This window comes from Actinacidiphila paucisporea (assembly GCF_900142575.1).
Lineage (GTDB): Bacteria > Actinomycetota > Actinomycetes > Streptomycetales > Streptomycetaceae > Actinacidiphila > Actinacidiphila paucisporea.
The window spans coordinates 227,673-284,601 of record NZ_FRBI01000005.1 but is presented as its reverse complement, the minus strand read 5'-3'; the positions used below and the strand labels follow the sequence as shown (position 1 = coordinate 284,601).

Genomic DNA, 56,929 nt, shown 5'->3' with positions numbered 1-56,929 from the left:
CGAGTTGGGGATGGCTGCCGTGGCGGTCGACATGGTGCAGACGCTCCCCACCTCCGTTCCGCCGGTCGCGCCTGTCACCTGCCCTGAACTCGCCGTGGTGCGTTTCCACGGTCGTAGCAGCGCCTGGGGGACGGGCAGCAAGGAGGACCGCTTCCGCCACTCCTACACCCCCGAGGAACTCTCCGAGTGGACGCCCCGCATCCGCTCGCTCGCGGAGCAGGCGCGCGAGGTGCACGTCCTGTTCAACAACTGCTGCGGCGATGCGGCCGTCCGCGCCGCGGAGTCGATGCGCCACCTCCTCGGCCTCCCCGCGACGGTCGCGGGCTGAGGCCACGGCCGGTGCGATGGCGGGCCTCCGCGAGGCCTTCCCGGTCGGCTCAGCGCGGTGGCTTCAACACGCCTTCAGCGCGACCGGACGCGAAGCAGTTCGCTGAGCCGGTCGCCGATCACGGACACCCCGGGGCGCGGCTCGTTCTCGTAGTACCAGGGCTTGCGTCGGCGCAGGAGCGCATTCCCGTGCTCGCTCCAGGTGAAGCCAGGCTGCCGCAGGAGTCCGCGGAAAACCGCGTCGGCCGTCTCCGGGAATGCCGCGGTCAGCCGGCGGATCGGCAGTGGAGTGATCGACTCCTCGCGCAGGTAGGTGCGAAGCAGGTCTTGGTGCCGTTTGCGGCCGGTAAGGGCGGGGTTCGCGAAGAGGTCCCGCAGCATCCCGTAGTCGGCGTAGAAGTTGAGCCCGTCGACCTGGTCGTAGACGACGCCGACGGTGTCCGAGTCCGCCAGTTCGGGCGGCAGTGCGAAGGCAGGCCGGTTCGGGACGAGGCGCCGCTCGCCCCGAGCCGCGCCGGGACGTTGCCCGGCCGCGATCTCCTGCCGGTGGAGGTAGTAGGCATTGATACGGTCCTCGGCCTCCTCCGGCGTGAGGATCAGTTCGTCGCTGCCGCAGAACTCGGCGAACGCGGCCCGGTCCTCACGCATCGAGCGCCATCCTTGCTCGATCTTCTCCGGATTACGGAAGACGAGGTCGGGTCGGCCGGTGGCCAGATCGAGTGCCGCACGGGCGATCTCCGAAGCGGCGGTCCGGGGGTAGGAGGACATCACGCCGGAGACGAGCCATGCGCCGGGTACGTTCGCCAGGGAGACCAGTCGGGCGCCGAGGAAGCCTCCCTTCGCGACTCTGCGGAAGGCCGACCGCCCGGCGTTGGTGTACGTCCGGTACTCCAGGTCGTCCAGCAGGTTGAGCAGGAGCAGGCAGTCGCCGTCCTTGCCCCGCACCTCGAAAAGCCCTTCTACCGGGTCGCGCCACGCCAGGACCGTCCGCCGGTCGGCTTCGGTCAGAGCCGTCTGCCGGGTGACGAAGCGGTCGACGACCGTCTCGCCGTCGGGCGGCGGTACTGCAGCAGGAAGTGGTCGATGACGTTGATCGCGGTCGTCTCGTCCAACGAGCCCTCACGGCAGCCGGCCTCCGCCAGGAGCGGGGTGAGGAATCGTGCGAAGGCGCGGCTCTCCCCGAACGCGACCAGCGCTTCCTTCAGTTCGGCGCTGCGCCGCAGGGCGTGTGCGAGATCTGGAACGGTGTCCACGTCGCGCTTCATCACTCGTCCGGGTTCGCTTTCCTCAACAGCCGGCCCAGCGCCGATACGCCTCGACCCAGTGAGCCCCGTCCGGAGGCGGCACCGGCAGGGGCAGTTCCAGCAAGCCGATGTCCTGCCGGAACCCCTCCCGCGTACAACGAGCGACCACCCGGGAGTCGTTCGTGAGGTGGACCTCGACCACGGTCACCTCGACGCCCAGGACGAGCTCGCCGTACGGGCCTCGGTGTCATTGGAGACGTTCGCCGATTTTCCGCACGTCTCCGCACCTGGCCTGCCGGACTACTGGGAAGACAGCTACCTGCCCTTCTACACCCGAAGGGGCCGGCCGATCGAGCGCGGCAGGACTGTTGTGACCGGCGCCGACGATCTGATCACCATGGTCGGCATGGGCGAGGTCGTCCACGGCTTCCCCAGCCACGTAACCCGGTACTGGGGTATGCCGAACATCTGGTGGCTCCCCGTCCTCGACATGCCGCCCTTGGCATTCGCCCGGTGTGGCGAACCGATGCCGAAACCGACCTCGTCCGCGCACTCGCCGCTACCGTTCGCGATCTCGGCGTGCTGAGGTTCTCACCTGCCTTACCGACACGACCGCGACGCGCAGCGGCGGGCGGGAAGCCGTGCGGGCCACGGCCGTGGGAGCTGTTCCTGGTGAACGACGAACACGTCACCACGAGTCAGGCGCCGGAAACTCGACCCCGGATCGAGCGCGTGGGGTCGGCAGCATGCGACTGAGCACCGTGATCCTGCCGATCTACCGCTGGCACGAGCAGGGGCGGGAGGTGTGGCAGCGGGCCGAGGCTCTCGGCCTTCACGCCGCCTACACCTACGACCACCTGTCGTGGCGGACCTTCAGGGACGGGCCGTGGTTCGGGGCCATCCCCACGCTCACAGCGGCGGCGGCCGCGACCGAGCGGATCCGGCTCGGGACGCTGGTGACCTCGGTCAAGCCGCGTTCACGCATCACGGGCTGACCTGCGGTTCTGCGGCTCAGAGGCCGATGAGCCCGATCCGCTTGCCGCACAGGCGGCCCATGCCGTCGATGTCCGACGTCAGGAGGACCACGGGCCCGGCCTGCCGCAGGGCCGCTTCCGCGACGGTCGCGTCGATGGCGTACTTGTGACCGTGCAGGCCAGCCGTCTTGAGCAGCCGCGCCGCTTCCTTGGCGGTCTGCTCTGTGACCGGCTCCACCTTGACCCGGGACAGTGTCCACTGGAGCCGCGGCATGTCCACGCGGGAATGGCTGACCTCCACGATGGTGTTCGCGCTGATGATCAGATCCGCGCCCATCTCGTGAAACACCTTCAGCAGGCCCAGAACCTTCCGGTCCTGGGCGACCCAGGCCGACAGGCCCTCACTGTCCAGAACAACAGATTCGATGTGCTGACTCACGCGGCGCTCGCGCCGCCCTCAGTCCCCGTCGCACCCGCGATACGCGCTCGGGCCTCGGCCAGCTCCTCTTCGCCGAAGGATCCGTGCTCGTCCTCGTAGCTCCGCAGGTCGACCCCGAGCAGTTGGTGCCTGATCTGACGGGCGACTGCCTCGGCCACATAGCCGGAGACGTTGTCCGTGAGCTTCTTCAGCTCTGCCACCTGCTCGGTCGGCAGCGTGACCGTGATCCGGGTCGTGTCAGCCATACGGCGAGCATACCGCAGTATGCACGCGGTATCTTTCCTCTTCGGCCACCGGGCGCGCGGTAAGTCCGAGCGCCGGACCGTATCGTCGGCCCTACTTATGGCTGGCGGCAGGTGAAAAATCTCCGCCGCCCGGTAGCTCTCGGCACCCCGGGCTCACGGGCACGGCAGATTGGCCCGTGTCACTCGTGCCTCTGCACACAAAGACCGCGGCCAGGCCATCGTTCAGGTGTACGGTCCCTGCACATGATCACGGCGGAGACCTGGAGGTAGTGGGTGGCTGCGGTTCTGGTGGTGCTGGCGGAGGCTCGACCGTTCGGCAGGGCCGGGAAGCTCGGTGTCGTCATCGACGGGCACAAGGTCGGTCCGGTCCGGCAAGGGGAGACGGCGGAATTCACGGTTGAGCCGGGTCCGCACACCGTGCGGGTCACCGGCGGGGGGAACAGGTCGAACACGGTCGACATCACCGTGACCGACGGTGAGAAGTACCGGATCGTCAGTTCCAGCACAGGGCTCTTCATGGCAGCGGCGATGGTGCCCCTGTTGGCACTGATCCTTTGGGCGTTCCCCGGGTTGGTCTTCCGCTTGCGGATCCATGATCCACGTCCGGTACAAGCGCCGGCCCCCGAGGACCGTGCGAGCGAGGGCGACATGGGCGGCCCGACCGGTCCGTGGTGGGAATCCGACCCCGTTCTGGCCAAGCGCTACGGCAAAAGCACCAAGTGACCGGCCGGCCTCCCCTTCCCGCGGCGTCCGCCGCGGTCCTGCAGGGGCGGCATAGGGTCGTCCCCATGCGTCTGAGCACTGTGATCCTGCCGATCTACCGCACGGGCTGACCTGCGGGTGCTCCTTTGAGAACCGCCCCTGCGCGTGCGAATGTCAGATCGGCTCGATTGCGATGCGCGGATGGCAGAGCCGCCGCAGGTCGTCCACGTCGCTGGTCACGACTGTCACATCGCCGTGTTCCGCGTGTGCGGTGGCCGCCAGCATCGCGTCGATGGCGTACTTGTGACCATGAAGTCCCTCGGCGGCCAGAAGCTTGGTCGCGGAGCGGGCCGTCTCTTCCGTGATCGGTCGCACCTTGGTGAGGGAGACCGCGAAGTCGAACGCCGCCTGGACGACCTTGGGATCGCGCGCCTCGACCAGCGTTGCAGCACTGGTCACGATCAGCAGGTCGAGGCTGCGAGCCACGTCCAGCCAGACCGTCATGTGGCGGTGCCGCCTCGACAGCTTGCATAGGGCCTCGCTGTCCAGAACGAGCGTGCCGCTCACGCAGCGTCCGCCGGCGTGGCCTCACCGCGGTGAGCCGCGTGATGCGCCCGGATTCTCTCCACCCGCGCCGCCACCTCGGCCTGGTCGACGGGACCGTGCTCAGCTTCGTACTCCGCGATGTGGTCGTCCACGGCCTCACGCTGAAGCTGGCGCTGTACGGCTTCCTCGATGTACGAGGACACACCCTGCTTGCCCGCGCGCGAGCGAATCGCCTCCAGCGTCTCCGCGCGCAGGGAGACGCTGGTGACCCGGGTCTTGCCGGAGCGGGGGGTATCCATGGCCCCCAGTGTAGTACATAGTGTGTGAACTCGGGCGACTCTCTGTCGCCGGGTCGGTCAACACGGATGGGCCCCCACCTACGGAGCGATTACCGTGCCATTCCACTTTTCCTTCACCGGCCCTTCGCCGGAGGCCGTCGCGTGTGCGCGCGGTGCTCACGTGGACATCTTGAGGACGGGAAGGACTACTACATCCTGGCCTTGGTGGCATGCGGTGTTCTGGACGGGACAGACGCCGCCTTCCGCATCGGCGGCTTCGGCCGGGACGACTGGGTGTTCGACGTCGGCTACGACATGTCGGCCTTTGTGGAGGAGTTGCCGCGCCTGATCAACGCTTTGCGTTCGGGCCGGGAGGTGGAGCTGGATCTCTACTCGCAGGGGGTTGAGCGCACTTTGACCTTCAGCCCCGACGGCGATCGGGTGCTCATCAAATGCGTCTCGCGTACTTCTTGGGTGCCGCAGCCGGAGGTCGAGGTTTGCGATGCCAGTGATCTGCTGGGCATGTGCGTGCGGCTTGCCCACGATTTCGCAGGTGCCGTAGGCGCGGTCGCCCCCGCCATCGCCCGACTGGAGCCGTTCGACCGTTGGCGGCGCGGGAAGGTCTGACGGGCGGCCCGTATCGTCGTCCTCATGCGTCTGAGCACTGTGATTCTGCCGATCCACCGCTGGCACGAGCAGGGGCGGGAGGTGTGGCAGCGGGCAGAAGCTCTCGGGTTCCATGCCGCCTACACCTACGACCACCTGTCGTGGCGGACGTTCCGGGACCGGACGTGGTTCGGGGCGGTGCCGACGCTGACCGCCGCCGCGGCCGTCACCGATACCGTTCGTTTGGGAACCCTCGTGACCTCGCCGAACTTCCGGCATCCCGTCACGCTCGCCAAGGACCTGATGACGCTCGACGACGTCTCCGGCGGGCGGGTCGTGCTGGGCATCGGGGCGGGTGGCACCGGCTTCGACGCGACCGTGCTCGGGCAGGAGCCGTGGACGGCGCGCGAGCGGGCGGACCGGTTCGGGGAGTTCGTGGCGCTGCTGGACCGGCTGCTGACGCAGGGCGCGGTCACCGAGCGCGGCACGTACTACGCGGCCGAGGAGGCGCGGAATATCCCCGGGTGCGTGCAGCAGCCGAGGCTGCCCTTCGCCGTCGCGGCGACCGGGCCGCGCGGGCTCGCCCTGGCGGCGCGGTACGGGCAGGCCTGGGTGACCACCGGGGACCCGGCGCTTTTCGAGGCCGGGACGCCGACGCAGTCGCGGGCGGCGATCCGCCGGCAGATCGAGCGGCTGGGCGAGGCGTGCGCGGCGGTGGGCCGGGATCCGGAAGAGCTGGAGCGGATCCTGCTCACGGGATTCACGCCGGACAGGAACACCCCCCTGGAGTCGGTGGACGCCTTCGTGGACTTCGCCGGGCAGCACGCCGAGCTGGGCATCACCGAGATCGTGCTGCACCACCCGATCCCGGATTCGGACTTCGCCGTCGACCCGAAGGTCTTCGAGCGCATCGCGACGGAGGGCCTGGCGCAGCTGGCCGGCTGAGCGCGCGATTCATCGGCGACGCCAAAGAAGGCCATTACTATCCTCTAGGTACCTACTATCTCCACGATGTTAGCTTCATCGGGTCAACGGGACATCGGACCTGGGAGTGATCATGATCGTGGTGACCGGAGCAACCGGAAACGTCGGACAGCAGGTCGTCAGCGCGCTCGCTGCGGCAGGCGGCGACGAGGTCGTCGCGGTGTCGCGGCGAGCGACGGCGACAGGGGCGGCAACCCCCGGCGTCACCCACCGGCAGGGCGACCTGGCAGCGCCGGACAGCCTCCGCCCCGCCTTCGACGGGGCCGACGCGCTCTTCCTGCTGGTCGCCGGCGACGACCCGCACGCCGTGCTGGACGCGGCGAAGGCCGGCGGCGTACGCCGCGTGGTGCTGCTGTCCTCGCAGGGCGCGGGGACCCGGCCGCAGGCGTACGCGCACGCGGCCGGCTTCGAGGCGGCCGTACGGGACTCGGGCCTGGACTGGACGGTGCTGCGGCCGGGTGGTTTCGCGTCCAACGCCTTTGCCTGGGCCGAGACGGTACGCACCCGGCGGACGGTCTTCGCGCCGTTCGGCGAGGTGGCGCTGCCCGCCATCGACCCGGCCGACGTCGCGCAGGTCGCGGCCGCCGTCCTGCGCGAGGACGGCCACGTCGGGCGTACGTACGAACTCACCGGGCCCGCCGCCCTGTCCCCGCGCGAGCGGGCACGGGCGATCGGTGCCGCCCTGGGTGAGCCGGTGGAATTCGTCGAGCAGAGCAGGGCCGAGGCCAGGGAGCAGATGCTGGGCTTCATGCCGGAGCCCGTCGCGGACGCCACCCTCGGCATCCTCGGCGAGCCGCTGCCGGCCGAGCAGGCGGTGACCCCCGACGTCGAGCGCGTGCTGGGGCGGCCCGCCGGCACCTTCGCGGCCTGGGCGGCCAGGCACGCCGCCGCCTTCGCGTAAGACGCCCGGCGGAGTGCCCCGCACGGAGCGCCGGCGCGCGAAGCACCCCCAGGAGCCGCCCCGCCCCCACCGCGTTCGGGTAGCGGGAGTGCCGGGCGGCGGGGAGGGTGGTCTATCGGGGGCGTGGCCACCCGGTCGTCCGGCCGGGGTGGCGGCACATTCCGCACCGGGGCCCCCGCGGCACCCCGGACCACCGATGGAGGCGCCAGATGCCCGAAGTCACCGGCCCCTACGAGCCCGGCACACCGTGCTGGATCGACCTGATGGTGCCCGACCAGCAAGCCGGGCTGGACTTCTACCGTGACCTGTTCGGCTGGCAGGGCGAGGTAGGTCCGGAGGAATACGGCGGCTATTCGGTCTGTACGCAGAAGGGCAAGCCGGTCGCGGGCCTGATGAAGGCCATGGCGATGGACGACCAGCCCGCCCCGCCGACCGCCTGGACCACCTACTTCTCGGTGGCCGACGCGGACGCGACCGAGGCCGCGGTCAAGGCCAACGGCGGCACGGTGATCATGCCGACCACCGACGTGATGACCCTGGGGCGGATGTTCGTCGCCGTCGACCCGTACGGTGCCGTCTTCGGGGCGTGGCAGCCGCGGGACTTCAAGGGTGCCGAGATCGTCAACGAGCACGGAGCGCTGGTCTGGAACCAGCTGCACAGCCCCGACCCCGACGGCGCCGGCGACTTCTACTCCGCGGTCCTCGGCCTGACCGCGGGCCCGATGCCGGAGATGCCGGAATTCACCGGCTTCCAGGTCAAGGGCCACACCGTCGGCGGCGTCATGGGCATGGACAACCTGCCCGACGGCACCCCGCCGCACTGGATGGTCAACTTCGCGGTGGACGACACCGACAGCATCGTCGACGCGGTCGTGCGGGCCGGCGGGTCGGTGCTCACGCCGCCGTTCGACATGGAGAAGATCGGCCGGATGGCCGTCGTCCAGGACCCGCAGGGCGGCGTCTTCTCCGTCGTGGCGATGGAGGGCGGGAGCTGACCGCAGCCGGGGTACGTACGCGACGGCGTACGTGCGGCCCGGCCGGTCAGTTGCGCCGGGCCGCGACGATCCGCTCGATCACCCGCGCCACCCCGTCGTCCTCGTTCGCCGCCGTCCGGTGGGTGGTCGCGGCCAGGACGGCGGGGTGCGCGTTGGCGACGGCGTAGGACGTACCGGCCCAGCCGAGCATCGCCAGGTCGTTGGGCATGTCGCCGAAGGCGACCACCTCGGCCGCCGTGACCCCGCGTTCCGCGCAGCAGCGCGCCAGCGTGGTGGCCTTGCTGACGCCCTTGCCGCTGACCTCCAGCAGGGCGGTCTCACTCGACCGGGTGATCTCACCGTGCCCGCCCGCTACCGCGAGTGCCGTCGCCAGGAAGTCGTCGGGATCCATCGACGGGTGCTTGGCCAGCAGTTTCAGCACCGGTTGCGTGCGGTCCTCGGCCAGCAGGACGTCGACGGGCGCCGGCGGTCCGGCGTCGGGCTCGACGGCTCCGTACGCGGGCTCGCGCCGGAAGCTCCCGGGGCGCTCGATCGCGAAACTTGTGCCGGGCAGCTCGGCGCGCAGTGCGTGCGCGACCGCGAGCGCATCGTCCCCGGGCAGCGGAAAGGCCTCGATCAGCCGGTGCGCACGCAGGTCGTAGACCGCGGCACCGTTGGCGACGATCGCCATTCCGTGTCCTGCGAGGTGTTCGGCGACCACGCCCATCCACCGTGCGGGACGCCCGGTGACGAAGAAGACCTCGATACCGGCCGCTTCTGCGGCGGCCAGCGCGGCGATCGTACGCGGCGACACGGAGCGGTCGTTGCGCAGCAACGTTCCGTCCAGGTCGGTGGCGATCAGCCGCGGTGAGGTGACGGCGAAGTCGTCGTGTGTATGAGGCTGCGGGTGCTCGTCGGGCGAAGGGGAGGGCCCGCCGGGGGCACCGATGGCTGAGGTCACCTACCCATCCTCCCGTATCCGCCGCGCTTGCCCGCACAAAAGTGCGGACTTGTGCTCAGCCGAGCCGGATGGTGCGGGGTTGTGACGACCTCGGGGTGACGGTCGGGGTGGTACTCGGGGTGACCTTCCGGGTGACGCGCTGGTTGTCGCGGGTCGTGTTGAGGGGTCACATTGAGGGTCACATTGCGGGCCACGTTGAGGGTCGTCTTACGGGTCCGCCTTGCTGATCGCGTTGCGGGTCACGTTCTGGGACGGTCGTCGCCGCCGCGGAAAGGCGCCGTGGTGACGCGGTGGCGTACGCCGACCTGTGCTGCTCGGGTCGTACGACCTGCGGTGCCCGGGTCGGACGGGCGGTGGAGCGCGGAAAGCCCTGCGGCGGTCAGCCGCACAGCGCGCGGTCGCGGCGGCGGCCGGCGCGGCCGGCGGTGGCGGCCTGCTCGGCGGCGCCGGCGGTGGCGGCCGCCACGGCCGCCACGTCACCGAGGCCGTCGGCCGGTACGGCGATGCTGCGGGAGCTGGGTGACGTGCCGTGCGCCTCGGCCCTGATCCGCTGCTTCATCGTCGGCGGCAGCGAACGCCCGCGCTCCGACGACCGCGGTGCGGGCAGCACCACCCGGCTGGCCGAATGCGCCGGTGCGGCATGTCCCCGCGCGGGATCACCGCCCCTCGGCGCGGCGCCCGCGAACGACCGAGTGGCGACGGCCTGCGCCGGTACGGTGGCGTGGCCCGCCGCGGGCCGGGGCGCGGCGCCCTTCATACGGGCCGGGGTCGCGAAGCCCAGCGCGGCGATGCACTTGATGAGCACGTTCAGGAAAGCGCCCCAGAACGCGATGACACGGGGAGTGGTAGCTGCCATGACCTCTCTCGTTTCCTTATCGGTCGAAGTGACTAATCCGATGATGAGGAAGCGAGCACGGATTGTCCGGAACCGCACCCCGAGTCCGGGGATTTTCAGACCAACGCCACCCGTCCGGCGCAATGCGGGCCTCGCGGCGCCTCGTGCGGGTAGCGCTGGCAGGCGCGGGGAGCAGGCGGTATAAGCAGGTCAGAGACTGAGGCTCGCCAGTCCGGTCTGCAGATCGTCCATGGTCATGACCGGCCGCACATCGACCTTTGCACCGGCGTGGAAGAAGGGTTCGAGGACCGGCGGCATCTGGGAACTGTCCTTCATCTCGAAAACCATGTAGCAGCACCGATCACCCGCCGAGGTGGTGAAGTAGGCGCACTCCGGGCGTAGTTCCTCGGTCATTTCCTGCACCATCTTCGACATGGTGCCGTCACTGACGGCCTGGTTCGCAGCCGCGGTGTCCAGTCGCGCGGTGAGCAGCATCCGCATGGGTCTCATCCTCTCCGCAGCGTGGCCGGCGCTCTACGCCCTGCGCACGCACGGAAGACCCCGGTCGCGCCTCGGTTCCCAGCCTCCTCCCGGCCCCGTCAGGCCGCAACCGGGTGCTGCGTCCCGACCTCGTCGGCGATCCGCTCGCGCTCCAGCGTGCGGCGGAAGGGGCCGTCGGCGGTCGCCAGCTCGCGGTAAGTGCCGCGTTGGACGACCCGGCCCGCGTCGAGTACGACGATCTCGTCGACGGCGTCGCCCGCGAGCCCGGCCAGCCGGTGCGTGATCAGCAGCGTCGTACGGTCGCGGCCGCGGGTGGCGGCCAGCAGGTCGGCGGTCAGGGCGTCGGCGGTGGCGATGTCCAGGTGCTCGGCGGGCTCGTCCAGGATCAGTACGGGGAAGCCGGCCAGCAGCGCGCGGGCCAGCGCGAGCCGCTGCCGCATGCCGCCGGACAGCCGGGCACCGTGCTCGCCGACGGCGAGATCCAGGTCGAGGTCGAGCCGGGCGGCGGCGAGAGCGGCACGCAGATCGTCGTCGCCGGCATCGGGACGGGCGAGCCGCAGGTTCTCCCTGACGCTGCTGTCGAAGACATGCGCGTCCTGCGCGCACAGGCCGACCAGCCGGCGTACGTCGTCACCGTCGCACTCGTCCGCGGGCCGCCCTCCCAGGGTGTACGTACCGGACTCGGCGTCCAGGAAGCGCAGCAGTACGTGCGCCAGCGTCGTCTTGCCCGCACCCGACGGGCCGACGACCGCGATCCGGCGACCCTGGGTGAGGGTGAGGCCAACGCCGTCGAGCGCCGGGGAGGTCCGTCCGGGGTGGCGGGCGGTCAGATCGCTCACCACCAGGGGGAAGGGGGAGGCGGGCGGCGCCGCCGGGTGGGCGGGCTCGTTCACGGGCAGCGGCGCGTCGAGCACGTCGTTCACCCGCTCCGCTGCGCGGCGGCTGCGTTGCCGCTGCTGCGCGGCGAGCGGCAGGCCGTTGACCGCTTCGAAGGCGGCGAGCGGCGCGAGCAGCAGCACCGCGAGCGCCACGCCCGGCAGGTCGTGCGCGGCCACCGCCCGCACCCCTGCCCAGCCGCACGCCGTCACGGTGAGACCGCCGACCAGCGTGGTCAGCCCGGTTCCCAGCGCGGTGACCGTGGCGGACCTGGCGGCGACCGCGGTGAGCGTACGGTCGGCGTCCGCGGCTTCGTCCCGCCGGCGGTCCAGCGCGCCGGCCACTGTCAGCTCGGCGGTGCCGGTGAAGAGGGCCAGCACCCTGGCCGACAGCTCACCGCGGGCCGGGGCGAGCCGCGCTTCGGTACGGCGTGCGACGGCCGCGGCCAGCAGCGGCACGGCGACCCCGGCGACCAGGAGCCCGGTCCCGAGGGCGATCCCCGCGGCCGGCAGCAGCCATCCGGCGAAGGCCGCCGACACCAGCACCACGAGCCCCGCGGTGATCGCGGGCTGCAGCCACCGCAGGTAGTGGTCCTGGACCGCGTCCACATCCGCGACCAGCCGGGACAACAGGTCACCGCGCTGCCGTTCGCGCAGGCCGGCGGGTGCCAGGCGTTCGAGGCGCCGGTAGACCGCTACCCGCACGCCGGCCAGCGCGCGGAAGACCGCGTCGTGTGCGACCAGCCGCTCCCCGTAGCGGAAAACGGCCCGCCCGATGCCGAAGGCCCGGGTCGCGGTGACCGCCACCATCAGATACAGCACCGGCGGCTGCTGCGAGGCCCGGCTGATCAGCCACCCCGAGGTCGCCATCAGCCCGACGGCGGACAGCAGCGCCAGCGCGCCCAGCCCGCAGGCCGCGGCGAAGCGCCCGCGGAAGCCGCGTATTCGCCCCGTCGCGAGCAGCCCGCGCACGCCACCGGTGCCGGCGGACCGGTCCGGCGCGGGCGCGGGGTCCGGTTCTGGCAGCCGCCCAGGCGCGGGTGAGCCGCCGTGCGAAGGCGCGGCCGGTGCGGGGGAGTCGTCCGGCGCGGGCGCCTCCTCCGTTGTGCGCGCCGCGGGCGTGAGGGCGAGCAAATGATCGGCGAGCGGCAGCAGCGCGGGGCGGTGGGCGACCAGGACCGTCGTCCGGCCCCGGCACAGCTTCCGCAGGGTCGCGATGAGCGCCCCCTCGGTGTCGCCGTCGAGGTTGGCGGTCGGCTCGTCCAGCAGCAGCAGTGGCCGGTCGGCGAGGAAGGCGCGGGCCAGCGCGATGCGCTGCCGCTGGCCCGCGGACAGCCCCGCGCCGTCCTCGCCGATGACGTCGTCGGGAGCGGCGAAGCCCAGCGCGCCGGCGTCGGCCAGAGCGGCGTGCAGGTCGGCGTCGGAGGCGTCGGGCCTGGCCAGCCGGACGTTGTCGGCGATCGTGCCCGGGAAGAGGTGCGGGTGCTGGGGCACCCAGGCGATCTGGCGGTGCCAGGACGCCTGGTCGAGGTTTCCGAGGTCGAGGCCGTCGACCAGGATGCGTCCCCGCGCGGGTGGCGCGAAGCCGAGCAGCGCGCTGAGCAGCGTGGTCTTGCCGACCCCGCTCGGGCCTGTCACCGCCAGCGTCTCGCCGGGCGCGAGGGTGAAGGAGGTCGGTGCCAGCGCACCCTCGGTCCGTACCGCGAGGCCCTCGACCCGGACCGTTGCGGTCCGCAGATCGGGTGCGGGGGTGCCGCCCGGCGCCCTGGCGGGCTCGGTCTCCAGCACCTCGAAGACCTGCTCGGCGGCGGCCAGCCCTTCCGCGGCCGCGTGGTACTGCGCCCCGACCTGCCGCAGCGGCAAGTAGGCCTCGGGGGCCAGGACCAGCACCAGCAACCCGGTGCGCAGCGACAGCTCGCCGTGCACCAGCCGCATGCCGATGTCGACGGCGACCAGGGCGACCGAGATGGTGGCCAGCAGTTCCAGCACGAAGGACGACAGGAAGGCGATCCGCAGCGTCTTGAGCGTGGCCTTGCGGTAGTCGCCGGTGATGGCCCGGATGTTGTCGGCCTGCGCCTTGGCCCGCCCGAAGACCTTGAGTGTCGGCAGGCCGGCGACCACGTCGAGGAAGTGCCCGGACAGCCGGCCGAGCAGCCGCCACTGCCGGTCCATCCGGTCCCTGGTCGCCCAGCCGACCAGCACCATGAACAGCGGGATCAGCGGCAGGGTGAGCACGATGGTGAGTGCCGATATCCAGTCGGCGAGAAGGATGCGGGCCAGCACGACCGCGGGAACGACGGCGGCGAGCCCCAGTTGCGGCAGGTAGCGCGCGAAGTAGTCGTCCAGCGCGTCGATGCCGCGAGTCGCGAGGGTGGTGAGTTCACCGCTGCGGCGGCCGGTCAGCCAGCCTGGGCCGAGCGCCGTCGCACGTATCAGCAGCCGGTTGCGCAGCTGCGAGGTGACCGCGGCCCCGGCCCGGTGCGCGCACAGCTCGGTCAGCCAGGCCACCATTGCCCGGCCCACCGAGACGGCCGCCAGTCCCAGCAGATCGCCGCCCAGGGCGCCGGTGCCGTCGCCGTGCTGGAAACCGCCGACGACCACGTCGGCGATCAGCGTCGCCTGCGCCACGATCAGACCGGCGCCCACCAGACCGAGCGCCACCGTGCCGGTCAGGAAGACCCGGGTGGTGCGCGCGTACCGGAGCAGTCGCGGATCGACGGGTTTCACGTGGAACATCCCCTTTCCCAGCCAGCGGGGTGCACACCGCGAACGAGAGGAGCGCCACGACCACCGCGTGCACGTCGTACGTGTTTCACGTGGAACATCAGCGCGCGCCTTCCAGCGGACGCTCCGCCGACTGGGCTGCGGCGGCGGCGATGTGCTGCGTGCCGATCCGCTTGCGGAACACCCAGTAGGTCCACCCCTGGTAGAGGAGCACCAGCGGGGTGGCGATGGCGGCGCACCACGTCATGATCCGCAGCGTGTACGGGGTCGCCGAGGCGTTGCTGACCGTCAGGCTCCAGGCGCTGTCGAGCGATGAGGGCATGACGTCGGGGAACAGGCTCAGGAAGAACAGCGCGACGGTCGCCGCGATGGTCACCCCGGAGAAGGCGAACGACCAGCCCTCCCGCCCCGCGGCATTGGCGCCGAGCGCCAGCGCGAGGGCGAGCGCGGCCACGATCAGCGCGACCAGGCTGCGGCCGTTGCCGCTGTCCGCCTGGGTCCAGATCAGGAAGGCCAGTGCCAGCACCGCAGCGACGGCGCCGATCCTGGTGGCGGCCGCCCGTGCCCGCTCCCGGATCGGGCCGACCGTCTTCAGTGAGGCGAAGACGGCACCGTGGAAGGTGAACAGCGCCAGCGTCACCAGCCCGCCGAGCAGGGCGTAGCCGTGCAGCAGGTCCCAGAGACCGCCCACATATTCCTTGTGGGCGTCGATCTTCACGCCGTGCACCATGTCGGCGAAGGCGACGCCCCACAGGAAGGCCGGCAGCAGCGAGGTCCAGAAGATCGCGTGCTCCCAGTTGCGCTGCCAGCGCTCGTCGTCCCGCTTGGCGCGGTATTCGAAGGCGACCCCGCGCACGATCAGGCAGACCAGGATCACCAGCAGCGGCAGGTAGAAGCCGGAGAAGAGGGTGGCGTACCAGTCGGGGAAGGCTGCGAAGGTCGCTCCACCCGCGGTGAGCAGCCAGACCTCGTTGCCATCCCAGACCGGGCCGATGGTGTTGATCAGCACGCGCCGCTCGGCGCGGTCGCGGGCCAGCAGCTTGGTCAGGACACCGATCCCGAAGTCGAAGCCCTCCAGGAAGAAGTACCCGGTCCACAGAACGGCGATCAGGACGAACCAGACGTCGTGCAGATGCATGATCTCTCCTCCTGCCGCTCAGTACGAGAAGGCCATCGGGCGGTCGTCGGCGTCCGCGCCGCCGTTTCCGCCGCCGATACGGGTGGGGGGCTGACGGTCCGCGTCGGTCAGTTCCGGCGGGCCCGCCTTGGCGTACTTCAGCATCAGCCGGATCTCGACGACGGCGAGGACGGCGTAGAGGCCGGTGAAGACGATCAGCGAGGTCAGCACCTCGCCGGTGGACACCCCGGGGGAGACGGCGTCGCGGGTGCGCAGCACGCCGTAGACGACCCAGGGCTGGCGGCCGGTCTCGGTGAAGATCCAGCCCCAGGAGTTGGCGATCAGCGGGAAGACCATCGTCAGCAGGGCCAGCCGCCAGTACCAGCGGGACAGTGCGGGGCCGAAGCGGGTGCTTCTGGTGAGCATCAGGTTCGGCACCTCGTCCTCACCGGTCCGGTGCTCGGGCGCCACCCACAACCTGCGCCGGGTGAGCCACAGTCCGGCCGCGCCGACTCCGATCGAGACCACGCCGAAGCCGATCATCCAGCGGAAGCCCCAGTATTCGACCGGGATGTTCGGCCGGTAGTCGCCGGGCCCGAACTTCTGCTGCTCGGCCTTGTTCACGTCGTTGATGCCGCCGACGTAGGAGGTGAAGTTGTCGGTGGCGAGGAAGGACAGCAGGTTGGGGACGTCGATCGCGACCTCGTTGTGGCCCTTGCTGACGTCACCGACGGCGAAGATCGAGAAGGGTGCGCCCTTCTGCCCGTCCCACAGCGCCTCGGCCGCGGCCATCTTCATCGGCTGCTGCTTGAACATCACCTTGCCGAGCGTGTCGCCGCTGATCGCGGTGAGCGTACCGGCCACCACCGCGACCACCAGGGCCAGCCGCAGCGAGGAGCGCATCACCGCGATGTGCCGCTGGCGCGCCAGGTGGTAGGCGGCGATGCCGATCATGAAGGCGGCGCCGGTCAGGAAGGCCGCCGACATGGTGTGGAAGAACTGCGCGAGCGCGGTGTTCTGCGTCAGCACCGCCCAGAAATCCGTGAGTTCCGCCCGCTTGGTCTTCGGGTTGTAGCGGTAGCCGACCGGGTGCTGCATCCAGGAGTTGGCCGCCAGGATGAAGTACGCGGACAGGATCGTCCCGATCGAGACCATCCATATGCAGGCCAGATGGATCCTCTTGGGCAGCTTGTCCCAGCCGAAGATCCACAGCCCGACGAAGGTCGACTCGAAGAAGAAGGCGATCAGCGCCTCGAAGGCGAGCGGGGCGCCGAAGACGTCGCCCACGAAGCGCGAGTAGTCGGACCAGTTCATGCCGAACTGGAACTCCTGGACGATGCCCGTCACCACGCCCATGGCGATGTTGATCAGGAAGAGTTTGCCCCAGAACTTGGTGGCTCTGAGGTACTTGTCCTTGGAGGTACGCACCCAGGCGGTCTGCAAGCCCGCGGTGAGCGCGGAGAGCGAGATCGTCAGGGGGACGAAGAGGAAGTGGTAGACGGTCGTCACGCCGAACTGCCACCTGGCGACGTTCAGTGGCTCCAGTGCGAGCTGCACGATACGTCTCCTTTGCATCGCGCTTGTGAACGTGAACTCATTCACAAGCAGTATCACGCACATGCGTTCGCCCCCTGCCACCGGGGGGTGGTCAGGGGGCGAAAGTGCAGGTCAGCAGGTCCGTGCAGGGCTCTCCTGAGCGGGGCGGATCAGAGCTCCTTGCGGAAGGCCTCGGCCGTCCGCAGCAGCAGGTCGTTCGCGGCCGTCTCGCCGACGGTGATCCGCACTCCCTCGCCCGCGAAGGGCCGGACCGTCGTCCCCGCCCGCTCGCACGCGGCCGCGAAGGCGTCCGTGTGCTCCCCGAGCCGCAGCCAGACGAAGTTGGCCTGGGTCTCCGGCACCGTCCAGCCCTGGGCGGTCAGCCCCTCGAAGACCCGGGTCCGCTCGGCGACCAGGCCCGCGACCCGCTCCAGCAGCGCCGGCTCGGCCCGCAGGCTCGCCACCGCGGCGTCCTGGGCGAGCTGGCTCACCCCGAAGGGCACCGCGGTCTTGCGCAGCGCCTCCGCCACCGGCTGGTGCGCGATGGCGAAACCGATGCGCAGCCCCGCCAGGCCGTACGCCTTGGAGAAGGTCCGCAGCACGGCCACATTGGGCCGCTCCCGGTAGAGGTCCGTACCGTCGGGCACGTCGGGGTCGGTGATGAACTCGCGGTAGGCCTCGTCGAGCACCACCAGCACGTCACCCGGCACCCGGTCGAGGAACCGCTCCAGCTCCGCCCTGCGCACCACGGTGCCCGTGGGGTTGTTGGGGTTGCAGACGAAGATCAGCCGGGTCCGGTCGGTGACCGCGTCGGCCATCGCGTCCAGGTCGTGCCGCTCGGCCGCGTCCAGCGGCACCTGCACCGGCCGGGCGCCGCTGATCCGGGTGATGATCGGATAGGCCTCAAAAGACCGCCAGGCGTAGACGACCTCGTCGCCGGGACCCGAGGTCGCCTGCAGCAACTGCTGCGCCACCCCCACCGACCCCGTCCCGGTCGCCACATGCTCGGCCGGCACCCCGAAGCGCGCCGCCAGCTCGCCGGTGAGCGCGGAGCAGGCGAGGTCCGGATAACGATTGAAGGACGCCGCGGCGGCGGCGGTCGCCTCCAGGACACCGGGCAGCGGCGGGTACGGGTTCTCGTTCGAGGACAGCTTGAAGGCCGGCACACCCTCCGCGGCCGCCGGCGGTCGACCCGGCTTGTAGGTGGGGATACCGTCCAGTTCCGCGCGCAGTTTGGGGGTCTCGGGGCTCATGGCCACACCCTACGAGGACCGCGCCGACCTGGGGAGTGCGGTGCACCACACCCGTCGGGGACGCTCCTGGACGCCGCGCCGGGCCCCCGCCGAGGGGTGGCGCCGGGCGGCCGCTTCGCGCCACCCCCGGCCGGGCACGCGTTCTTGCGCCAGGGCCGTGCGCGACCCCATGCTCCGGTGGCGCGCGGGGTGGCGCGCATCCCCCGTAGGAGTGAGTTGCCGCGAGAGCTTCTGCTGGGCCAATGGCCTATGGATGGCCACGCTCGCGCCCGTATCGCCTCAACTCCCGGTCTGCCGCCTGCATATTCCACATGGCATAAGGAATTCGATCATGCAGAAACCTTCCTTCTGAGGGTCCGACGGGATGGCGGCCGAGCGGACCAAGGCCGCCCTACTATCGGCACGCCATGACAGCAGCAGGGAATCACCAGGCGAGCCGGCCCGTCGGACGCCGGCTGGAGCGAGCGGGGATCAGGGATGTCGCCGCTGCCGCCGGCGTCTCGATCACGACTGTCTCCGACGCGCTCAACGGCAAGGGCCGACTGCCCGACGCCACCCGACGCCATGTCCGTGAGGTCGCCGACCGGCTGGGCTACCGCCCCTCCGCCGCCGCCCGCACACTGCGCACCGGCAGGTCGGGCCTGATCGGCCTGACGGTGACGACATACGGCGAAGAACCGTTCACCTTCACCGAATTCGCGTACTTCGCGGAGATGGCACGAGCCGCCACCTCCGCCGCGCTTGCCCGCGGCTACGCCCTGGTCATCCTGCCCGCCTCCTCGCGGCACGACGTGTGGGGCAACGTGGCGCTGGACGGCACGGTCGTCGTCGACCCCTCCGACCAGGACCCGGTGGTCACCGAACTCGTCCGGCAGGGCGTGCCGGTGGTCAGCGACGGCCGCCCAGCCGGCAGCCTGCCCGTGCACGCCTGGGTCGACAACGACCACGAGGAGGCCGTGCTCGGCATCCTCGACCATCTCGCGGCCGCCGGCGCCCGCCGGATCGGCCTACTCACCGGCACCAGCACCGACACGTACACCCGGCTGTCGACCACCGCGTATCTCGAATGGTGCGAACGCATCGGCCAGGAACCGGTCTACGAGGCCTATCCGGCGCACGACCCGTGCGCCGGCGCCGTCGCCGCGGACCGCTTACTCGCCCGCCCGGACCGCCCCGACGCCGTCTACGGGCTCTTCGACCCCAACGGTACCGACCTGCTCGCCGCCGCCCGCCGCTACGGTCTGCGGGTGCCCGACGACCTGCTGCTGGTCTGCTGCAGCGAGAGCACCGGCTACGCCGCCACGGAGCCGCCGATCACCACCCTGTCGCTGAAACCGCGCCGGATCGGCACCGCCGTGGTGCAGCTGCTCATCGACGCCATCGAGGGCGTGGGACCGGCCCACCCCGTGCAGCAGGTGATGCCGACCGAGCTGATCATCCGTACATCCTCGCAGCGCCGCCCGCACCGCACCACCGTCAGCCCGCCGCGCACCTCCGCCCGGGGGGAGGGTTAGAAACGACGTCCGGACGGAGCCGCCTGGCGGTGCCGTCCTTCGTCAAGGCTTCGTATCCTGCGGTGACTACGGGGTGTTTTGTCTGCACCCTGCGAAATCCAACTGCCCGGGTATGTCACAACGCGACAGCGTCATTCCTATGATGGGCGGATGGCGGCGCGATCGTGGAGGGGTCGATGACTCAGGGGGCAGGTCAGGGGTCCGAGCCCGGGACCGCGGAGAGCTGGCGTCCCGAGGCGGCTTTTGAGCGCGCGGCAGGTTACGAGCACGCGTTGGGCGTCCCACCCGTGCCCGCATATGAGCAGCCCGCAGACGAGCAGCCGGCGTACCGGCAGCCAGTGGATGCCGCCTACGAGCACGCGCACCAGGCGGCCGGCGGCTACGGCCGCGAACACGAGCCCGCTGCGGACTACGGCCGCGAGCACCAGCCCGTCACGGTCTACGGCCACGGGCAGGAGAGCGCGGCCGTCGGTTACCCGGCGCCCGCGCCGGTTTTCGACGGCGCCCCGGCCTTCGACAGCGCGCCGCCCGCGCCCGCGCACGCCCCCACGGTGCCCGCGCCGCCCCGGCCGTACGAGCCGACCGAGCACGACACGCCGCTGGTCCCCGCCGAGTACAGCCCCACCGCCCGCGACCTGCCGGTGCTCGGCGAGCCCTCGGAGACGGCCGGAGAACGGCCCGAGCGCCCCGGGCCGCTCTACGTCGTCGGCGATGTGCACGGCTATCTCGACGAGTTGCTGGCCGCGCTCCGCGAACGCGGGCTCGTGGACGGCGAGGGCCACTGGTCGGCGGGCAGTGCCCGGCTGTGGTTCCTCGGCGACTTCACCGACCGCGGCCCCGACGGCATCGGTGTGATCGAACTGGTCATGCAGCTGTCCGCGGAGGCGGCCGCGGCCGGCGGATACTGCCGCGCCCTGATGGGCAACCACGAACTGCTGCTGCTCGGCGCCCACCGCTTCGGCGACACCCCCGTCAACTCCGCGGGCGGCACCGCCTCCTTCCTCGCCGCCTGGCGGCTCAACGGCGGCCAGCCCTCCGACATGGACCGGCTGGAGGACCGGCATCTGACCTGGATCTCCCGGCTGGACGCTGCCCACCTCACCGACGGCCACCTCCTGGTCCACTCCGACACCACCGCGTATCTGGACTACGGCAGCAGCATCGAGGAGATGAACGACGCGATCACCGGCGTCCTGCAACGCAACGACGCCGACGAGTGCTGGGACCTCTTCCGCAAGCTCACCAAACGATTCGCCTTCCGCGGCGACGACGGCCCGGACGCCGCCCGCGAGATCCTCGGCGTCTACGGCGGCCAGCGGGTGGTGCACGGGCACAGCCCGATCCCCTACCTGCTCGGCGAGGCCGGCGGCGAAGTGCCGCAGGACGGCGAGGAACGCGGGCACGCGGTGAGCGGTCCGATGATCTACGCGGACAGCCTCGCCGTGGCAATGGACGGCGGCGTCACCATGGAAGGGCGCCTGCTGGTTGCCCAACTCCCGCTGATTGGCTAGCCTCCACATTTCCTGGTTGCACCCTGTCACGGTCTGACCTCCCCGCTCTACCATCGCTTTATCCGTAGGCACACCGCTCTCCGCGCATCCGGCCGGCCGAGCCCGTTCCGTTGACGGAACACCGGCCTCGCTCGGGGAGTCGGAGCATCGGGGGACGCACATGACCACCGCCCCACACCTGCTCAACGAAGACCGCCCCGATTTCGAGCACGTACTGGACGAGGCCCTGCGCATCGTCCTGGACGACGAGGGCCCGCAAGGCCCGGGACTGCCGGACGGCGCCGCAGGCGGCGGCCTGCCGCTGAATGCCGAGCAGTTGCGCACGCTTGCGCTGGCCGCCGCCGAGCGGATCAGCGCGCAGGCCGCCGCGGAGTACGACGCCTACCGCACGCTGCGCGCCGAGACGCGCGAGGCGGTGCGCGAGGCGGCACGGTCCAGGGACAGCCGGGCCTTCGGCTACGCCGCCATGGGCGTCGCGGACGGCGCCGGATCGGGAGCCGGCCTCGCCGCCGTCATCGCCGTCCTGACGCCGCTGCTCGCCGGAGCCGCGGCGCTGATCTTTCTGCTCATCGGCTACTCCATGGCCGCGGTGCACCCGCAGCCCGCGATCGCCTCGCCGCTGCGCACGGCGGGCTGGTTCTTCGCCGCGGTCGCCGCCGCGGCGATCCTGCTCGGCGGGATCGGGTTGCTGCTGACCGCGCTGCGGGACGGCTCCGGTGCCATCCACGACTCGCCCGACGGGATGCCCCCGGAGGTGCTGCGGGCCCGTGAGGCGTGGCATCAGGCGCTGCTGGAACGCGGTCTGCTGCCCTTCCTCGAGGACGCGCTGAGCGACACCGCGGCCCCCGCCGCGCCGGCCCAGGCGCCCTCCGCCCCGCGGATGCCGCGGCTGGGCTATTCGCGCCCGGACTTCTCCTCGCCCCAGGACCCGCGGCCGACCGCGCCGCGTTTCAGCAGCCCTGACTTCAGCAGCCCCGATTTCGGCAGCCCGGACTTCGGCGGCCCCGACCACGCACCCGAATGACGTCGCAGGGGGTGAGGTGGCGGCGGTGACGCCGCACAGGTGGCGCCGCGCCCCCGGTTGGCCGACCCCGGTCGCGCCCGGCGCGTGACGTTGTTTGACTCATCCCGTACCTGGTCAGACGGGAGAAGCCCATGCGCGTCCGCCGTACGCTCGCCGCCCTGTGCACGATCGTCCCGCTGGTGTGGGCGGCCACCGGCTGCTCGGACACCTCGGCGGGCCGGATCACCGCCACCCGCGGCCTGACCTTCGCCCAGACCATCAGCAACCCGATCCACGGCAGATGCCACGCCTTCGCCCCGCGCGGGGTCGACCGGGTCACCAACCAGCTCGGCAGCGACATCGTCCTGCACAAGGGCCCGCGCTGCACCGACCCGGTCGGCCGCCCCAGTTCCTACCTGTCGTCGACCTTCTCCGCCAGCGCGGTCGTCTCGCTCGGGCGGTGGCGGAGCTTCTCCATGGTGGGCTGGTCATCGCCGGTCTCCCCCAACTGACGCCCGCCCCCTGACGCCCGCTCAGCGGAACGGTCGCGCTGCCCGGAAAAGCCGCTGAAGGTTTCCCCGGGCAGCGGCAATGCGCGGGCCTCAGTCCGCCAGCGGCAGGTAGACGCGGTTGCCCGCGGCGGCGAACTCCCGGGACTTCTCCAGCATGCCCGCCTCGATGTCGGCGTCCGACGACGGCGCGGCCAGGTCGGGGGCGAACCGTTCGGTGATGCTCCTGCTGATCTTCATCGAGCAGAATTTCGGGCCGCACATCGAGCAGAAGTGCGCGGTCTTCGCCGGTTCCGCCGGCAGCGTCTCGTCGTGGAAGGCGCGGGCGGTGTCCGGGTCGAGGGCCAGGTTGAACTGGTCCTCCCAGCGGAATTCGAAGCGGGCGTCGGACAGGGCGTCGTCCCAGGCCTGGGCGCCGGGATGGCCCTTGGCGAGGTCGGCGGCGTGGGCGGCGATCTTGTAGGTGATCACGCCGGTCTTGACGTCGTCGCGGTCGGGCAGGCCGAGGTGTTCCTTGGGGGTGACGTAGCAGAGCATCGCCGTGCCCCACCAGGCGATCATCGCGGCACCGATGCCGGAGGTGATGTGGTCGTAGGCCGGGGCGATGTCGGTGGTCAGCGGGCCGAGGGTGTAGAAGGGCGCCTCCTCGCAGATCTCCTGCTGGAGGTCGATGTTCTCCTTGATCTTGTGCATCGGGACGTGTCCCGGGCCTTCGATCATGGTCTGCACGTGGTGCCGCTTGGCGATGGTGTTCAGCTCGCCGAGGGTGCGCAGCTCGGCGAACTGCGCCTCGTCGTTGGCGTCGGCGATGGACCCGGGCCGCAGGCCGTCGCCGAGCGAGTAGGTGACGTCGTAGGCGGCGAGGATGTCGCACAGCTCGGCGAAATTCTCGTAGAGGAAGTTCTCCTTGTGGTGGGCCAGGCACCACGCGGCCATGATCGAGCCGCCGCGGGAGACGATGCCGGTCTTGCGGCGGGCGGTGAGCGGCACGTAGCGCAGCAGGACGCCGGCGTGCACGGTCATGTAGTCGACGCCCTGTTCCGCCTGCTCGATGACGGTGTCCCGGTAGATGTCCCAGGTCAGTTCCTCGGCGCGGCCGTCGACCTTCTCCAGAGCCTGGTAGAGCGGGACGGTGCCGATGGGGACGGGGGAGTTGCGCAGCACCCACTCGCGGGTGGTGTGGATGTTGCGCCCGGTGGACAGGTCCATGACCGTGTCGGCGCCCCAGCGGGTGGCCCAGGTCATCTTCTCCACCTCCTCCTCGATGGAGGAGGTGACCGCGGAGTTGCCGATGTTCGCGTTGACCTTCACCAGGAACCGCTTGCCGATGATCATCGGCTCGCTCTCCGGGTGGTTGACGTTCGCCGGCAGCACGGCCCGCCCGGCGGCGATCTCGTCGCGTACGGTCTGCGGCGGGACGTCCTCGCGCAGGGCGACGTATTCCATTTCCGGGGTGGTCTCGCCGCGCCTGGCGTAGGCGAGCTGGGTGGCCGGCTGCCCGTCGCGGGCCCGCCGGGGGAGCCGCGGGCGGCCGGGGAAGACGGCGTCCAGATTGCGCAGGCCCCCGCGGGGGACGGTGTGCTTGATGCCGTCGTCCTCGGGGCGGACCGGACGGCCCACGTACTCCTCGGTGTCGCCGCGGCCGATGATCCAGTTCTCCCGGACCGGGGCGAGGCCCCGCCGGACGTCGGTCTGCACCGACGGGTCGGTGTAGGGGCCCGATGTGTCGTACAGCGTCACATCGCGCCCGTTGGTGAGGTGCACCTGCCGGACCGGAACCGCCACATCCGGCCGTGACCCGGTGAGATACGCCTTGTGCCAGCCGATTTCGCGCGTGCTTGCGTCCTGCGTGGTCATGAGACCTACTCCCTACGCCGGCATTACCCGGTAACAGGTTCGGCGGTCGGCGCAGCTGTCGCGTCGGCGTGATTCCGCGTCCGCTTTCAGCGCCCTCTCAGCCCGGTGCTCCGAGCTCCCGCGTTTGCAAAGTGGCGCCAACGTTAGCGGCTGGGTACACACAGGCACCAGGGGCCCTGCGGCGATCGGCCCGCGGACCCCCCGGACAGCAGTCGCCGCCGGTGGCGGTGGCCACCGGCGGCGAGGGAGGTGTACGAGCGGGGAAGTGCGGCGGCACTCACCAATCGCGCTTCGACGACTTCGAGGAGGACCCGCCGGACGTGACACGCTTCACGACCAGGACCAGCGCCCCGACCAGAATCACGAACACGACCACCTTGAACAGCAGGCCGATCACGAAGCTCACCAGGGCCGCGATCAGGGAACCGAAGACCACCAGCGCGATCACCGGGACGGCGACCCACTTGACCCACCACGGCAGGCCCCTCAGCAGCTTGTCCATGACGCCTTGACTCTCCTTCGTCCCCGCACCCGGGTCGGTCCGGCGGTTCTTCCGCCGATACTTCGACTGTAGGGCCACTTCTGCCCCGTGTGGGGGCCGAGGACGCCGGATACGACCCTGATCGCACCCCTAGGGCTCCGGCGGGGAGAAGACCACCACGACCCTGAGGTCCTCGGTGATGTGGTGGAAGCGGTGCGCGGTGCCGGCCGGCACGTAGACCACGCTGCCGCGCGCGACGGTCGTCGTCTCCTCACCCACGGTGATCGCGGCCCGGCCGCTGACCACCAGGTAGACCTCGTCCTGGCCGTGCGGCTGCTGCGGGTCGTTCTCGCCCGCCTTGAGCGCGTACAGCCCGGCCGACATGGTGCGTTCCTTGAGAAAGCGCAGGTAAGCGCCCTGGTTCGCAGCACGTTCCGCGTCCAGGTCGTCCAACCGGAACACCTTCATCGCCACTCCTCCGCTGCGGTCGGGCTACGGTTCTGCTCGGTCTCTTGTTCTGCTGATCAGGTCTGCGACGATCACACCATGAAGAATTTCATCGTCAAAACGCTGGCGAACGCCGGGGCCCTCGGCGTCGCCACCTGGGTGATCAAGGACATCACCCTCACCGGCGACTCCACGTCCCGCAAGGTACTGAGCCTGATATTGGTCGCGCTGGTCTTCGGCGTCGTGAACTGGCTGGTCAAGCCGATCGTCAAGGTGCTGTCCTTCCCGCTGTTCATCCTCACCCTGGGGCTGATCACGCTGGTGGTGAACGCCCTGATGCTGCTCCTGACGTCGTGGCTGGCGGGCAAGCTGAACCTGGACTTCCACGTGCACGGCTTCTGGACCGCGGTGGTCGGCGGTCTGATCGTCAGCGTCGTGTCCTGGGCGCTGCACGTCGTCCTGCCGGACGACGAGTGACCGGCGGACAGGGGGGCACGGAATTCTTCGGGGGCCCGGAGAGCGGCAGGCAGCACGGCGGTGCGGCGGACGGCGGCCCCGGCGACAGTACGCGCAGCGTGCACGCGGGCCGGCCGCCGGCGACGGCGTACGAGCCGTCGCTGCCAGGACCGGTCTTCGTCTCGCACTACCACCTGCCAGGTGAGGCGACCGGGCCCTACGTCTACGGCCGGGACGACAACCCGACGTGGGAGCGCCTGGAGCAGGCGATCTCGGAGCTGGAGGCGCCGGGCGACCCCGAGGTCGGCACCGCGGTCTTCGCCTCGGGCATGGCGGCCGTCGCCGCCGTGCTGCTGTCGCAGGTGAAGGCCGGGCAGACGGTCCTGCTGCCGTCGGACAGCTACCAGACGACGCGCGCGCTGCGCGAGCGCCTGGAGTCGTACGGCGTGACCGTGCGGCTCGCGCCGACCGCGGGCGACGCGCAGCTGGCGGCAATGGAGGGCGTCTCGCTGGTGTGGCTGGAGACGCCGTCGAATCCCGGGCTCGACGTGTGCGACATCCGGCGCCTGGCGGACGCGGCCCACGCCGCGGGCGCGCTGGTCGCCGTCGACAACACCCTCGCCACGCCGCTGGGCCAGCGGCCGCTCTCGCTTGGCGCGGACTTCTCGGTCGCCAGCGGCACCAAGGCGCTCAGCGGCCACGGCGACCTGCTGCTCGGCTACGTCAGCACCAGGGACGCGGAACTGGCCGCCGGCGTGCGCTACTGGCGCAAGACGGTCGGCGCGATTCCCGGGCCCATGGAGGCCTGGCTCGCGCACCGGTCGATCGCGACCTTCGCCCTGCGCGTGGACCGGCAGGCGACCAATGCCGTGGCTCTTGCCACGGCATTGCTCAAACGCCCCGAAGTGAGTGATCTGCGGCACCCGGGGCTGCCGACCGACCCCTCGCACGCGGTCGCCATCCGGCAGATGCGCCGCTTCGGCAGTGTGGTCTCTTTCACCCTGCCCGACCAGGCGCACGCCGAGCGCTTCCTGGCCGCGCTGCGCATGACGTCGGAGGCCACCAGCTTCGGCAGCATCCAGAGCACCGCCGAGCGCCGGGCCCGATGGGGCGGCGACGCCGTGCCGCCGGGCTTCGTCCGCTTCTCCGTGGGCATCGAGGACCCGGACGACATCGTGGCCGACGTGCTGGACGCGCTGGACGCGGCGGCGACGCGGTGACGGCCGCGGACGGGTTACGGACACGGGCCGGGCGTGCGCGCTCACAGACGGCGCACAGCCCGGCCGAACGCTTCGATTGACGGCCGCGGGCACGTTTGCCCCCGTGCCGGCCGCGGCAGATGTCTGGCATGCCCCCGGATCCGCATCCCAGCCCCACCACCCGCCCGGTGGTCAAGCGCACCGCACGTGCCCTGGTCTTCGACGGTGACCAGCTCGTCCTGATCAAGCGCACCAAGCCCGGCATGGCACCGTACTGGATCACGCCCGGCGGTGGCGTCGAGGACGACGACGCCGGTGTCGTCGCCGCCCTGCACCGCGAGATCGACGAGGAGTTGGGTGGGAAGATCACCGACGTGGTACCCGCCTTCGTCGACACCGTCGAGCACATCGCGGACGACGGTTCGCACGGCGTGAAGGTGCAGTTCTTCTTCGCCTGCCGGCTGGCGTCGATGGATCTCGACCGGCGGCACGGCCCCGAGGTGGACGACCCCTGCGGGGAGTACGAAGTGGTCCGGGTGCCGTTCAGCAGGATCGGCATCGCCTCGGTGGGCATCGTGCCGCTGACCCTGCGCCACTACCTGGACGCCAATATCGAGGGCGTGCTCGGACTGCTCGGGCCCGAGATGGGCTGAGCCACGGGCGCGGGCGCCGATACCGGCACCAGGGCCGCCGCAGCAGTTAGGTCCGCTACGGGATCGTCCCGTAGCAGACCTATCTTGCTACTCTCGACTCATGACCCCGGACTCCGCCACCGCCACCGCCACCGCGCCCTCGCCCTCGCCGGTCACCGGCTCCCCCGACGTGTCGTACCTGCTCCAGCACACCGCCCACGTGCTGGCCACGCAGATGACGGCAGCGCTCGCCGAGATCGGCATGTCTCCACGGGCGCACTGCGTGCTGGCGCACGCCGCGCAGACCGAGCGAACCCAGGCCCAGCTCGCCGAGCTGTCCGACCTGGACAAGACCACGATGGTGGTGACCGTCGACCAGCTGGAGCGGGCCGGTCTCGCCGAGCGGGTGCCGTCGGCGACGGACCGCAGGGCGCGCATCATCCGGGTGACCGCGGCGGGCGCCGACGTGGTGGCCGCCGGGCAGCAGATCGTCGACCGGGTGCACGGCGACGTCCTCGGGGCGCTGCCCGAGCCGGAGCGATCGGTCTTCGTCTCGGCGCTGAATCGGCTGACCACCGGGCATCTCGCGACGCCGGCGGACTCCCCGGACGGCGTCCAGGCAGTGCGCCGCCCGCGGCAGTCCCGCCAGTGAGCGGCATGGAAGCAAGTATGTAAGCCCGTAATAGATAGTCTCCAACAAAACCTTCTGCTACGGTCAGTCCTGGCAATCCATCCGCCAGGAGGCGACCTCATGCCGCTGTCTTCCCGTTCCCGCGCCGCCGCCCTCGCCGTACTCAGCGCGGGCACCCTGATGATCATCCTGGACGGCACGATCGTGACCGTCGCGCTGCCGTCCATCCAACGCGACCTGGGCTTCTCCCAGTCCGCGCTGGCCTGGGTGGTGAACGCCTACCTCATCGCCTTCGGCGGTCTGCTGCTGCTGTCCGGCAGGATCGGCGACCTCATCGGACGCCGCCGCATCCTGGTCGGCGGGCTGGCGGCCTTCACCGCCGCCTCGCTGGCCTGCGGCTTCGCCGACTCCGCAGGCCTGCTGATCACCGCCCGCTTCGTGCAGGGCGCCGCCGGAGCGATGGTCTCCGCGGTCAGCCTGGGCATGGTGATCGCCCTCTATCCCGAGCCGAGCGGGCGCGGACGGGCCATGGGCGTCTACAGCTTCGTCCAGTCGGCGGGCGGTGTGCTCGGGCTGCTGGCCGGCGGCGTCCTCACCCAGGCCGTCAACTGGCACTGGATCTTCTTCGTCAACCTGCCGATCGGCGCGGCCGCCGCCGTACTCAGCCTGCGCCTGCTGCCGGACGACCGGCCGATCCCCCGATCCGTCGACGGGTCCGTCGCCGGGTCGGGCAGCCCTGTGCGCGGCGCCGATGCACCCGGCGCGCTGCTGGTCACCGCCGCTTTGATGCTGGGCGTCTACACGATCGTCGGCACCGCCGACCACGGCTGGACGTCGGCGTCCACCCTCGTTCTCGCCGCGGTCTCGCTCGTGCTGCTGGCCGGCTTCCTGCTCCGGCAGGCCAAGGCGGCACAGCCGCTGATGCCGCTGCGACTCTTCCGCTCACGGCTGGTGACCGGCGCCAACATCGTGCAGGCCCTGATGGTGGCCGGTGGCTTCGGCTTCCAGTTCATGGTCACCCTCTACCTCCAGCGCGTGCTGGGTTACGACCCGCTGCGGATCGGCCTGGCCATCGCGCCCACCGGGCTCGTCATCGGCGTGATGTCGCTCGCGCTGTCGGCCAGGCTGGGCTCCCGCTTCGGCGAGCGGGCGGTGCTGCTACCCAGCCTCGCGCTGTTCGCAGGCGGCTTCCTGCTGCTGGCCCGGGTGCCCGCGGTGCACGCCTCGTACGTCACGGACGTCCTCCCGGCGACGCTGGTCTTCGGGACCGCTTTCGGCCTCGCGATGCCGGCCCTGATGACACTTGGCATGTCCGACGCCACGCCCGCCGACTCCGGTCTGATCTCGGGCGTCTTCAACACCGCCCAGCAGATCGGCGCCGCGCTGGGCCTGGCGGTGCTCGCCGCGCTGGCCAGCGCCCGCACCGACCATCTGACCGCCGCGGGCCACTCGCAGGCCGCAGCTTTGACCGGCGGCTACCACCTGGCCTTCCTGGTCGCCGCCGGCCTGCTGGCGGTGGCGACTGTGGCCGCGTCCTTGCTGCTCAGGGTGCCCGCGAGCGGCGGCGCCGGCGCGGCGGGGATGCCGGCAGCCGCCTCCGGCGAGGTCAGTGCCAGCCGGGAAAGCCGCCGGGCAGCGGAGCCGACGGATCGTAGGGCTCGCGCGTGAAGACGAATGACCCGAGGTCGAGATGGCTGACCGAGCCGTCCGCCGTGCGCATCACCCGCAGCGTCTCGCCCGCGTAATAGCCCTCGCGACCGGTCCAGGTCCCGTCATGTTCCACGTGGAACCGCGTGGCGCGGCCCTGGCCGGTCAGCGGCGCGAGGCTCGGCCCGCCATCGGCGTCGATCCGCAGCGCGAAGCCCTGGGTGCCCCAGTACCAGGGGCCCGCCAGCTCCAGCAGATCCGGAGCGAGCGCGTCGGCGGGACGCCAGGCGGCGGGCAGGCTCGGCTCGGCGTCGAGGGTGATCGCCAGCAGGTCGGTGGCGATGGTGCCGATCTGCGGCCCCGAAGTCGCGTTGGCCAGCGCGACCGCGCCGACACCGTCCTCGACGCTCACCCAGACCGTCGCCAGAAAGCCGGGCATCGAGCCGGTGTGACCGGCCAGCAGGCGGCCGCCGCGGCGACTCAGCTGAATGCCGAGCCCGTAACCGCCGTCCATGTCGGCGGCCTCGGGAGGCACGGCCGGTTGCCGCATCTCCTCCAGCGTCGCCGTGCTCAGCACCCCCTCCCGCCCCGCCATCAGGAACGCCGCCCAGCGCGCCAGATCACCGGCCGTCGACCACAACTGCCCGGCCGGCGCCATCCGCCCGGTCTCCTGTACGGTCTCGGGCCGCATCACATCCGCCCACGGGTGGACGGCGAAGCCGCCAGCAGCGGGCGCCTGCGGCAGCAACGTCGTGCGCGCCATGCCCAGGGGATCGAGCACCTCGGCCTGTAGCGCCTCGGCCCACGGCACCCCGCGCACCTGCTCCACCAGGGCGCCGAGCAGGGCGAACCCGGGGTTGGAGTAGTGGTAGCGGCGCCCCGCCGGATGCTTGATCGGCTCGGTGCCGAGCACATCCGCCAGTTCGGGACGCAGGGACCCCGGGGTGCGCTCCCACCAGGGCCCCGGGGTCTCGGAGGCGAGGCCCGAGGTGTGGCTGAGCAGCTGGCCCACCGTCAGCCGCCCGGCCGCACTCAACCCCGCCGCATCCAGCCCGCCGGCGCCCGCTTCCACCGCCGTCTCCGGCAGATGGCGGCTCAGCGGGTCGGTCAGCTCCAGCAGCCCTTCGTCCCGCAACCGCATCACCAGCACCGCGACCAGGGACTTGGTGATCGAGCCGATGCGGTATTGGGTGTCGGCGTCAGGGGCGTGGCCCTCGATCATGCTGCGGGAGCCGCACCACACCATCGCCCCGTCCCGCACGACCGCCCCGACCAGCGAGGGAGTGCGCCCGTCGCGCTGTCCCACCGCCACCCGGTGCAGCAGGGCCCGCCGGGTGGCGGGCAGCAGCTCCTCGCCGCCGTCCGCGCCGCTTCCCCATCCGCCGTTCACGGTCACCCGCTGTCACGTCCTTCCGCCGTCGCTGGCCGAGCGGGCGTCAGGCCCGCGCGTCCTCACGGTAGTCGGCGGCCCCGAAGCGTACCGACACGATCGACATCCGCATCGACCGCACTCCGGGCAGCAGGTGGGAGATCGGAGCGATCGCGTAGAGGCCGCGGCCGCGGGGCAGCGGCAGGCTGCGAACATCGGCGATCCGCGGTGAGGCAGTGGCCACCTTCGGATACTCCTTGGTGTCCATGCCCCACTGCCAGCGGGGGGCGCGGTAGCCGCCGGCGGTCTCCACAGCGCCGGCCTGGTTGCGGGCCACCATCCCCCGCGGCAGCGCGTCGAAGAGGAACGAACCGCCGGGGAAGCGCTCCGCGCAGGCGGCGATCAGCCGCTTGACGTCGCGGGGCGGCAGGTACATCAGCAGGCCCTGCGCGGTCACCAGCACGTCCTGCGGCGGCGTTCCGCCATCGACCTCGTCCATCCAGCGCAGGTCGAGCGCCGAGCAGGCGACCGTTCGGCGCCGCGGCGGGTCGTCGGGCAGCAGCTTCTCGCGTACGGCCACCGTCTCGGCCAGGTCCACCGTCAGCCAGTGCACCCGCCCGTCGTCCACCCGCCAGAACTGCGTCTCCAGGCCCTCGCCGAGCGCCACCACCGTGCCGCCCGGATGGTCGGCGAGGAAGCGCCGCACCTCCCCGTCGAGGCAGGCGACCCGCAGCGCGTGCCACTGGGCCATGCCGTCGGCGGCGAAGCGCTCGAAGGGGTAGTCGATCCGCCCGACCAGCTCGACCGCCCGCGGGTCATCGAGCACCCGCTTGCCGGGGCGAGCGGCCTCCACCGACCGCTGGTAGAGATTCCACAGCAGCGTCTCGGGGACGCCCTCCAGCTCGACCGCGATCCGGGCCGGTTCCCCGTCCTGGCGCCGGTCCGCCTGCCTGTCCTCGTCCATCCCCCCAGGCTCCCATCCGGACGGGCGGACGTGCGGGACGGGAGCGCTCCCAGGTCAACTCGTCGTCAAGGCAAGCGTTTTCACCGCCCGCTACGTGTCAGAAAGGTTGACACCCCCTGGGGCCGGGCGTAGATATCACCTCTGCCAGAGAGCGCTCTCAGCCCGCTGGCGGTTCCTCCTACCACCCCCCACTCACGCAGTTGCATTCCGACACGTAGGAGCAGACACATGAGGGTCACCCCACAAGGGCTCTCCATATCCCGTAAACGTTTCCGACAGTCACCGCAGGCCATCGTCCTGCTCGTGCTGGTCGTGATCGCCTCGGCCTATCTGTCGATCGTGGCGACCTCGTCCGGTGCCGCCACGCCGGTCCTGCTCTCCCAGGGCAAGACCGCGACCGCCTCGTCCGTGCAGGACGCCTTCACCGCCGACGCGGCGGTCGACGGCAACACCGGCACCCGCTGGTCCAGCGCCGCGTCCGATCCGCAGTGGCTCCAGGTCGACCTCGGCTCCAGCCAGCCGATCACCCAGGTGGTGCTGAACTGGGAGGCGGCCTACGGCAAGTCCTTCCAGATCCAGGTGTCGGACAACGCTTCCACTTGGACCGGCATCTACTCCACGACCACCGGCACCGGCGGCGTCCAGACCCTGAACGTCACCGGCACCGGCCGCTATGTGCGGATGTATGGCACGGCACGCGGTACCCAGTGGGGTTACTCCCTCTGGGAGTTCCAGGTCTACGGCGGCTCCAGCGGCGGCACCCCGCCCGCCTCCTGCGGTACGACCACGGCCGCGCTCGGCAAGCCCGCCACCGCGTCCTCGACCGAGAACGCCGGGACCCCCGCCTCGGCCGCCTTCGACGGCAACGCGGGCACCCGCTGGTCCAGCGCGGCGTCCGACCCGCAGTGGGTCCAGGTCGACCTCGGCTCCTCGCAGGCTCTCTGCGGCGCCCAGTTGAGCTGGGAGACCGCCTCCGCGAAGGCGTACCAGATCCAGGTCTCGGACAATGGTTCCACGTGGAACACCGTCTACTCCACGGCCAACGGACCGGGTGGGGTGGAGAACCTCTCCTTCAACGCCAGCGGCCGCTACGTGCGGATGTACGGCACGGTCCGCGCGACCCAGTACGGCTATTCACTGTGGGAGTTCACCCTGCTGACCGCCGGTGGCGGCAGCACCACCCCGCCGCCCGGCGGCGGCGACGGCAGCTGCCCGTGGGTCGGGTCCACCGCCCCCGTCTCCACCCGCGTCTCGCAGGTCATGGCGCAGATGACGACCGCGCAGAAGGTGTCGATCCTGCACGGCAACAACAACTCCTCTCCGTACATCGGCAATATCACCGGCATCCCGTCGCTGTGCATACCGAACATCGGTCTGCAGGACGGCCCGCACGGCGTCGGCGACGGGCTCGGCGGTGTCACCCAGATGCCGTCCGCCAACGCGTCCGCGGCGACCTTCGACAACGCGCTGGAGCAGCAGTACGGCGCCGCGATCGGCGCGGAGTTCGCCGGCAAGGGCGTGCAGGTGGCGCTCGGCCCGACGCTGAACATCGTCCGCGACCCGCGCTGGGGCCGCTCGTTCGAGACCTTCAGCGAGGACCCCTACCTCAACGGGCAGATGGCCACGGCCGACATCAAGGGCATCCAGAGCCAGGGTGTGATGGCCGAGATGAAGCATGTGGCCGTCTACAACATCGAGAACCCGGCGGGCACGGTCATCGTCGACAAGCGGACCATGCAGGAGCTGTATCTGCCCGCTTTCCAGGCGGCGGTGCAGCAAGGCTCGCCGGCCGCGGCGATGTGCGCGTACAGCATCGTCAACAACGTTCCCGCCTGCCAAAATCCCGACCTGATGAACACCGGGCTGTACAGCCAGGCGAACTTCGGCGGATTCATCACCAGTGACTGGGGCGGCACCCACTCGACGGTGGAGTCCGCCAACGCGGGCCTGACGGTGGAAATGCCCAACGGTTACTTCTTCGCCGACTTCCTGGCGCAGGCCGTCGCCAACGGCACGGTCAGCCAGACCACGCTCAACACCATGGTCGGCCGGCTGCTCACGCAGTTCTTCACCTTCGGGCTGTTCGACAAGGCGCCGAGCGGTTCGCGGGACGCCACCGTGACCACTCCCGCGCATGTGCAGGTCGCCCTCCAGGGCGCGGAGGAGGGCACCGTCCTGCTCAAGAACAACGGCATCCTGCCGCTGTCCACCGCCACCACCCACTCGATCGCGGTGATCGGCTGGGACGGCGGCGCCGGAGTTCAGTCCATCGGCGGCGGCAGCGCCACCGTGACCAGCTCCGGAACGGTCTGGCCGATCACCGGCATCCAGAACCGGGTCGCCGGGACCGGCACCACCGTGCAGTACAACGACGCGACGAATCTGGCCTCGGCCGTCACCCTGGCCCGTTCCTCCGACGTCGCGATCGTCTACGCCAGCGACAACTACGGCAACGAGGAGCACGACACCACCACCCTTGACCTGCCGAACAACGGCGGCAGCCAGGTCAAGGAGAACGACATGATCGCCCAGGTGGCCGCGGCGAACCCACACACCATCGTGGTGCTCAACAACAACTCGGCCATCAACATGCCGTGGCTGAACCAGGTCGCGGGCGTCTTCGAGGGCTTCTACCCGGGCCAGCAGATCGGCACGGCCATGGCGGCGCTGATCTTCGGCGACGTCAACCCGTCCGGCAAGCTGCCGGTGACCTTCCCGAAGTCGCTGGCCGACGTGCCCGCCAACACCGCGGCCCAGTGGCCCGGCGCCAACGGGCAGGTGCAGTACAGCGAAGGGCTGAACGTCGGCTACCGCTGGTACGACGCCAGGAACATCGAGCCGCTCTTCCCCTTCGGCTTCGGCCTGTCCTACACCAGCTTCGGCTACAGCAACCTGCAGGTCGGCGCGCTCAGCGGCGGCAGTGCCACGGTGCACGTCACGGTGACCAACACCGGGTCGCGGGCCGGCACGGACGTCGCCCAGCTCTACGTCGGCGACCCGGCGTCCACCGGGGAGCCGGTGCACCAACTGCGGGGCTACCAGCGCGTCACCCTCAACCCGGGCCAGTCGCAGACGCTGACCTTCACGGTCAGCACCCATGACCTGGCCTACTGGAACACCGGCAGCAGCAACTGGACCACGGCCGCGGGCACCTACCAGATCCTGGTGGGCGACTCCTCCCGCAACCTGCCGCAGACCGGCACGCTCACCGTGCCGACCACGGTCAACGGCGCCATCGCCGCGGCCCTCGCCCCCAAGGCGGCCGCCGCGGACTCCGCGGCGCCCGCCACCGCCGCCGCGCTGTCCGTGCCCAACCCGCACGGCATGAGCAGCCCGGTGCACCGAGCCGTCGACTGGGCCTTCGACCCGGCCGCCGCGCACCGCTCCTACACCGCGTCCGGCCTGCCGCCCGGCATCTCGCTCAGCGCGAGCGGCACCTTCACCGGCGCGGCGGGCCGGGCCGGCAGCTACACCGTCACGGTCACCGCGAAGGACCCGGACGGCGCCGCCGGTTCCGCGACCTTCGTGTGGACCATCACCTGACCCTTCCCCTCCCCGGGAAGGGCACCCCCGGAGCCGCGTTCCGCGGCTCCGGGGGTGTGGTTTCCGGTCGGGAGCGGCTTGTACGGTGAGCCCATGACGGAGCCGACAGCCGGGCAGCCCGGCCCCGAGATCGCCGCGCTGCTGGACTGCCTGACCGGCCAGCGCAAGCACGTAATGGGCATCCTGGACGGGCTCGACGAGACGGACCTGCGCCGCCCGGTCCTGCCGTCCGGCTGGAGCTGCCTGGGCCTGGTCCGCCACCTTGCGCTGGACGTCGAGCGCTTCTGGTTCGGCGCGGTCCTCGCGGGCGACCCGGCCGTCATCGCGGCACTGGACGACGAGCCCAACGCCTGGCTGGTGGACCCCGAAGCCCCCGCCACCGCCGTACTGGACCTCTACCGCCGCCAGACGTCACTGGCCGACGCGATCATCACCGCCACGCCCGCGGACACCGCCCCCGCGTGGTGGCCGACCGAACTCTTCGGCGACCAGGACATGCACAGCCATCGCGAGATCCTGCTCCACGTCATCACCGAAACCGCCTGCCACACCGGCCACCTCGACGCGGCCCGCGAACTCATCGACGGCCACCTCCACCTGGTCCTGACCGACTGACCCGCCGGCCCCGGCGGACCCGCTTCGTTGTCAGTGCCGCCTGGCAGGGTGCTCTCGCGATGTGGAAAACCCCGAACCCGCCCTCGCCACCTCGGATCTGCATGGGATCTGGGATCCACAACGCGCGCGGTCAGGTCTGGGCCATGTCCACGAAGCGGGAGTAGTGGCCCTGGAAGGCCACGGTGATGGTGGCCGTGGGGCCGTTGCGGTGCTTGGCGACGATCAGGTCGGCCTCGCCGGCGCGCGGGGACTCCTTCTCGTAGGCGTCCTCGCGGTGCAGCAGGATCACCATGTCGGCGTCCTGCTCGATCGAGCCGGACTCGCGCAGGTCGGAGACCATCGGCTTCTTGTCGGTGCGCTGTTCGGGGCCGCGGTTGAGCTGGGAGAGGGCGATGACCGGGACTTCCAGCTCCTTGGCCAGGAGCTTGAGGTTACGGGACATGTCCGAGACCTCCTGCTGGCGGCTCTCGGGGCGGCGGGAGCCGCCGGACTGCATCAGCTGGAGGTAGTCAATGACGACCAGCCGCAGGTCGTTGCGCTGCTTGAGGCGGCGGCACTTGGCGCGGATCTCCATCATCGACAGGTTGGGGGAGTCGTCGATGTAGAGCGGTGCCTCGGTGACGTCGGACATCCGGCGGGCGACCTTGGTCCAGTCGTCGTCGGTCATGGTGCCCGAACGCATGTGGTGCAGCGCGACCCTGGCCTCGGCGGACAGCAGGCGCATGGCGATCTCGTTGCGGCCCATCTCGAGCGAGAAGATCACGCTGGGCATCTTGTTCGCGATGGAGCACGTACGGGCGAAGTCCAGCGCGAGCGTCGACTTGCCCATCGCGGGGCGGGCCGCGATGACGATCATCTGGCCCGGGTGCAGGCCGTTGGTGAGGGAATCCAGGTCGGTGAAGCCGGTCGGGACGCCGGACATCTGCCCGCTGCGGGAGCCGATCGCCTCGATCTCGTCGAGGGCGCCCTCCATGATGTCGCCGAGCGGGAGGTAGTCCTCCGAGGTGCGCTGTTCGGTGACGGCGTAGATCTCGGCCTGCGCGTTGTTGACGATCTCGTCCACGTCGCCGTCGGCCGCGTATCCCATCTGGGTGATACGGGTGCCGGCCTCGACGAGCCTGCGCAGCACCGCCCGCTCGTGGACGATCTCCGCGTAGTACTCGGCGTTGGCCGCGGTGGGGACGGCGTTGACCAGGGTGTGGAGGTAGGGGGCACCGCCGACGCGGGCGATCTCGCCGCGCTTGGTCAGCTCGGCGGCGGTGGTGATGGGGTCGGCGGGCTCGCCACGGGCGTAGAGGTCGAGGATCGCCGTGTAGATGGTCTCGTGGGCGGGCCGGTAGAAGTCGGCGCCCTTGAGTACCTCGACGACGTCGGCGATGGCGTCCTTGGACAGCAGCATGCCGCCGAGCACCGACTGCTCGGCGTCGAGGTCCTGCGGGGGGACGCGCTCGAAGCCGCCGCCGCCCTCGGAGTAGCGGTTGTCGTCGGAGGCGGACTTCTTACGGAACGGGCTGACGCCGGACGGCGGGCCCGGGCGGTCGTCCGGCGGGAGGTCGGGCCAGCGGTCGTCGGCGGGTTCGGGCTGGGTCACCCCCGCCACCTCCTCCCGTCCGACCGGTCCGGTCGGACCCCGCGTGCGTGCCACTCTTTCACGGCACCGCTCCGATCCTCGATCCGCCCGGCAGCGCTCACGCACCTCGGACGGAGGCTCCACGGTAGGGCCAGCGGCGGCCTGGACCAAGGCGGTTATCCACAGGGGGTGTGGACGACGGCGGCATACCTGTGGAGAACTGCCCCGAACCTGTGTACAGGCCTTGGGACAGCGCTGTGGACAACCTGCAAGGTCATCCCGGAGATGCCCTCTGACCTGCACTTTCTTCATCCATAGCCTGTGCAGGAGAAAAACTTTTTCCGGTGGACCAAGATCGCCACAAACAACGCGGAGGAGATCACTCTACGCAGTCATACGTAATAGTCATCTGCCCACTTCACCTCTTACTTGTGGACGATTAAGCTGTGCTTGTGAATCCCGTAGTCGAGCCGCCAGAAAAGCAGGGGCCCGGAGCCGACAGCCCGGGGTCCGACCGCGACCGCCGCCCGGCCGGGCGGCGCCGTCACGACCGGGAGATCGTCGCCCTGGCGCTGCCCGCGTTCGGCGCGCTCGTCGCCGAACCGCTCTTCGTGATGGTGGACAGCGCGATCGTCGGCCACCTGGGCACCGCACAGCTCGCCGGGCTCGGCGTGGCCGCCGCGCTCCTGACCACCGCCGTCAATATCTTCGTCTTCCTCGCCTACGCCACCACCGCCGCGGTCGCCCGCCGGGTGGGCGCCGGCGACCTCCCCGCCGCGCTGCGGCAGGGCATAGACGGCATCTGGCTGGCCCTGCTGCTCGGCGCCCTGGTCATCGCCGCCGTGCTGCCCGCAGCGCCCGCCCTGGTCGACCTCTTCGGCGCCTCGGGGACGGCGGCACCCTACGCCTCCGACTATCTGCGGATCAGCTCGCTCGGCATCCCCGCCATGCTGGTGGTGCTGGCCGCCACCGGCGTGCTGCGCGGCCTGCAGGACACCCGCACCCCGCTGGCGGTCGCCGTCGGCGGCTTCACGGCCAACGCCGGCCTGAACGCCATCCTCGTCTACGGCGCCGGGCTGGGCATCGCGGGCTCCGCCTGGGGAACGGTCATCGCGCAGAACGGCATGGCGGCGGTCTACCTGTGGGTCGTGGTCCGCGGCATCCGCCGCCAGAGCTGCGAGAGCGGCAGGACCGCCGTCAAAGGCGACGGCGGCACCCGCGGCTGGTGGGCGGCGCTGCGCCCTGACCCCGCCGGGATCCGCGCCTGCGCCCACGCCGGGCTGCCGCTGCTGGTCCGTACGGTCAGCCTGCGGGCCGTGCTGCTGATCGCCACCGCGGTGGCCGCCCGGCTCGGGGACACCGAGATCGCCGCGCACCAGATCACCCTCACCGTCTGGTCGCTGCTGGCCTTCGCGCTGGACGCCATCGCCATCGCCGGCCAGGCCATCATCGGCCGCTACCTGGGCGCCGGGGACGCGGACGGCGCCCGTGCCGCCTGCCGGCGGATGATCGAGTGGGGCGTGGCCTGTGGCGTCGTCCTGGGGCTCCTGGTGGCGCTGGCCCGGCCCCTCGTCGGGCCGCTGTTCAGCTCCGACCCGGCCGTGCAGGACGCGCTGATGTCCGCGCTGCTGGTGGTCGCGATCTCGCAGCCGGTCTCGGGCGTGGTCTTCGTGCTCGACGGTGTGCTGATGGGCGCCGGAGACGGGCCGTATCTGGCCTGGTCGATGCTGATCACGCTGGCGGTCTTCGCTCCGGTCGCCTTCGCCGTGCCGGCGCTGGGGGCGGGTCTGACCGCCCTGTGGTGGGCCATGACGCTGATGATGCTCACCCGGCTCGCCGCCCTGTGGCTGCGCGCCCGCTCGGGCCGCTGGATCGTGACCGGCGCGGCCCGCTGAACCGTCCAGCGCGGCGCATGCGGGCACGCGCAAGGGCCGGGCACCCTCCGAAGAGGGCACCCGGCCCCTGGTGTTCCACGTGGAACATGCCGAGCAAGGGGCGTTACGCCGCCACGACCTCCAGGTCGAGGACAGCCTCGACCTCGGGGTGCAGCCGCACCGACACCTTGTGCGCACCGAGCGTCTTGATCGGCGCACCGACCTCGACCCGGCGCTTGTCCACGACCGGACCACCGGCGGCCTTGATCGCCGCGGCGATGTCGGCCGGGGTGATGGAGCCGAAGAGCCGGCCGGTGTCACCGGCGCGGGTGCTCAGCTGGACCTTGACGGACTGCAGCTGGGCCTTCACCACGTTCGCGTCGTCCAGCGAGTGGATCTCGCGGATACGACGGGCACGACGGATCTGCTCGACGTCCTTCTCGCCACCCTTGGTCCACGCGATGGCGAAGCCACGCGGGATCAGGTAGTTGCGGGCGTAACCCGGCTTGACGTCCACGATGTCGCCGGCGGCACCCAGGCCGCTGACCTCGTTGGTAAGGATGATCTTCGACATTATCTGGTCACCCTTCCCTTATCGAGCGGTCGACGTGTACGGCAGCAGCGCCATCTCACGGCTGTTCTTGACGGCCGTGGCGACGTCACGCTGGTGCTGCGTGCAGTTGCCGGTGACGCGGCGGGCACGGATCTTGCCGCGGTCGGAAATGAACTTCCGCAGCATGTTCGTGTCCTTGTAGTCCACGTAAACGGTCTTGTCCTTGCAGAACGCGCAGACCTTCTTCTTCGGCTTGCGCGGAGGCGGCTTCGCCATGGTGTTTCTCCTATGCGATCAAGAAGTGTGTGAGGTCCGCCCTAGAAGGGCGGCTCGTCCGAGTAGCCGCCGCCGGACGAGCCGGAGCCGCCGCCCCAGCCGCCGCCACCCTGCCCGCCGCCCGCGCCCGGCTGGCCGCCGCCGGCCGGTGCGCTGGTGGCCCAGGGGTCGTCGGCGGGAGCACCGCCGCCACCCTGCTGGCCGCCGGAGCCGCCGCCCCAGCCGCCGCCACCCTGGCCGCCGCCCGGGGCGTAACCGCCCGGCTGGCCGCCACGACCGCCACCGCCGCTGGTCTTGGTGACCTTGGCCGTGGCGCTCCTGAGGCTGGCGCCGACCTCGTCGACGTCCAGTTCGTAGACCGTCCGCTTGACGCCCTCGCGGTCCTCGTAGGACCGCTGCTTGAGGCGGCCCTGCACGATGACGCGCATGCCGCGCTGAAGCGACTCGGCGACGTTCTCCGCCGCCTGCCGCCAGACCGAGCAGGTCAGGAACAGGCTCTCGCCGTCCTTCCACTCATTGGTCTGCCGGTCGAAGGTGCGGGGAGTGGACGCGACGCGGAACTTCGCGACCGCCGCACCGGACGGGGTGAAGCGCAGCTCGGGGTCGTCGACAAGATTGCCGACGACCGTGATGACGGTCTCGCCTGCCATGGGGTGACCTCTCGACTGGCTTTGGGCAGTGCTGACTGACTGCTACTCGAAGTCCGGTACTAGTGCAGTTCCGGACGGAGGACCTTGGTCCGCAGCACCGACTCGTTCAGGTTGAGCTGACGGTCCAGCTCCTTGACGACCTCAGGCGAGGCCTTGAGGTCGACGACCGAGTAGATGCCCTCGGGCTTCTTGTTGATCTCATAGGCGAGACGACGACGGCCCCAGGTGTCGACCTTCTCCACGCTGCCGCCGCCATTGCGGACGACGGACAGGAAGGACTCGATCAGCGGGGAGACAGCGCGCTCCTCAAGATCGGGGTCGAGAATGAGCATCAGCTCGTAGTGACGCATAGTGGAACCCACCTCCTTTGGACTCAGCGGCCACGGCGTTTCCGTGGCAGGAGGGTTTGTATCTGCGTCGCAACGGTAACGCGGGCCACTGACAGTCGGGGAAATCCCCCGACCGCCCGGTCTGGCCCAGCGCAGACACCGGTGCAGACCGTACAGACTACCCGCCTCGGTCCCCCGGGTTGAAATCCGCCCCCTTATGACCGCAATCTGTACACATCGGGTGGGCGGGTGCTACAGCCCGCCACTTCTCCGTCACGGAGGTGCCCCATGGCACAGCACGCGGAACGGACCCATCACCTCACCTTCAACACCGACGGCCGGCCCCATCCGCTGGTCAACGCCCTTGCGATCGTCACCTTCGTCCTCGGCGCCATCGCGGTCATCTCATCGGCGTTCGACAACCTGCATCTGCTCAGCTCGTGGACCGGCCTCGTCGGCATCTTCACCGGCGGCTACGGCCAGTTCATCTCCGCCACCACGACCGAGCGCTTCGTCCTGATCCTCGGTCTGGGCATGTCCGCGGTCGGCTTCTACCTCGGAGTGGCCCACGGCGGTCTGACCGGCGGGCTCTGGTAGCAGCGCGGCACTCGGGCGGCGCCCTGTGGAAAGCCGCGCCGTTGTCCACAGGGCTGGTGGGACGGCTCCCCCTGCACAGTAGGCTTCGGGCCAGATAAGCCCGCAGTCGTGAGCATGGGGAGCGCCCCGCATGAGCCTGACCCTGAGGACCATCAGCCGAGAGCAGCACCTGGCCTACATCCAGAGCCTGCCCGCGGCGAGCCACTGCCAGGTCCCGGCATGGGCCGACGTGAAGTCCGAGTGGCGGTCGGAGAGCCTGGGCTGGTTCGACGAGCAGCCCGGCCAGCTGACCAAGGGCGGCCAGCTGGTCGGTGTGGGCCTGGTCCTCTACCGGCAGTTGCCCAAGGTCAAGCGGTATCTGGCGTATCTCCCCGAGGGTCCCGTCATCAACTGGTACGCGCCGAATCTGGACGAGTGGCTGCAGCCGATGCTGCGGCACCTCAAGCAGCAGGGCGCCTTCACCGTGAAGATGGGTCCGCCGGTGATAATCCGCCGGTGGGACGCCAACACGATCAAGGCGGGCATCGCCGACCCCGACATCAAGCGGCTGCGGGATGTCGAGGCCGACTTCATCGAGCCGCGGGCCTTCGAGGTGGCCGAGCGGCTGCGCCGGATGGGCTGGCAGCAGGGCGAGGACGGCGGCGCCGGCTTCGGTGACGTGCAGCCGCGCTACGTCTACCAGGTGCCGCTGGAGAACCGCTCGCTCGACGACATCCTGAAGAATTTCAACCAGCTGTGGCGCCGCAACATCAAGAAGGCCGAGAAGGCCGGCGTCCAGGTCATCCAGGGCGGCTACGACGACCTGCCGGCGTGGCAGCAGCTGTACGAGATCACCGCGGTGCGCGACCAGTTCCGGCCCCGCCCGCTGTCGTACTTCCAGCGCATGTGGACCAAGCTCAATGCCGAGGACGCCAACCGCATGCGGCTCTACCTGGCCGTACACGAGGGCGAGCCGGTCGCCGCGGCCACCATGCTCACCGTCGGCCGGCACGTCTGGTATTCGTACGGCGCCTCCGCCAACCACAAGCGCGAGGTCCGGCCGTCCAATGCGATGCAGTGGCGCATGCTGCGGGACGCGTACGCCATGGGCGCCAGCGTCTACGATCTGCGCGGCATCAGCGACTCGCTCGACGAGACCGATCACCTGTTCGGCCTTATCCAGTTCAAGGTGGGCACGGGCGGGCAGGCTGCCGAATACTTGGGCGAGTGGGATTTCCCGCTCAACAAACTGCTCCACAAGGCACTCGACATCTACATGTCGCGCCGCTGACCGGCCGACGCACAAGGAAGGTCCTCCAGGCCATGGCGCTCACCCTGTATGTCGACACCGCACGCTGGCGTGCCCACCAGCAGCAGGTCGCTGACCAGTTCCCCGGGCTCGTCCCGGTCTGCAAGGGGAACGGCTACGGCTTCGGCCACGAGCGGCTGGCCGACGAGGCCACCCGGCTGCGCGCCGACATGCTCGCCGTGGGCACGACGTACGAAGCCGCCAGGATAAAGGACTACTTCGGCGGCGACATCCTCGTGCTGACCCCCTACCGGCTCGGTGAGGAGCCGGTGCCGCTGCCGGACCGGGCGATCCGCTCGGTGTCCTCGGTCGAGGGGGTGCGCGGGCTGGTGGGCGCCCGGGTGGTCATCGAGGTGATGAGCTCGATGCGGCGGCACGGCGTGTCCGAGGAGGACCTGGGCAAGCTGCACACCGCGATCGACGACGTGCGGCTGGAGGGCTTCGCGATCCACCTGCCGCTGGACCGTACCGACGGCAGTGACGCGGTGGAGGAGGTCTTCGGCTGGATGGAGCGGCTGCGGGCCGCCCGGCTGCCGCTGCACACGATGTTCGTCAGCCATCTCAAGGCGACCGAGCAGGCCGCGCTCCAGCAGCAGTTCCCGCAGACCAGGTTCCGCGCCAGGATCGGCACCCGGATGTGGCTCGGCGACCACGACGCGACCGAATACCGCGGTGCCGTCCTGGACGTGACCCGGATCGCCAAGGGCGAGCGCTACGGCTACCGGCAGGAGAAGGCCGCGGACAACGGCCACCTGGTGGTCGTGGCCGGCGGCACCTCGCACGGGGTGGGCCTGGAGGCGCCCAAGGCGCTGCACGGCCTGATGCCGCGCGCCAAGGGAGTGGCCAGGGCGGGCCTGGCCACCGTCAACCGCAACCTGTCGCCGTTCGTCTGGGCCGGCAAGCAGCGCTGGTTCGCCGAGCCGCCGCACATGCAGGTCTCGATCCTCTTCCTGCCAGGCGATGTGGCCCCGCCCGCGGTCGGTGACGAGCTGGTGGCGCACCTGCGGCACACCACGACCCAGTTCGACCGCACAGTGGACCGTCAGGCCTCGTAGCCGGCCTCCTGCGGCGGGTACGGCGCCGCCGTGCCCTCCTCCTCCGGAAGGAGGCCCAGGACGAAGGCGTCCCCGGCCCCGTCGAGCACCCCGCCCGCCGGGTCGTCCGCGCCGTCCTGCCGCAGGACGTCGTGCTGCGGCAGCAGGATGTCCCTGACCACCATCCCGCACAGGTAGAGCACGCCCGCCAGGTGCAGCGCGATCGCCAGGTGGTAGCCGTCGGCCGACAGGCCGTGGTGCTTGGTGCCGCCGGTGACGTAGGCCAGCTGCATCCAGATGGCGATGTAGTACAGCACCTCGGCGCCCTGCCAGATCAGCAGGTCGCGCCAGCGCGGCCGGGCGAGCACGGCGAGCGGCAGCAGCCACAGGACGTACTGCGGCGAGTAGACCTTGTTGCTGACGATGAGCGCGGCCACCACCAGGAAGGCGATCTGGCCGAGCCGCGGCCGGCGGGGCGCGTAGAAGGTCAGGGCGGCGATGCCCGCACACAGCAGGATCAGCAGGGCGGCGACGTACGCGCTGACGCCGCTGAGCGGGTTGCCGGTGCGCTGCATGATGATCAGCCACACCGAGCCGTAGTCGACGCCTCTGGTACGGCTGTAGTGGTAGAACTCCGACCACCCGGACCTGGCCAGCAGGATCACCGGCAGGTTGACCACCAGCCAGGCGCCCACCGCGCCGGCCACCGCCGCGCCGAAGGCCCGCATCCTGCCGGCCCGCAGGCAGAGCATGCCCAGCGCGAGCAGCAGCAGGACGGGGTAGAGCTTGGCCGCGGTGGCCAGGCCGATCAGCACACCGGCGGCCAGCGGCCGGCTGCGGGACCACAGCAGCAGGCCCGCGGAGGCCAGGGCCACCGCGAAGAGGTCCCAGTTGATCGTCGCGGACAGCGCGAGCGCGGGGGACAGCGCGATGAAAAGCCCGTCCCAGGGGCGCCGCCGGTTGGTGCGGGAGACCAGCACCACCAGCGCGACCGCGCAGATCAGCAGCATGCCGGAGTTCACGATCCAGAAGACCTGGGCCCGGTGGTCCATGCTGCCGCCGTGCGGCGTCAGCCAGGAGGCGACCTCCATGAAGAGCCCGGTGAGGACCGGGTACTCCAGATGGTGGAAACCGCTGCCGGAGAGCGTCCCGGGGATGCTGTCGAAGTACGGCACGACGTCGGCGGCGAAACCGCGGTCGTGGTAAAGGTGCGGGATGTCGGAGTAGCAGGCGTGGATGTACTGCGGGTCGCCGCCCTGGAACCAGGCGCCGTTGTAGCAGGGCACCTTCTGCACCATGCCGAGCGCGAACATGCCGATGACGACCAGCACCATCACCCGCAGGGCGTTCCACCAGTGGTGGCCGCCGGCCTCGGCATGTTTGCCGGCCGGGCCGCCGATGAGTTCGCTCGCCGTGGCGGCCAGTGGGTCCTCATCGGTGGGACGCACCGGAAGCTCCTGCCGGCCGTCCTCTTCGCGATCGCGCACGCTCGTCATGCCGACATCCTGCCGTACCGGCTGTGGGTACAGCAGACCCCGTGGCGGTCGCGATGAAAGCTACCGTCCGCCACGGGGTCCTGGGCGGCTCAGCCGCCCTTGGGTGCTCCGCTGCTTCCGCCGTTGCCACGGCCCGGTGGACCGGTCGTCGACGTGGTCGTCGGGGTTGCCGACGGGCTGGTGCTGTGGCAGTTGGGATTGAACAGCCCGCACTGCGGCGGCGTGGGCGAGTTGCTGGTGGTCGGCGGCGGCGTCCCCGTCGGGGTGTTGGTCGGCGGGGTGTTCGTGGGCGGAGCGCTGGTGGGCGGTGTCGTGGGCGTGCTCGCCGTCGGCGGCGTCGCGGACGGCGTCGGCGACGGGGCGCCCGCCTCGTTGATCGTCTTGCCGTCACCGATCTTGCCCGGGGTCGGGAAACCGGGGTCCGCCGTGTTGCCGAGGGCCGCCTTCATGTACTCGGTCCACATGGTCGCCGGGATGTCACCACCGTGGGTGGTGGAGCCGGGGCCGCCGGTGCCGGCCATCGGCAGCAGCTTCTTGGCCTTGGTGTCCTGCCGGAACATCACCACGGACGTGGACAGCTGCTGGGTGTAGCCGACGAACCACGCGGACCGGGTACCGCCGGGGGTGTCCGTGGTACCGGTCTTGCCGGCCGCGGTACGGCCCAGTTCCAGCGCCTTCGTACCGGTGCCCTTCTTCACCACGTTCTGCAGCACCTTGGTCACGGTGTTCGCGACGTCGGGATCCAGCGCCGGGTTCCTCTTGACCTGCGGCTTCTGGAAGTCCGGGTCGTCGTCGCCGTTGTGGACGACCTTGGTCACCGAGTACGGCTCCACCTCGACGCCGGAGGCGGCGAAGGTGCCGTACGCGTTCGCCATCCGGATCGCGCTGGGTGTCGCGGTGCCGATGGAGTACGACGCGACCAGGTCTCCCATGTAGTCCTTGAGCAAGCCGGCCTTGATGGCCGTGTCCTCGACCGTCTGCAGGCCGACGTCCTCGCCGAGCTGGACGAACGGGGTGTTGATGGACTGCTCCATCGCCTTGTTCAAGGTGATGTAGCCCCACTTCGTGCCGGACTCGTTCTTCTGCTTGAAGACGCTGTTGTCCTTGTTGAGGACCGGCTTGCCGTTGTGGTCCCTGATCGGGAGCAGGTCGTTGGCGTTGTACTTGCTGTCCGGCGTCAGTGGTTTGCCGTCGCTGTAGTTGGTGCCGTGGGTCATCGCGGCGGCGAGCACGAAGGGTTTGAACGTCGAACCCACCGGGACACCCTTGGTGTCGGCGTTGTTGGTGAACTCGCCGTGTTCGTATCCCGCGCCGCCGTAGATCGCCACCATTTTCCCGTTGCCGGGTACGACCGACGCGGCGCCGAACTGGACGTTGGTGTCGGCGTCGCCGCCGAACTCCTTCTGCTGGTCGCCGGTGTACATATGGCCGGCGCCCGGCTTGATCTTCTGCGCCCTGACCTTCTCGACGGCGGTCTTCAGCTCGTTGACCTTGTCCTTCTCGAAGGTCGTGTAGATCTGGTAGCCGCCGCGGTCGAGTTTGGCCTTGGTGATGTTATGGCCGGAATGCTGGATGACGTAGTTGTTCGCGGTGTCGACGAGGTAGCCGATCTGGCCGTTCATCCCGGCCTGCACCTTGAGGCCCTGCGGCATCGGGAACTTCGTGTACTGAGCCCGCTCGGCCGCGGTCATGTGGCCGAACCTGACCTCGTTGTCGAGGATCGACCCCCAGCGCTGGGTGACCCGCGCCAGGTTCGCGTCGGACGTCGCGGACGGGTCGATCTCGGTGTTGCCGTTCGGGTCGTAGTACGTCGGCCCCTTGAGCAGTGCGGCGAGCATCGCGCACTGGCTGGGGTTCAGCTTCTCCGCGTCGACGTTGTAGTACGTCTGCGCGGCCGCCTGGATGCCGTAGGCGCCGCGGCCGAAGTAGGAGGTGTTCAGGTAGCCGGTGATGATGTCGTTCTTGCTGACCTTCGCGCCGACCTTTATGGAGATGAACAGCTCTTTGAACTTGCGGCTGACCGTCTGCGACTGGTCGAGCATCGTGTTCTTGACGTACTGCTGGGTGATCGTCGAGCCGCCCTGCGTCTCGCCGCCCTTGGCCATGTTGAACAGCGCGCGGGCGATACCCATCGGGTCGACGCCGGAGTCGGTCTCGAAGGTCTTGTTCTCCGCGGAGATCACCGCGTAGCGCATCGCCTTGGGGATCTTCTCGTACGGGATGTTCTGCCGGTTGACGCTGCCGCCGCCGGTGACCATACGGCTGCCGTCGGCCCAGTAGTAGACGTTGTTCTGGGCTTTGGCCGCCTGGCTCTCGTCAGGGACGTCGACCATCGCGTAGGCGATGCCGACGATGCCGACGAGAACGCCGAAGAAGCCGACGCATACCGCGGTGACCTGGCGCCACGACGGCATCCAGTGGCGCCAGCCTTCCTTGCCGAACCGGGGGTAGTCGATGAAGCGCTTCTTGGTGGGGCGCCGTCCCGGGCCGCGGCCGCCACGGCCCGCGGGGCCACCGCTGCCGGGTCCGCCCGGGCCACCCGGCCCACCCGGTCCGCCCGGGCCACCGCCCCGGCGCCGACCGCCGCCGGACCGGCCCTGGGCCGCCCGGCGTGCCGCCGCTCTGCCCTGGTACGGCTCGCCACCACCGGACCCGGTGGGCGCCGCGGGGGGACCGCTGTGGGCGCCGCTGGGTGAACCGGTCGGTGTATCGCGTCCGCCGGGTGCGCCGGCTGGGGGGTCGCCGGCGGCACGGCGGCCGCCGGACGGCGGGGGCGTCGGCTGCTGTCCCCCACCCCGGGCGGCAGCACGGCCGCCTGCAGGCGACTGCGGCGGCTTGCGACGGTGCTCGCTCATGAACAGCTACTCCTCGACAGGCGGGATCGCCTGAAGGCATCGGTGACAATCCGGTCGGTCCCCCTGCATGCGGCTGTGTCAGGCCGCACCGCACCAAGGATCAAGACGCGCGCCGACGGCGCGGGGTTCCCGGTGCTCTGCATGGCGAACAGAGTACGCACGACCAAAAGACACATGATGCGAACGTTCATCACATAAAGGGCGGTTGGCAGCTCATAGGTTTGACGATGTGACGCCGGTCACCACCTGCTGTCTTGCACGATGTCTCGCGCCGTTCTATCGTCACGATGTATCGACTCGATACATCGGATCGAAAGAAGCGTGAACGAGGGGACGAGGGATTGAGCAAGCGCTCCGGAATCCTCGAATTCGCGGTTCTCGGTCTGCTGCGCGAGTCACCGATGCACGGGTACGAGTTGCGCAAGCGGCTCAACACCTCGCTCGGGGTGTTCCGCGCCTTCAGCTACGGGAGCTTGTATCCCTGCCTGAAGACGCTGGTCACCCTCGGGTGGCTGATCGAGGAACCGGCGGTGGACAGCGGTCCGCCCGCCGCGCCCCTCGCCGGCCGCCGGGCGAAGATCGTCTACCGGCTGACCGCCGCGGGCAAGGAGCACTTCGAGGAGCTGCTGGCGCACTCGGGTCCCGACGCCTGGGAGGACGAGCACTTCGCCGCTCGCTTCGCCTTCTTCGGCCAGACGTCCAAGGACGTCAGGATGCGGGTGCTCGAAGGGCGGCGCAGCCGCCTGGAGGAGCGCCTGGAGAAGATGCGCGCCTCGCTGGTCCGCACCCGCGAACGGCTCGACGACTACACGCTGGAGCTGCAACGCCATGGCATGGAGTCGGTGGAGCGCGAGGTCCGCTGGCTCAACGAGCTGATCGAGACCGAGCGGGCCGGACGCGTCGAGCGACCGGTCGACGAGCGGGACGACAACGACAACACCAACCAAGAGAACGGCGGCCGACCCGAAGCCCGGGGAACCGCGTGACGATTACACAGGGAGCAACGGGTATGGGTTCGGTTCGCGTAGCCATCGTGGGTGTGGGCAACTGCGCCACGTCGCTGGTACAGGGTGTCGAATACTACAAGGACGCGGACCCGGATTCCCGGGTGCCCGGCCTGATGCACGTCCAGTTCGGCGAGTACCACGTACGTGACGTCGAGTTCGTGGCCGCCTTCGACGTCGACGCGAAGAAGGTCGGCCTCGACCTCGCGGACGCCATCGGCGCCAGCGAGAACAACACCATCAAGATCTGCGACGTGCCGCAGACCGGCGTGACCGTCCAGCGCGGCCACACCCTCGACGGTCTCGGCAAGTACTACCGGGAGACCATCGAGGAGTCCGACGAGACCCCGGTCGACATCATCAAGATCCTCAAGGACCGCCAGGTCGACGTGCTGGTCTGCTACCTGCCCGTCGGCTCCGAGGACGCGGCGAAGTTCTACGCCCAGTGCGCCATCGACGCCAAGGTCGCCTTCGTCAACGCCCTCCCGGTCTTCATCGCCGGCACCAAGGAGTGGGCCGACAAGTTCACCGAGGCAGGTGTGCCGATCGTCGGTGACGACATCAAGTCCCAGGTGGGCGCGACCATCACGCACCGCGTGATGGCCAAGCTCTTCGAGGACCGCGGTGTCGTCCTCGAGCGCACCATGCAGCTGAACGTCGGCGGCAACATGGACTTCAAGAACATGCTGGAGCGCGAGCGCCTGGAGTCCAAGAAGATCTCCAAGACGCAGGCCGTCACCTCGCAGATCCCGGACCGCGACCTGGGCGCCAAGAACGTCCACATCGGCCCGTCCGACTACGTCCAGTGGCTCGACGACCGCAAGTGGGCGTACGTCCGCCTCGAGGGCCGCGCCTTCGGCGACGTCCCGCTGAACCTGGAGTACAAGCTGGAGGTCTGGGACTCCCCGAACTCCGCCGGTGTCATCATCGACGCCGTTCGCGCCGCGAAGATCGCCAAGGACCGCGGCATCGGCGGCCCGATCCTGTCGGCGTCCTCGTACTTCATGAAGTCCCCGCCGGTGCAGTACTTCGACGACGAGGCCCGCGAGAACGTGGAGAAGTTCATCCGCGGCGAGGTCGAGCGCTGAGACGCCGACCGACCGTGCGGCGCTGAAGCGCTGAGGCGCCGACAGCTGAAGCACTGACACACGTATTACGAGAAGGCCCCGGGTCGCACACCCGGGGCCTTCTCGGTCGTGTGAGGCTGTGCGCATGGGCCTTCTGCGCGATCTTTGCGTGCTGCTGCGGCTGCCGGACTTCCGGCGGCTGCTGGGCGTACGCTTGCTGTCACAGCTCTCCGACGGCGTCTTCCAGGTCGCGCTCGCCGCCTATGTGGTCTTCTCGCCGGAGAAGCAGACCTCACCGGGCGCCATCGCGTCCGCGATGGCCGTCCTGCTGCTGCCCTACTCACTGGTCGGGCCCTTCACCGGTGTGCTGCTCGACCGCTGGCGGCGCCGTCAGGTGCTGCTCTCGTGCAACCTGTTGCGCGCCGTGCTGTCCTGCGGCACCGCCGGACTGATCCTGCTGGGTGTGCCGGACTGGCTGTTCTACCTGTCCGCCCTGTCGGTGACCGCGGTCAACCGCTTCGTGCTGGCCGGACTGTCCGCCGCTCTGCCGCGGGTGGTCGACGAGGGCCGGCTGGTGACGGCCAACGCTCTGTCGCCGACCGCGGGCACTCTGGCAGCGACCTTGGGCGGCGGCGTCGCCTTCGTGGTGCACCTCTTCGCCGCCGACGGAGACGGGGCCAACGCCGCCACCGTGCTGCTCGGCGCCCTGCTCTACCTGTGGGCGGGACTGTCCGCGCTGACCCTGGACCGCGACCTGCTGGGTCCCGACCCCGACCAGGTCCGCCCACGGGTCATGGCGGCACTCGCCGGCACCGCGAAGGGGCTGCGCGCCGGACTGCGGCATCTTCGCCGCCGCCCAGCGGCAGCCCGCGCCATGGCCGCGATGACCGCGATGCGCTTCTGCTTCGGCGCGCTGACCGTGACGCTGCTGATGCTGTGCCGCTACGCGTGGTCCGACCCGTCCGACACCGATGCGGGCCTGGGCCGGCTGGGCGTGGCCGTCGGCCTGTCGGCGGCCGGCTTCTTCGTCGCGGCGCTCATCACCCCATGGGCCACCGCCCGGATCGGCACCGCCGGCTGGATCACCGCCTGCTCGGCTGCCTCCGCACTGCTGCTGCCGCCGCTGGCACTGTCCTTCACCATCGCCCCGATGATGCTGGCCGCCTTCGCCTTGGGAGTCACCACCCAGGGCGCCAAGATCGCCACCGACACGGTCGTCCAGGCCCAGGTGGACGACGCCTATCGCGGCCGGGTCTTCTCGCTCTACGACGTCGTCTTCAACGCGGCGTTCGTCGGCGCCGCGGCGACCGCGGCACTTGTCCTGCCCGCCGACGGACACTCGGCCGGGCTGATCCTGGCGCTGGCGCTGATCTACGCCGCCACCGCGGTCGGGATGCTGCGGGAGCGCGATGTTTCACGTGGAACATCGCACGCGGGCACCCCGACCCGATGAGGGCGAAGCACCCCGCGGATGCGATGTTCCACGTGAAACATCACTCGGCGGACCGGGTGGCCCACCATTCCCGCAGGGCCGTCGTCGCGGCCTCCTCGCCCAGCGGACCGTTCTCCAGCCGCAGCTCCAGCAGGTACTGGTAGGCCTTGCCGACCGCCGGTCCCGGGCCGATGTCCAGCACCGTCATGATCTGGTTGCCGTCCAGGTCGGGCCGGATCGCGTCCAGCTCCTCCTGCTCCTGCAGCTCGGCGATCCGCTGCTCCAGGCCGTCGTAGGTCCGGGAGAGCGCCGCGGCCTTGCGCTTGTTGCGGGTCGTGCAGTCCGACCGGGTCAGCTTGTGCAGCCGCTCCAGCAGCGGTCCGGCGTCCCGTACGTAGCGGCGCACGGCCGAGTCGGTCCACTCGCCGCTGCCGTAGCCGTGGAAGCGCAGGTGCAGCTCGACCAGCCGGGAGACGTCCTTGACCAGCTCGTTGGGGTACTTCAGCTGCAGCATCCGCGCCTTGGTCAGCTTGGCGCCGACCATCTCGTGGTGGTGGAAGGAGACCCGGCCGTCCGGCTCGAAGCGCCGGGTCTTCGGCTTGCCGATGTCGTGCAACAGCGCGGACAGCCGCAGCACCAGGTCGGGACCCTCGGTTTCCAGGTCGATGGCCTGCTCCAGCACCGTGAGGGTGTGCTCGTAGACGTCCTTGTGCCGGAAGTGCTCGTCGCGCTCCAGCCGCAGCGCCGACAGTTCGGGCAGCACGCGGTCGGCGAGCCCGGTGTCGACCAGCAGCCGCAGCCCCTTGCGGGGGTGCTCGGACTGGATCAGCTTGTTCAGTTCGTCCCGCACGCGCTCGGCCGAGACGATGTCGATCCGGTCGGCCATCGCGGTCATCGCCTCGACCACCTCGGGGGCGACCTCGAAGTCCAGCTGGGCGGCGAAGCGGGCGGCACGCAGCATCCGCAGTGGGTCGTCGGAGAAGGACGACTCGGGGGATCCCGGAGTGCGCAGCAGCCGGGCCGCGAGGTCGTCCAGACCGCCGTAGGGGTCGATGAAGTCGTTCCCCGGCAGTCCCACCGCCATCGAGTTCACCGTGAAGTCGCGGCGGACCAGGTCCTCCTCGATGGTGTCGCCGTAGGAGACCTCCGGCTTGCGCGAGGTCCGGTCGTAGGCCTCGCTGCGGTAGGTGGTCACCTCGATCTGGAAGCTGCGGGCCGCGCCCTCGGCGTCCTGGGCCTTCTTCATGCCGCCGACCGTGCCGAAGGCGATCCCGACCTCCCACACCGAGTCGGCCCACGGACGCAGGATCTTCAGCACCTGCTCGGGGCGGGCGTCAGTGGTGAAGTCCAGATCGTTGCCGAGCCTGCCCAGCAGGGTGTCCCGCACGGATCCGCCCACCAGGGCGAGGGCGAACCCGGCGGCCCGGAAGCGGTGGCCCAGCTCCTCGGCGACCGGCTCGACCCGGTGAGGGGCCTGCCCTGCTCGGGGGGGCTGCGGAGTCTCAGCGGCATTGTTGGCATTCGGCACAACGTAAAAGGGTACGGGTCCGCGGGCGTCGCCCGCGCACAGGTTTCGCCGCTTGTACCAAGGAGCAGTCCGCAGCACTTCGACACAGCGCCGATCGTTAACATGCCAGCACGCACATCCGATGGACCACCGGCGACACACGACCAGCGACACATATGACGAGGACGGGCGAACGCGTGGGCGAGGCGGCACAGTCACCCGGGAAACCCCCGTCCTCGGCGAGGCGCCGGGCAGCACGGGTCCTCGCTCTGGTGGCGGGCACCACGCTGCTCACCGGGCTGCTGCAGGCCGTCGGAGCGGCGCCCTCCCAGGCGGCCCCCAGCGGCTCCCGTACGGCCTCGGTGTCGGTGAACCTCCTCACACCCCGGATCCCGGTCAAAGGCGAGACGCTCACCATCACCGGTCAGCTCGCCAACGACGGGAAGTCCGCCATCACCGACGCCCATGTCGGCCTCCGGATGCCCTGGGGCGGCGCGCTGAGCACCCGCAGCTCCATCAAGAACGCCGCCTCACGCACGGGCTACAGCAACGCGGACGACGGCGACGAGATCCCCGGCCACACCAGCACCGTGCCGGACATCCCCGCCGGCGGGCACGTGGCCTACACGCTCACGGTCCCGGTTTCCGCGCTGGACCTGTCGGACCCCGGGGTCTACCAGCTGGGCGTGGCGCTGGACGGCCGGACGAAGGCCGATCCGACCACGCACGTCGTCGGCATCAAGCGGACCTTCCTGCCGTGGTACGGCGACGCGGTCACCAGCAGCACCAAGCAGACCAGGATCAACTACCTGTGGCCGCTCACCGACCGGTCGCACATCGCGCCGCGAGGCGACACCGACTCCCAGGTCAGCCCGATCTTCCTGGACGACGACCTGGTCGCGGAGCTGAGTCCGGGCGGGCGGCTGCGGCAGATGGTCGATCTGGCCAGGAATCTCCCGGTGACCTGGGTCGTCGACCCCGACCTGCTGGCCACCGTCGAGTTCATGACCAAGGGCTACCGGGTCGCGGGGCCCGGCGGCGATGTCACCAAGACCACACCGGGCACCGGTGGCGCCGTCGCGAGGCAGTGGCTGAACGACCTCAAGGGCGCGGTGGCCGGCGAGCAGGTGATCGCGCTGCCCTTCGGCGACACGGACATCGCCTCGCTCGCGCACCGCGGTCGGAGTGTGCCCGGCGCCGTCACCCATCTGAAGACCGGCGTCGCGCTCGGGCTGACCACCACGGAGACCATCTTCGGGGGGAGCCAGACCGCCGATGTGGCCTGGCCCGTCGACGGCGCCGTCGACCCGTCGATCGTCGCGGTGGCACGCGCGGGCGGTGCCAAGCGGATCATCGCCCGCAGTGACACCTTCAGCGAGGGCGACGGCCTCAGCTACACCCCCAACGCGGCCAGGTCGATCGGCGGCGGCACCACCGCGGTGGTCGCCGACGCGACGCTGTCCACCGCCTTCACCGGCGCCCTGGCCGACCAGCAGCAGACCAACCTCGCCGTGCAGAGTTTCGTCGCGCAGACGCTGATGATCACCATGGAGGCGCCGGAGCAGCAGCGCAGCGTGCTGGTCGCCCCGCAGCGGATGCCCACGGTCGCGCAGGCGCAGGCGATGGCCCAGGCCATCCACGAGACCACCACCGCGCCCTGGATCTCGCCGGTCGACTTCGACGACGTGGCCAAGGCGCACCCTGACGCGCGCGCCAACCGCAAGGTGCCGTCGGCCAAGGCCTACCCGAGCGGCCTGCGCAAGCAGGAGCTGTCCACGGACGCCTTCCAGTGGATCCAGAACGTCCAGGGCAACCTCAACGACTTCGTGGTCATCCTCACCCAGCAGAACCGGGTCACCGTTCCGTTCAGGAACGCGGTGCTGCGCTCGATGTCCACCAGCTGGCGCGGCGACCTGTCGGGGGCGAAGGCCTATCGGGACTCGATCGGCTTGTACCTGACGGATCTGATCGACGCGGTGCACATCATCCCGAAGACCACGCTGACCCTGTCTGGGCGCAGCGGCACCATCCCGGTCACGGTCAAGAACGAGCTGGGCCAGCCGGTGAAGGGCCTGGTGCTGCGGCTCACGTCCAGCGCCAACATCCGGCTGGAGATCAAGGAAGCCAACCAGCCGATCACCATCGAGGGCGGCCGCACCCGTACCCTGAAGTTCCAGACCACCGCCAGCGCGAACGGCACGGTCGGGATCATCGCGCATCTCTACACCGACAACGGCCGGCTGTACGGCGGATCCGTCCCGTTCGAAGTGCACATCAACAAGGTCGCCGACCAGGTGATGCTGATCATCGGGGCCGGGCTGCTCCTACTGGTGCTGGCCGGGGTACGGATCTACCGACAGCGGAAGCGACAGGCGGCCGGAGACAGTGGCGCGGACGACGACGGCGACGCCGACGATGACGAGGCGGGCGGCACGGATCCCGGGCAGCCGGGTGACCCTGCCGCTGACACCGGGCAGGAAAGCCGAGAGCCGTCCTCAACAGGTGAGAAAGTGGACGGATAGCCGGCGGACAATAAGGTGGGGCACTGATGAACGCGCCGTATGACGGTGATCGCGACTCTGCGGGCCAGATGCCTCCCTCGCCCGAACAGCGTCCGGCGCCTGCCGACCCCTATCTGCAAAACACGTATGCCTACGATCCGTACCAGCAGCAGGATCAGGCACAGTGGCAGCAGCAGCCCCAGCCCGGCTACCAGGAACAGCAGCAGGGCGAGGATTACGACGCCTTCGCGCACCTCTTCCGCGACCAGCAGCCTCAGGACGGCGGTCAGCAGCAGGCCGGCTACCAGGAACAGCAGCCGTATCCCCAGCAGCAGCCGTACCAGGAGCCGTACCAGCAGCCCTACCAGGAGCCGGAGCCGTACCAGCAGCAGGGCTACCAGCAGCAGGGCGGCGGCTACCAGGGCGGTTACCAGCAGCACGGCGGCTATCAGGCCCCGAGCGGCTACCAGGCGGCGTATCCGCACATGCCGTCGGC

At 70.4% G+C, this 56,929-nt stretch carries 53 protein-coding genes and 1 pseudogene (2 of these 54 only partly in view); 28 read left to right on the top strand and 26 right to left on the bottom strand.

Going from position 1 to position 56,929, the window contains the following annotated elements; genetic code table 11:
- On the top strand, positions 1-328 hold the end of the coding sequence (locus BUE44_RS11015; RefSeq protein WP_073496663.1) for a DUF72 domain-containing protein. The gene continues 560 nt to the left of window position 1, outside the view; 328 of the gene's 888 nt are visible here — the last part of the coding sequence; its start codon lies off the left edge, out of view; its stop codon occupies positions 326-328.
- A gap of 74 nt (positions 329-402) precedes the next feature.
- On the opposite strand, the gene BUE44_RS11010 is transcribed toward BUE44_RS11015, so the two are convergent.
- Positions 403-1,272, bottom strand: a complete 870-nt coding sequence (locus BUE44_RS11010; RefSeq protein WP_235002030.1) for a hypothetical protein — start codon at positions 1,270-1,272, stop codon at positions 403-405.
- Positions 1,273-1,331: 59 nt separating this feature from the next.
- Positions 1,332-1,580, bottom strand: coding sequence for a hypothetical protein (locus BUE44_RS38425; RefSeq protein WP_235002028.1), 249 nt, complete (start codon positions 1,578-1,580; stop codon positions 1,332-1,334).
- A gap of 178 nt (positions 1,581-1,758) precedes the next feature.
- On the opposite strand from BUE44_RS38425, the gene BUE44_RS11000 reads away from it, so the two are divergent.
- The gene (locus tag BUE44_RS11000; RefSeq protein WP_073496661.1) at positions 1,759-2,157 is read left to right on the top strand and encodes a hypothetical protein; all 399 of its coding nucleotides are present in this window, start codon (positions 1,759-1,761) and stop codon (positions 2,155-2,157) included.
- A gap of 160 nt (positions 2,158-2,317) precedes the next feature.
- Positions 2,318-2,560: pseudogene (locus BUE44_RS10995) on the top strand (LLM class flavin-dependent oxidoreductase); the annotation flags it as partial.
- 22 nt (positions 2,561-2,582) lie between these two features.
- Here BUE44_RS10995 and BUE44_RS10990 read toward each other — a convergent pair.
- Positions 2,583-2,984, bottom strand: coding sequence for a PIN domain-containing protein (locus tag BUE44_RS10990; RefSeq protein WP_073496658.1), 402 nt, complete (start codon positions 2,982-2,984; stop codon positions 2,583-2,585).
- Positions 2,981-3,229 carry a hypothetical protein gene (locus tag BUE44_RS10985; protein ID WP_073496656.1) on the bottom strand — a complete coding sequence of 83 codons (249 nt, stop codon included), beginning with the start codon at positions 3,227-3,229 and terminating at the stop codon, positions 2,981-2,983. The genes BUE44_RS10990 and BUE44_RS10985 overlap by 4 nt, the downstream gene beginning before the upstream one ends.
- Before the next feature lie 273 nt (positions 3,230-3,502).
- Between BUE44_RS10985 and BUE44_RS10980 the strand changes: the two genes are divergently transcribed.
- Positions 3,503-3,952 (top strand): hypothetical protein, encoded by a 450-nt coding sequence (locus BUE44_RS10980; protein ID WP_073496654.1) that lies wholly within the window; start codon positions 3,503-3,505, stop codon positions 3,950-3,952.
- Positions 3,953-4,105: 153 nt separating this feature from the next.
- Here the strand turns inward: BUE44_RS10980 and BUE44_RS10975 are convergent, their stop codons facing one another.
- Together BUE44_RS10975 and BUE44_RS10970 are read right to left on the bottom strand one after the other, a co-directional pair.
- Positions 4,106-4,498 (bottom strand): type II toxin-antitoxin system VapC family toxin, encoded by a 393-nt coding sequence (locus BUE44_RS10975; protein ID WP_073496652.1) that lies wholly within the window; start codon positions 4,496-4,498, stop codon positions 4,106-4,108.
- Positions 4,495-4,776: a hypothetical protein gene (locus tag BUE44_RS10970; RefSeq protein ID WP_073496650.1), complete on the bottom strand. Its 282-nt coding sequence runs from the start codon at positions 4,774-4,776 to the stop codon at positions 4,495-4,497. The genes BUE44_RS10975 and BUE44_RS10970 overlap by 4 nt, the downstream gene beginning before the upstream one ends.
- Positions 4,777-4,980: 204 nt before the next feature.
- Here BUE44_RS10970 and BUE44_RS10965 point away from each other — a divergent pair, with 204 nt between their 5' ends.
- From BUE44_RS10965 to BUE44_RS10950, 4 genes are all read left to right on the top strand, one after another.
- Positions 4,981-5,382 carry a hypothetical protein gene (locus BUE44_RS10965; RefSeq protein ID WP_143172496.1) on the top strand — a complete coding sequence of 134 codons (402 nt, stop codon included), beginning with the start codon at positions 4,981-4,983 and terminating at the stop codon, positions 5,380-5,382.
- A gap of 24 nt (positions 5,383-5,406) precedes the next feature.
- Positions 5,407-6,306, top strand: a complete 900-nt coding sequence (locus tag BUE44_RS10960) for an LLM class flavin-dependent oxidoreductase (RefSeq protein WP_073496646.1) — start codon at positions 5,407-5,409, stop codon at positions 6,304-6,306.
- 112 nt (positions 6,307-6,418) lie between these two features.
- The gene (locus BUE44_RS10955) at positions 6,419-7,246 is read left to right on the top strand and encodes an NAD(P)H-binding protein (RefSeq protein WP_073496875.1); all 828 of its coding nucleotides are present in this window, start codon (positions 6,419-6,421) and stop codon (positions 7,244-7,246) included.
- Positions 7,247-7,455: 209 nt separating this feature from the next.
- Positions 7,456-8,241, top strand: a complete 786-nt coding sequence (locus BUE44_RS10950) for a VOC family protein (RefSeq protein WP_073496644.1) — start codon at positions 7,456-7,458, stop codon at positions 8,239-8,241.
- 46 nt (positions 8,242-8,287) lie between these two features.
- Here the strand turns inward: BUE44_RS10950 and BUE44_RS10945 are convergent, their stop codons facing one another.
- From BUE44_RS10945 to hisC, 7 genes are all read right to left on the bottom strand, one after another.
- Positions 8,288-9,181 carry an HAD family hydrolase gene (locus tag BUE44_RS10945; RefSeq protein ID WP_073496642.1) on the bottom strand — a complete coding sequence of 298 codons (894 nt, stop codon included), beginning with the start codon at positions 9,179-9,181 and terminating at the stop codon, positions 8,288-8,290.
- Positions 9,182-9,560: 379 nt separating this feature from the next.
- Complete coding sequence (locus tag BUE44_RS10940; protein WP_073496640.1) at positions 9,561-10,037, bottom strand: DUF6344 domain-containing protein; 477 nt, start codon at positions 10,035-10,037, stop codon at positions 9,561-9,563.
- 189 nt (positions 10,038-10,226) lie between these two features.
- On the bottom strand, positions 10,227-10,517 hold the full coding sequence (locus tag BUE44_RS10935; protein ID WP_073496638.1) for a DUF3303 family protein: 291 nt from the start codon (positions 10,515-10,517) through the stop codon (positions 10,227-10,229).
- A 98-nt stretch (positions 10,518-10,615) separates the two neighbouring features.
- Positions 10,616-14,119: a thiol reductant ABC exporter subunit CydD gene (gene cydD / locus BUE44_RS10930; protein ID WP_073496873.1), complete on the bottom strand. Its 3,504-nt coding sequence runs from the start codon at positions 14,117-14,119 to the stop codon at positions 10,616-10,618.
- Positions 14,120-14,216: 97 nt separating this feature from the next.
- Positions 14,217-15,254, bottom strand: coding sequence for a cytochrome d ubiquinol oxidase subunit II (gene cydB, locus BUE44_RS10925; RefSeq protein WP_073496636.1), 1,038 nt, complete (start codon positions 15,252-15,254; stop codon positions 14,217-14,219).
- Between the two features lie 18 nt (positions 15,255-15,272).
- The gene (locus tag BUE44_RS10920; protein WP_073496634.1) at positions 15,273-16,790 is read right to left on the bottom strand and encodes a cytochrome ubiquinol oxidase subunit I; all 1,518 of its coding nucleotides are present in this window, start codon (positions 16,788-16,790) and stop codon (positions 15,273-15,275) included.
- 149 nt (positions 16,791-16,939) lie between these two features.
- Positions 16,940-18,022 (bottom strand): histidinol-phosphate transaminase, encoded by a 1,083-nt coding sequence (gene hisC, locus BUE44_RS10915; protein WP_073496632.1) that lies wholly within the window; start codon positions 18,020-18,022, stop codon positions 16,940-16,942.
- Between the two features lie 407 nt (positions 18,023-18,429).
- Here hisC and BUE44_RS10910 point away from each other — a divergent pair, with 407 nt between their 5' ends.
- The 4 genes from BUE44_RS10910 (at position 18,430) to BUE44_RS10895 (ending at position 22,562) form a co-directional block, all read left to right on the top strand.
- Complete coding sequence (locus tag BUE44_RS10910) at positions 18,430-19,536, top strand: LacI family DNA-binding transcriptional regulator (RefSeq protein ID WP_073496630.1); 1,107 nt, start codon at positions 18,430-18,432, stop codon at positions 19,534-19,536.
- A gap of 272 nt (positions 19,537-19,808) precedes the next feature.
- Positions 19,809-21,047 carry a metallophosphoesterase gene (locus BUE44_RS10905; protein ID WP_235002026.1) on the top strand — a complete coding sequence of 413 codons (1,239 nt, stop codon included), beginning with the start codon at positions 19,809-19,811 and terminating at the stop codon, positions 21,045-21,047.
- Between the two features lie 160 nt (positions 21,048-21,207).
- Positions 21,208-22,071, top strand: coding sequence for a hypothetical protein (locus tag BUE44_RS10900; protein WP_073496626.1), 864 nt, complete (start codon positions 21,208-21,210; stop codon positions 22,069-22,071).
- 131 nt (positions 22,072-22,202) lie between these two features.
- Complete coding sequence (locus tag BUE44_RS10895) at positions 22,203-22,562, top strand: hypothetical protein (RefSeq protein WP_073496624.1); 360 nt, start codon at positions 22,203-22,205, stop codon at positions 22,560-22,562.
- Between the two features lie 90 nt (positions 22,563-22,652).
- Here BUE44_RS10895 and thiC read toward each other — a convergent pair whose 3' ends face one another.
- From thiC to BUE44_RS10880, 3 genes are all read right to left on the bottom strand, one after another.
- Positions 22,653-24,416: a phosphomethylpyrimidine synthase ThiC gene (gene thiC / locus BUE44_RS10890; protein ID WP_073496622.1), complete on the bottom strand. Its 1,764-nt coding sequence runs from the start codon at positions 24,414-24,416 to the stop codon at positions 22,653-22,655.
- Between the two features lie 277 nt (positions 24,417-24,693).
- On the bottom strand, positions 24,694-24,918 hold the full coding sequence (locus BUE44_RS10885) for a DUF5326 family protein (protein ID WP_073496620.1): 225 nt from the start codon (positions 24,916-24,918) through the stop codon (positions 24,694-24,696).
- 129 nt (positions 24,919-25,047) lie between these two features.
- A complete protein-coding gene (locus tag BUE44_RS10880; protein WP_073496617.1) occupies positions 25,048-25,365 on the bottom strand; it encodes a cupin domain-containing protein in 318 nt (105 codons plus the stop codon).
- 78 nt (positions 25,366-25,443) lie between these two features.
- Between BUE44_RS10880 and BUE44_RS10875 the strand changes: the two genes are divergently transcribed.
- The 5 genes from BUE44_RS10875 (at position 25,444) to BUE44_RS10855 (ending at position 29,930) form a co-directional block, all read left to right on the top strand.
- Positions 25,444-25,821: a phage holin family protein gene (locus BUE44_RS10875; RefSeq protein WP_073496615.1), complete on the top strand. Its 378-nt coding sequence runs from the start codon at positions 25,444-25,446 to the stop codon at positions 25,819-25,821.
- Complete coding sequence (locus BUE44_RS10870; RefSeq protein ID WP_079189656.1) at positions 25,818-27,020, top strand: cystathionine gamma-lyase; 1,203 nt, start codon at positions 25,818-25,820, stop codon at positions 27,018-27,020. The genes BUE44_RS10875 and BUE44_RS10870 overlap by 4 nt, the downstream gene beginning before the upstream one ends.
- A 128-nt stretch (positions 27,021-27,148) precedes the next feature.
- On the top strand, positions 27,149-27,652 hold the full coding sequence (locus tag BUE44_RS10865) for an NUDIX domain-containing protein (protein WP_073496613.1): 504 nt from the start codon (positions 27,149-27,151) through the stop codon (positions 27,650-27,652).
- Between the two features lie 100 nt (positions 27,653-27,752).
- Positions 27,753-28,283, top strand: coding sequence for a MarR family winged helix-turn-helix transcriptional regulator (locus BUE44_RS10860; protein ID WP_073496611.1), 531 nt, complete (start codon positions 27,753-27,755; stop codon positions 28,281-28,283).
- Positions 28,284-28,382: 99 nt separating this feature from the next.
- Entirely contained in the window at positions 28,383-29,930 is a 1,548-nt protein-coding gene (locus tag BUE44_RS10855; protein WP_073496609.1) for a DHA2 family efflux MFS transporter permease subunit, read from the top strand.
- Here BUE44_RS10855 and BUE44_RS10850 read toward each other — a convergent pair.
- Complete coding sequence (locus BUE44_RS10850; protein WP_235002024.1) at positions 29,869-31,305, bottom strand: serine hydrolase domain-containing protein; 1,437 nt, start codon at positions 31,303-31,305, stop codon at positions 29,869-29,871. The genes BUE44_RS10855 and BUE44_RS10850 overlap by 62 nt on opposite strands.
- 40 nt (positions 31,306-31,345) lie before the next feature.
- Complete coding sequence (locus BUE44_RS10845) at positions 31,346-32,242, bottom strand: class I SAM-dependent methyltransferase (RefSeq protein ID WP_073496606.1); 897 nt, start codon at positions 32,240-32,242, stop codon at positions 31,346-31,348.
- 306 nt (positions 32,243-32,548) lie between these two features.
- Between BUE44_RS10845 and BUE44_RS10840 the strand changes: the two genes are divergently transcribed.
- Positions 32,549-35,785 carry a discoidin domain-containing protein gene (locus BUE44_RS10840; RefSeq protein ID WP_456049211.1) on the top strand — a complete coding sequence of 1,079 codons (3,237 nt, stop codon included), beginning with the start codon at positions 32,549-32,551 and terminating at the stop codon, positions 35,783-35,785.
- 93 nt (positions 35,786-35,878) lie between these two features.
- Positions 35,879-36,400, top strand: a complete 522-nt coding sequence (locus tag BUE44_RS10835; protein WP_073496604.1) for a DinB family protein — start codon at positions 35,879-35,881, stop codon at positions 36,398-36,400.
- 130 nt (positions 36,401-36,530) lie between these two features.
- On the opposite strand, the gene dnaB is transcribed toward BUE44_RS10835, so the two are convergent.
- Positions 36,531-37,991: a replicative DNA helicase gene (dnaB, locus tag BUE44_RS10830; protein WP_073496602.1), complete on the bottom strand. Its 1,461-nt coding sequence runs from the start codon at positions 37,989-37,991 to the stop codon at positions 36,531-36,533.
- 536 nt (positions 37,992-38,527) lie between these two features.
- Between dnaB and BUE44_RS10825 the strand changes: the two genes are divergently transcribed.
- Positions 38,528-39,865, top strand: a complete 1,338-nt coding sequence (locus BUE44_RS10825; protein ID WP_073496865.1) for an MATE family efflux transporter — start codon at positions 38,528-38,530, stop codon at positions 39,863-39,865.
- 103 nt (positions 39,866-39,968) lie between these two features.
- Here the strand turns inward: BUE44_RS10825 and rplI are convergent, their stop codons facing one another.
- From rplI to rpsF, 4 genes are read right to left on the bottom strand one after another with little or no spacing between them, the layout of a single operon-like run.
- A complete protein-coding gene (rplI, locus tag BUE44_RS10820) occupies positions 39,969-40,418 on the bottom strand; it encodes a 50S ribosomal protein L9 (RefSeq protein ID WP_073496600.1) in 450 nt (149 codons plus the stop codon).
- Between the two features lie 18 nt (positions 40,419-40,436).
- On the bottom strand, positions 40,437-40,673 hold the full coding sequence (gene rpsR, locus BUE44_RS10815; RefSeq protein WP_031512678.1) for a 30S ribosomal protein S18: 237 nt from the start codon (positions 40,671-40,673) through the stop codon (positions 40,437-40,439).
- A 41-nt stretch (positions 40,674-40,714) separates the two neighbouring features.
- Positions 40,715-41,323, bottom strand: a complete 609-nt coding sequence (locus tag BUE44_RS10810) for a single-stranded DNA-binding protein (protein WP_073496598.1) — start codon at positions 41,321-41,323, stop codon at positions 40,715-40,717.
- Between the two features lie 59 nt (positions 41,324-41,382).
- Entirely contained in the window at positions 41,383-41,673 is a 291-nt protein-coding gene (gene rpsF, locus BUE44_RS10805) for a 30S ribosomal protein S6 (RefSeq protein WP_073496596.1), read from the bottom strand.
- A 267-nt stretch (positions 41,674-41,940) separates the two neighbouring features.
- Between rpsF and BUE44_RS10800 the strand changes: the two genes are divergently transcribed.
- The 3 genes from BUE44_RS10800 (at position 41,941) to BUE44_RS10790 (ending at position 44,592) form a co-directional block, all read left to right on the top strand.
- A complete protein-coding gene (locus BUE44_RS10800) occupies positions 41,941-42,249 on the top strand; it encodes a hypothetical protein (RefSeq protein ID WP_073496594.1) in 309 nt (102 codons plus the stop codon).
- A 130-nt stretch (positions 42,250-42,379) separates the two neighbouring features.
- Positions 42,380-43,519, top strand: coding sequence for a lipid II:glycine glycyltransferase FemX (locus BUE44_RS10795; protein ID WP_073496592.1), 1,140 nt, complete (start codon positions 42,380-42,382; stop codon positions 43,517-43,519).
- 32 nt (positions 43,520-43,551) lie between these two features.
- Positions 43,552-44,592 (top strand): alanine racemase, encoded by a 1,041-nt coding sequence (locus BUE44_RS10790; RefSeq protein WP_073496590.1) that lies wholly within the window; start codon positions 43,552-43,554, stop codon positions 44,590-44,592.
- On the opposite strand, the gene BUE44_RS10785 is transcribed toward BUE44_RS10790, so the two are convergent.
- Together BUE44_RS10785 and BUE44_RS10780 are read right to left on the bottom strand one after the other, a co-directional pair.
- Complete coding sequence (locus tag BUE44_RS10785) at positions 44,580-46,067, bottom strand: glycosyltransferase family 87 protein (RefSeq protein ID WP_073496588.1); 1,488 nt, start codon at positions 46,065-46,067, stop codon at positions 44,580-44,582. The genes BUE44_RS10790 and BUE44_RS10785 overlap by 13 nt on opposite strands.
- Positions 46,068-46,156: 89 nt before the next feature.
- Positions 46,157-48,481 carry a transglycosylase domain-containing protein gene (locus tag BUE44_RS10780; protein WP_073496586.1) on the bottom strand — a complete coding sequence of 775 codons (2,325 nt, stop codon included), beginning with the start codon at positions 48,479-48,481 and terminating at the stop codon, positions 46,157-46,159.
- A 782-nt stretch (positions 48,482-49,263) separates the two neighbouring features.
- Here BUE44_RS10780 and BUE44_RS10775 point away from each other — a divergent pair.
- The 3 genes from BUE44_RS10775 (at position 49,264) to BUE44_RS10765 (ending at position 52,446) form a co-directional block, all read left to right on the top strand.
- Entirely contained in the window at positions 49,264-49,908 is a 645-nt protein-coding gene (locus tag BUE44_RS10775; protein WP_073496584.1) for a PadR family transcriptional regulator, read from the top strand.
- A gap of 23 nt (positions 49,909-49,931) precedes the next feature.
- Positions 49,932-51,014: an inositol-3-phosphate synthase gene (locus BUE44_RS10770; protein WP_073496582.1), complete on the top strand. Its 1,083-nt coding sequence runs from the start codon at positions 49,932-49,934 to the stop codon at positions 51,012-51,014.
- 124 nt (positions 51,015-51,138) lie between these two features.
- Entirely contained in the window at positions 51,139-52,446 is a 1,308-nt protein-coding gene (locus tag BUE44_RS10765) for an MFS transporter (protein WP_073496580.1), read from the top strand.
- A gap of 40 nt (positions 52,447-52,486) precedes the next feature.
- On the opposite strand, the gene BUE44_RS10760 is transcribed toward BUE44_RS10765, so the two are convergent.
- Positions 52,487-53,953: a CCA tRNA nucleotidyltransferase gene (locus BUE44_RS10760; protein ID WP_073496578.1), complete on the bottom strand. Its 1,467-nt coding sequence runs from the start codon at positions 53,951-53,953 to the stop codon at positions 52,487-52,489.
- Between the two features lie 155 nt (positions 53,954-54,108).
- Here BUE44_RS10760 and BUE44_RS10755 point away from each other — a divergent pair, with 155 nt between their 5' ends.
- Complete coding sequence (locus tag BUE44_RS10755; protein ID WP_107415671.1) at positions 54,109-56,454, top strand: DUF6049 family protein; 2,346 nt, start codon at positions 54,109-54,111, stop codon at positions 56,452-56,454.
- Positions 56,455-56,480: 26 nt separating this feature from the next.
- Positions 56,481-56,929, top strand: the 5' end (the start) of a protein-coding gene (gene murJ, locus BUE44_RS10750) for a murein biosynthesis integral membrane protein MurJ (protein ID WP_073496574.1). 1,993 nt of this gene lie beyond the right edge of the window; the window shows 449 of its 2,442 coding nt (coding positions 1-449); the start codon lies at positions 56,481-56,483; the stop codon falls past the right edge of the window.

Coding starts and splice junctions, on each gene's coding strand:
- BUE44_RS10765 (WP_073496580.1), top strand. CDS start 51,139: ATGGGCCTTCTGCGCGATCTTTGCGTGCTGCTGCGGCTGCCGGACTTC.
- BUE44_RS10950 (WP_073496644.1), top strand. CDS start 7,456: ATGCCCGAAGTCACCGGCCCCTACGAGCCCGGCACACCGTGCTGGATC.
- BUE44_RS10880 (WP_073496617.1), bottom strand. CDS start 25,365: ATGAAGGTGTTCCGGTTGGACGACCTGGACGCGGAACGTGCTGCGAAC.
- BUE44_RS10860 (WP_073496611.1), top strand. CDS start 27,753: ATGACCCCGGACTCCGCCACCGCCACCGCCACCGCGCCCTCGCCCTCG.
- BUE44_RS10865 (WP_073496613.1), top strand. CDS start 27,149: ATGCCCCCGGATCCGCATCCCAGCCCCACCACCCGCCCGGTGGTCAAG.
- BUE44_RS10770 (WP_073496582.1), top strand. CDS start 49,932: ATGGGTTCGGTTCGCGTAGCCATCGTGGGTGTGGGCAACTGCGCCACG.
- BUE44_RS10935 (WP_073496638.1), bottom strand. CDS start 10,517: ATGCGGATGCTGCTCACCGCGCGACTGGACACCGCGGCTGCGAACCAG.
- rpsF (WP_073496596.1), bottom strand. CDS start 41,673: ATGCGTCACTACGAGCTGATGCTCATTCTCGACCCCGATCTTGAGGAG.
- hisC (WP_073496632.1), bottom strand. CDS start 18,022: ATGAGCCCCGAGACCCCCAAACTGCGCGCGGAACTGGACGGTATCCCC.
- BUE44_RS10835 (WP_073496604.1), top strand. CDS start 35,879: ATGACGGAGCCGACAGCCGGGCAGCCCGGCCCCGAGATCGCCGCGCTG.
- BUE44_RS10895 (WP_073496624.1), top strand. CDS start 22,203: ATGCGCGTCCGCCGTACGCTCGCCGCCCTGTGCACGATCGTCCCGCTG.
- BUE44_RS10955 (WP_073496875.1), top strand. CDS start 6,419: ATGATCGTGGTGACCGGAGCAACCGGAAACGTCGGACAGCAGGTCGTC.
- BUE44_RS10985 (WP_073496656.1), bottom strand. CDS start 3,229: ATGGCTGACACGACCCGGATCACGGTCACGCTGCCGACCGAGCAGGTG.
- BUE44_RS10875 (WP_073496615.1), top strand. CDS start 25,444: ATGAAGAATTTCATCGTCAAAACGCTGGCGAACGCCGGGGCCCTCGGC.
- BUE44_RS10960 (WP_073496646.1), top strand. CDS start 5,407: ATGCGTCTGAGCACTGTGATTCTGCCGATCCACCGCTGGCACGAGCAG.
- thiC (WP_073496622.1), bottom strand. CDS start 24,416: ATGACCACGCAGGACGCAAGCACGCGCGAAATCGGCTGGCACAAGGCG.
- rpsR (WP_031512678.1), bottom strand. CDS start 40,673: ATGGCGAAGCCGCCTCCGCGCAAGCCGAAGAAGAAGGTCTGCGCGTTC.
- BUE44_RS10755 (WP_107415671.1), top strand. CDS start 54,109: ATGACGAGGACGGGCGAACGCGTGGGCGAGGCGGCACAGTCACCCGGG.
- rplI (WP_073496600.1), bottom strand. CDS start 40,418: ATGTCGAAGATCATCCTTACCAACGAGGTCAGCGGCCTGGGTGCCGCC.
- BUE44_RS10780 (WP_073496586.1), bottom strand. CDS start 48,481: ATGCCGTCGTGGCGCCAGGTCACCGCGGTATGCGTCGGCTTCTTCGGC.
- BUE44_RS10810 (WP_073496598.1), bottom strand. CDS start 41,323: ATGGCAGGCGAGACCGTCATCACGGTCGTCGGCAATCTTGTCGACGAC.
- BUE44_RS10885 (WP_073496620.1), bottom strand. CDS start 24,918: ATGGACAAGCTGCTGAGGGGCCTGCCGTGGTGGGTCAAGTGGGTCGCC.
- BUE44_RS10910 (WP_073496630.1), top strand. CDS start 18,430: ATGACAGCAGCAGGGAATCACCAGGCGAGCCGGCCCGTCGGACGCCGG.
- BUE44_RS10855 (WP_073496609.1), top strand. CDS start 28,383: ATGCCGCTGTCTTCCCGTTCCCGCGCCGCCGCCCTCGCCGTACTCAGC.
- BUE44_RS10785 (WP_073496588.1), bottom strand. CDS start 46,067: ATGACGAGCGTGCGCGATCGCGAAGAGGACGGCCGGCAGGAGCTTCCG.
- BUE44_RS10795 (WP_073496592.1), top strand. CDS start 42,380: ATGAGCCTGACCCTGAGGACCATCAGCCGAGAGCAGCACCTGGCCTAC.
- BUE44_RS10845 (WP_073496606.1), bottom strand. CDS start 32,242: ATGGACGAGGACAGGCAGGCGGACCGGCGCCAGGACGGGGAACCGGCC.
- BUE44_RS10800 (WP_073496594.1), top strand. CDS start 41,941: ATGGCACAGCACGCGGAACGGACCCATCACCTCACCTTCAACACCGAC.
- BUE44_RS10940 (WP_073496640.1), bottom strand. CDS start 10,037: ATGGCAGCTACCACTCCCCGTGTCATCGCGTTCTGGGGCGCTTTCCTG.
- BUE44_RS10790 (WP_073496590.1), top strand. CDS start 43,552: ATGGCGCTCACCCTGTATGTCGACACCGCACGCTGGCGTGCCCACCAG.
- cydB (WP_073496636.1), bottom strand. CDS start 15,254: ATGCATCTGCACGACGTCTGGTTCGTCCTGATCGCCGTTCTGTGGACC.
- BUE44_RS10900 (WP_073496626.1), top strand. CDS start 21,208: ATGACCACCGCCCCACACCTGCTCAACGAAGACCGCCCCGATTTCGAG.
- BUE44_RS10970 (WP_073496650.1), bottom strand. CDS start 4,776: ATGGATACCCCCCGCTCCGGCAAGACCCGGGTCACCAGCGTCTCCCTG.